Source organism: Spirochaeta isovalerica, from assembly GCF_014207565.1.
In the GTDB taxonomy this organism is placed as follows: domain Bacteria; phylum Spirochaetota; class Spirochaetia; order DSM-2461; family DSM-2461; genus Spirochaeta_F; species Spirochaeta_F isovalerica.
This window is the reverse complement of record NZ_JACHGJ010000007.1, coordinates 57,672-115,342: the sequence shown is the minus strand read 5'-3', so window position 1 is coordinate 115,342 and position 57,671 is coordinate 57,672. Positions and strand designations below refer to the sequence as shown.

The 57,671-nt window shown below is 49.1% G+C and carries 48 protein-coding genes and 1 riboswitch (2 of these 49 cut by a window edge); of the genes, 21 read left to right on the top strand and 27 right to left on the bottom strand.

Translation table 11 applies throughout. The features are described from left to right. Positions 1–1,333, top strand: partial view of a formate--tetrahydrofolate ligase gene (locus HNR50_RS16455; RefSeq protein WP_184747885.1) — the 3' portion only. The gene continues 428 nt to the left of window position 1, outside the view; the window shows 1,333 of its 1,761 coding nt (coding positions 429–1,761); its start codon lies beyond the left edge, outside the window; its stop codon occupies positions 1,331–1,333. Positions 1,334–1,457: 124 nt separating this feature from the next. Here the strand turns inward: HNR50_RS16455 and HNR50_RS16450 are convergent, their stop codons facing one another. Continuing rightward, positions 1,458–2,378: an ankyrin repeat domain-containing protein gene (locus tag HNR50_RS16450; RefSeq protein ID WP_184747884.1), complete on the bottom strand. Its 921-nt coding sequence runs from the start codon at positions 2,376–2,378 to the stop codon at positions 1,458–1,460. Positions 2,379–2,484: 106 nt separating this feature from the next. Between HNR50_RS16450 and HNR50_RS16445 the strand changes: the two genes are divergently transcribed. Further along, entirely contained in the window at positions 2,485–4,614 is a 2,130-nt protein-coding gene (locus HNR50_RS16445) for a hypothetical protein (RefSeq protein ID WP_184747883.1), read from the top strand. Beyond that, a complete protein-coding gene (locus tag HNR50_RS16440) occupies positions 4,611–5,540 on the top strand; it encodes a hypothetical protein (protein ID WP_184747882.1) in 930 nt (309 codons plus the stop codon). Before HNR50_RS16445 ends, HNR50_RS16440 begins: the two co-directional genes overlap by 4 nt. A 5-nt stretch (positions 5,541–5,545) precedes the next feature. Here HNR50_RS16440 and HNR50_RS16435 read toward each other — a convergent pair whose 3' ends face one another. From HNR50_RS16435 to prfA, 8 genes are read right to left on the bottom strand one after another with little or no spacing between them, the layout of a single operon-like run. Continuing rightward, a complete protein-coding gene (locus HNR50_RS16435; RefSeq protein ID WP_184747881.1) occupies positions 5,546–6,625 on the bottom strand; it encodes an oxidoreductase in 1,080 nt (359 codons plus the stop codon). A 41-nt stretch (positions 6,626–6,666) separates the two neighbouring features. Beyond that, complete coding sequence (locus HNR50_RS16430; protein WP_184747880.1) at positions 6,667–6,987, bottom strand: carboxymuconolactone decarboxylase family protein; 321 nt, start codon at positions 6,985–6,987, stop codon at positions 6,667–6,669. A 46-nt stretch (positions 6,988–7,033) separates the two neighbouring features. Continuing rightward, entirely contained in the window at positions 7,034–8,068 is a 1,035-nt protein-coding gene (locus HNR50_RS16425) for an aldose epimerase family protein (RefSeq protein WP_184747879.1), read from the bottom strand. A gap of 4 nt (positions 8,069–8,072) precedes the next feature. Continuing rightward, the gene (locus HNR50_RS16420; protein WP_184747878.1) at positions 8,073–10,415 is read right to left on the bottom strand and encodes an ATP-dependent DNA helicase; all 2,343 of its coding nucleotides are present in this window, start codon (positions 10,413–10,415) and stop codon (positions 8,073–8,075) included. After that, positions 10,406–10,909, bottom strand: a complete 504-nt coding sequence (locus HNR50_RS16415; RefSeq protein WP_221439915.1) for a tRNA (cytidine(34)-2'-O)-methyltransferase — start codon at positions 10,907–10,909, stop codon at positions 10,406–10,408. Before HNR50_RS16415 ends, HNR50_RS16420 begins: the two co-directional genes overlap by 10 nt. 4 nt (positions 10,910–10,913) lie before the next feature. Continuing rightward, positions 10,914–12,986, bottom strand: a complete 2,073-nt coding sequence (locus HNR50_RS16410) for a RelA/SpoT family protein (RefSeq protein WP_343060214.1) — start codon at positions 12,984–12,986, stop codon at positions 10,914–10,916. After that, the gene (prmC, locus tag HNR50_RS16405) at positions 12,979–13,830 is read right to left on the bottom strand and encodes a peptide chain release factor N(5)-glutamine methyltransferase (RefSeq protein WP_184747876.1); all 852 of its coding nucleotides are present in this window, start codon (positions 13,828–13,830) and stop codon (positions 12,979–12,981) included. Before prmC ends, HNR50_RS16410 begins: the two co-directional genes overlap by 8 nt. Further along, the gene (gene prfA, locus HNR50_RS16400) at positions 13,827–14,894 is read right to left on the bottom strand and encodes a peptide chain release factor 1 (RefSeq protein WP_184747875.1); all 1,068 of its coding nucleotides are present in this window, start codon (positions 14,892–14,894) and stop codon (positions 13,827–13,829) included. Before prfA ends, prmC begins: the two co-directional genes overlap by 4 nt. Before the next feature lie 104 nt (positions 14,895–14,998). Between prfA and HNR50_RS16395 the strand changes: the two genes are divergently transcribed. Further along, positions 14,999–15,178 carry a hypothetical protein gene (locus tag HNR50_RS16395; protein ID WP_184747874.1) on the top strand — a complete coding sequence of 60 codons (180 nt, stop codon included), beginning with the start codon at positions 14,999–15,001 and terminating at the stop codon, positions 15,176–15,178. 178 nt (positions 15,179–15,356) lie between these two features. Here the strand turns inward: HNR50_RS16395 and HNR50_RS16390 are convergent, their stop codons facing one another. The 4 genes from HNR50_RS16390 to HNR50_RS16375 form a co-directional block, all read right to left on the bottom strand. Then, on the bottom strand, positions 15,357–17,213 hold the full coding sequence (locus HNR50_RS16390; protein WP_184747873.1) for a methyl-accepting chemotaxis protein: 1,857 nt from the start codon (positions 17,211–17,213) through the stop codon (positions 15,357–15,359). 150 nt (positions 17,214–17,363) lie between these two features. Next, positions 17,364–17,561, bottom strand: coding sequence for a hypothetical protein (locus tag HNR50_RS16385; RefSeq protein WP_184747872.1), 198 nt, complete (start codon positions 17,559–17,561; stop codon positions 17,364–17,366). A gap of 2 nt (positions 17,562–17,563) precedes the next feature. Beyond that, complete coding sequence (locus tag HNR50_RS16380; RefSeq protein ID WP_184747871.1) at positions 17,564–18,202, bottom strand: rhomboid family intramembrane serine protease; 639 nt, start codon at positions 18,200–18,202, stop codon at positions 17,564–17,566. 103 nt (positions 18,203–18,305) lie between these two features. Beyond that, positions 18,306–20,297 (bottom strand): hypothetical protein, encoded by a 1,992-nt coding sequence (locus HNR50_RS16375; RefSeq protein ID WP_184747870.1) that lies wholly within the window; start codon positions 20,295–20,297, stop codon positions 18,306–18,308. Positions 20,298–20,549: 252 nt separating this feature from the next. Here HNR50_RS16375 and HNR50_RS16370 point away from each other — a divergent pair, with 252 nt between their 5' ends. The 3 genes from HNR50_RS16370 to HNR50_RS16360 are packed head-to-tail and all read left to right on the top strand — an operon-like array spanning position 20,550 to position 22,283. Next, entirely contained in the window at positions 20,550–20,903 is a 354-nt protein-coding gene (locus HNR50_RS16370) for a hypothetical protein (protein WP_184747869.1), read from the top strand. Positions 20,904–20,922: 19 nt separating this feature from the next. Continuing rightward, positions 20,923–21,399 (top strand): low molecular weight protein-tyrosine-phosphatase, encoded by a 477-nt coding sequence (locus HNR50_RS16365; RefSeq protein WP_184747868.1) that lies wholly within the window; start codon positions 20,923–20,925, stop codon positions 21,397–21,399. Then, positions 21,399–22,283 (top strand): fructosamine kinase family protein, encoded by an 885-nt coding sequence (locus tag HNR50_RS16360; RefSeq protein ID WP_184747867.1) that lies wholly within the window; start codon positions 21,399–21,401, stop codon positions 22,281–22,283. Before HNR50_RS16365 ends, HNR50_RS16360 begins: the two co-directional genes overlap by 1 nt. Here the strand turns inward: HNR50_RS16360 and HNR50_RS16355 are convergent. The 5 genes from HNR50_RS16355 to HNR50_RS16335 are packed head-to-tail and all read right to left on the bottom strand — an operon-like array spanning position 22,274 to position 28,786. Further along, entirely contained in the window at positions 22,274–24,220 is a 1,947-nt protein-coding gene (locus tag HNR50_RS16355) for an ABC-F family ATP-binding cassette domain-containing protein (RefSeq protein WP_184747866.1), read from the bottom strand. The two genes, HNR50_RS16360 and HNR50_RS16355, sit on opposite strands and share 10 nt — an antisense overlap. A 4-nt stretch (positions 24,221–24,224) precedes the next feature. Continuing rightward, positions 24,225–25,544 carry an SH3 domain-containing protein gene (locus HNR50_RS16350; RefSeq protein WP_184747865.1) on the bottom strand — a complete coding sequence of 440 codons (1,320 nt, stop codon included), beginning with the start codon at positions 25,542–25,544 and terminating at the stop codon, positions 24,225–24,227. Between the two features lie 49 nt (positions 25,545–25,593). Then, positions 25,594–26,448, bottom strand: a complete 855-nt coding sequence (locus tag HNR50_RS16345; protein ID WP_184747864.1) for a hypothetical protein — start codon at positions 26,446–26,448, stop codon at positions 25,594–25,596. A 2-nt stretch (positions 26,449–26,450) separates the two neighbouring features. Next, entirely contained in the window at positions 26,451–27,761 is a 1,311-nt protein-coding gene (locus HNR50_RS16340) for a LysM peptidoglycan-binding domain-containing protein (protein ID WP_184747863.1), read from the bottom strand. Next, positions 27,728–28,786, bottom strand: a complete 1,059-nt coding sequence (locus HNR50_RS16335) for a tetratricopeptide repeat protein (RefSeq protein WP_184747862.1) — start codon at positions 28,784–28,786, stop codon at positions 27,728–27,730. Before HNR50_RS16335 ends, HNR50_RS16340 begins: the two co-directional genes overlap by 34 nt. A gap of 36 nt (positions 28,787–28,822) precedes the next feature. Here HNR50_RS16335 and HNR50_RS16330 point away from each other — a divergent pair, with 36 nt between their 5' ends. Genes HNR50_RS16330 through HNR50_RS16320 form a run of 3 tightly spaced genes read left to right on the top strand, consistent with a single transcriptional unit; the run spans position 28,823 to position 31,653 of the window. Next, entirely contained in the window at positions 28,823–29,734 is a 912-nt protein-coding gene (locus HNR50_RS16330) for a DNA-processing protein DprA (RefSeq protein WP_184747861.1), read from the top strand. Beyond that, positions 29,727–30,188, top strand: a complete 462-nt coding sequence (locus HNR50_RS16325) for a hypothetical protein (protein ID WP_184747860.1) — start codon at positions 29,727–29,729, stop codon at positions 30,186–30,188. The genes HNR50_RS16330 and HNR50_RS16325 overlap by 8 nt, the downstream gene beginning before the upstream one ends. 10 nt (positions 30,189–30,198) lie before the next feature. Continuing rightward, positions 30,199–31,653: a type I 3-dehydroquinate dehydratase gene (locus tag HNR50_RS16320; protein ID WP_184747859.1), complete on the top strand. Its 1,455-nt coding sequence runs from the start codon at positions 30,199–30,201 to the stop codon at positions 31,651–31,653. Here the strand turns inward: HNR50_RS16320 and HNR50_RS16315 are convergent. Then, positions 31,632–32,753, bottom strand: coding sequence for a sensor histidine kinase (locus tag HNR50_RS16315; RefSeq protein ID WP_246434061.1), 1,122 nt, complete (start codon positions 32,751–32,753; stop codon positions 31,632–31,634). The genes HNR50_RS16320 and HNR50_RS16315 overlap by 22 nt on opposite strands. A 356-nt stretch (positions 32,754–33,109) precedes the next feature. Next, a riboswitch (glycine riboswitch) is annotated at positions 33,110–33,203 on the top strand. A gap of 135 nt (positions 33,204–33,338) precedes the next feature. Between HNR50_RS16315 and gcvT the strand changes: the two genes are divergently transcribed. From gcvT to HNR50_RS16285, 6 genes are all read left to right on the top strand, one after another. Next, complete coding sequence (gene gcvT / locus HNR50_RS16310; protein ID WP_184747857.1) at positions 33,339–34,448, top strand: glycine cleavage system aminomethyltransferase GcvT; 1,110 nt, start codon at positions 33,339–33,341, stop codon at positions 34,446–34,448. A 27-nt stretch (positions 34,449–34,475) separates the two neighbouring features. Beyond that, on the top strand, positions 34,476–34,859 hold the full coding sequence (gene gcvH, locus HNR50_RS16305; RefSeq protein ID WP_184747856.1) for a glycine cleavage system protein GcvH: 384 nt from the start codon (positions 34,476–34,478) through the stop codon (positions 34,857–34,859). Positions 34,860–34,872: 13 nt separating this feature from the next. After that, positions 34,873–36,168, top strand: coding sequence for an aminomethyl-transferring glycine dehydrogenase subunit GcvPA (gene gcvPA / locus HNR50_RS16300; protein WP_184747855.1), 1,296 nt, complete (start codon positions 34,873–34,875; stop codon positions 36,166–36,168). Next, positions 36,168–37,586 (top strand): aminomethyl-transferring glycine dehydrogenase subunit GcvPB, encoded by a 1,419-nt coding sequence (gcvPB, locus tag HNR50_RS16295; protein ID WP_184747854.1) that lies wholly within the window; start codon positions 36,168–36,170, stop codon positions 37,584–37,586. The genes gcvPA and gcvPB overlap by 1 nt, the downstream gene beginning before the upstream one ends. 340 nt (positions 37,587–37,926) lie before the next feature. Beyond that, positions 37,927–38,142, top strand: coding sequence for a hypothetical protein (locus HNR50_RS16290; protein WP_184747853.1), 216 nt, complete (start codon positions 37,927–37,929; stop codon positions 38,140–38,142). A gap of 11 nt (positions 38,143–38,153) precedes the next feature. Then, entirely contained in the window at positions 38,154–40,475 is a 2,322-nt protein-coding gene (locus HNR50_RS16285) for a TIM-barrel domain-containing protein (protein ID WP_184747852.1), read from the top strand. Between the two features lie 88 nt (positions 40,476–40,563). Here HNR50_RS16285 and HNR50_RS16280 read toward each other — a convergent pair whose 3' ends face one another. From HNR50_RS16280 to HNR50_RS16255, 6 genes are all read right to left on the bottom strand, one after another. Continuing rightward, positions 40,564–42,894: a beta-glucosidase gene (locus HNR50_RS16280; protein WP_184747851.1), complete on the bottom strand. Its 2,331-nt coding sequence runs from the start codon at positions 42,892–42,894 to the stop codon at positions 40,564–40,566. A gap of 64 nt (positions 42,895–42,958) precedes the next feature. Beyond that, on the bottom strand, positions 42,959–44,005 hold the full coding sequence (locus HNR50_RS16275; RefSeq protein ID WP_184747850.1) for an ABC transporter ATP-binding protein: 1,047 nt from the start codon (positions 44,003–44,005) through the stop codon (positions 42,959–42,961). Continuing rightward, the gene (locus tag HNR50_RS16270; protein WP_184747849.1) at positions 44,005–44,985 is read right to left on the bottom strand and encodes an ABC transporter ATP-binding protein; all 981 of its coding nucleotides are present in this window, start codon (positions 44,983–44,985) and stop codon (positions 44,005–44,007) included. Before HNR50_RS16270 ends, HNR50_RS16275 begins: the two co-directional genes overlap by 1 nt. Beyond that, positions 44,982–45,911: an ABC transporter permease gene (locus tag HNR50_RS16265; RefSeq protein WP_184747848.1), complete on the bottom strand. Its 930-nt coding sequence runs from the start codon at positions 45,909–45,911 to the stop codon at positions 44,982–44,984. Before HNR50_RS16265 ends, HNR50_RS16270 begins: the two co-directional genes overlap by 4 nt. Positions 45,912–45,914: 3 nt before the next feature. After that, on the bottom strand, positions 45,915–46,913 hold the full coding sequence (locus tag HNR50_RS16260; RefSeq protein WP_184747847.1) for an ABC transporter permease subunit: 999 nt from the start codon (positions 46,911–46,913) through the stop codon (positions 45,915–45,917). Between the two features lie 76 nt (positions 46,914–46,989). Then, entirely contained in the window at positions 46,990–48,687 is a 1,698-nt protein-coding gene (locus HNR50_RS16255) for an ABC transporter substrate-binding protein (RefSeq protein WP_184747846.1), read from the bottom strand. 344 nt (positions 48,688–49,031) lie between these two features. Here HNR50_RS16255 and HNR50_RS16250 point away from each other — a divergent pair, with 344 nt between their 5' ends. From HNR50_RS16250 to HNR50_RS16240, 3 genes are all read left to right on the top strand, one after another. Then, entirely contained in the window at positions 49,032–50,219 is a 1,188-nt protein-coding gene (locus HNR50_RS16250) for an ROK family transcriptional regulator (protein WP_184747845.1), read from the top strand. 163 nt (positions 50,220–50,382) lie between these two features. Then, entirely contained in the window at positions 50,383–52,260 is a 1,878-nt protein-coding gene (locus HNR50_RS16245; RefSeq protein ID WP_221439914.1) for a beta-glucosidase family protein, read from the top strand. A gap of 26 nt (positions 52,261–52,286) precedes the next feature. After that, positions 52,287–53,456 carry an ROK family transcriptional regulator gene (locus tag HNR50_RS16240; RefSeq protein WP_184747844.1) on the top strand — a complete coding sequence of 390 codons (1,170 nt, stop codon included), beginning with the start codon at positions 52,287–52,289 and terminating at the stop codon, positions 53,454–53,456. Positions 53,457–53,459: 3 nt separating this feature from the next. Here HNR50_RS16240 and HNR50_RS16235 read toward each other — a convergent pair whose 3' ends face one another. Beyond that, positions 53,460–54,767, bottom strand: a complete 1,308-nt coding sequence (locus HNR50_RS16235) for a homoserine dehydrogenase (protein ID WP_184747843.1) — start codon at positions 54,765–54,767, stop codon at positions 53,460–53,462. 120 nt (positions 54,768–54,887) lie between these two features. Continuing rightward, positions 54,888–55,784, bottom strand: coding sequence for a TRM11 family methyltransferase (locus tag HNR50_RS16230; RefSeq protein WP_184747842.1), 897 nt, complete (start codon positions 55,782–55,784; stop codon positions 54,888–54,890). Between the two features lie 83 nt (positions 55,785–55,867). Here HNR50_RS16230 and HNR50_RS16225 point away from each other — a divergent pair, with 83 nt between their 5' ends. After that, positions 55,868–56,893 (top strand): threonine aldolase family protein, encoded by a 1,026-nt coding sequence (locus HNR50_RS16225; RefSeq protein WP_184747841.1) that lies wholly within the window; start codon positions 55,868–55,870, stop codon positions 56,891–56,893. Positions 56,894–56,949: 56 nt separating this feature from the next. Then, positions 56,950–57,671, top strand: the 5' portion of a protein-coding gene (locus HNR50_RS16220) for a PfkB family carbohydrate kinase (protein ID WP_184747840.1). 157 nt of this gene lie beyond the right edge of the window; 722 of the gene's 879 nt are visible here — the first part of the coding sequence; its start codon is at positions 56,950–56,952; the stop codon falls past the right edge of the window.

Below are 57,671 nucleotides of genomic sequence, written 5' to 3'. Positions count from 1 at the left end.
AGCCCACAACCTCACAGCTGCGGCTATAGATGCACGCATCTATCACGAAAGCCGCTGGAGCGATTCTTTTCTGGAGAAGCAGGGGCTGACCAGACTCAATATCGATCCTGATAATGTTTCGTGGAGACGGGTCGTCGATATCAATGACAGATCCCTCAGGAATATTATCATCGGTATGGGAGAAAAAGCCGACGGCGTTCTACGGGAAACGGGATTCGACATAACCGTTGCCAGTGAAATCATGGCCATTCTGGCTCTCGCTTCCGACCTGAAAGATATGCGCGAAAGAATCGGACGGATGATCGTCGCCTACAATAAAAAAGGCGAGCCTATAACAGCGGAAGATATCGGAACAGCCGGCGCAATGACCGTTCTGATGAAAGACGCCATTATGCCCAACCTGATGCAGACTCTCGAGGGACAGCCCGCCTTTGTACATGCCGGTCCCTTTGCCAATATCGCCCACGGAAACAGTTCCATTATCGCCGATAAAGTGGCTTCGGGCTACGTTGATTATCTTGTTACCGAATCGGGCTTCGGTGCCGATATCGGTATGGAGAAGTTTTTCAATATTAAATGCCGCAACTCCGGTATGATACCCGATGCGGTAGTTCTCGTGGCAACTGTTCGCGCTCTGAAAATGCACGGAGGCGGACCCAAGGTGACTCCCGGCAGGGATCTTGACCCGGTTTACAAAGAGGAAAACCTCGAACTGGTGGAAAAAGGCTGTGACAACCTGATGGCTCATATCAAAAACGCCAGGCGTTTCGGCATTCCTGTTGTCGTGGCTATCAATACATTCCCGACAGACACACCGGCCGAACAGGAAATTGTCAGGAAAAAAGCTGTTGAAGCAGGAGCCTTTGATGCCGTCATTGCCAACCACTGGGCCGACGGGGGAGAAGGGGCGGCCGACCTGGCCGAAGCTGTCATCAAAGCCTGTGAGGAGCCCTCGAATTTCAAATATCTCTACGATCTGGAAAAATCTATCAAAGATAAAATTGAAGTTCTGGCAAAAGAAATGTACGGGGCAGACGGAGTGGAATATTCCGCCGAAGCCAACAGGAAAATCAAACAGTTCACTGACCTCGGTTATGGAGATCTTCCTATTTGTATGGCGAAAACCCATCTCTCGCTCTCCCACGATCCCGTACTTAAAGGCGCTCCGAAGGGATTCACGTTCCCCATCACGGATATCCGCCTCAGTGCCGGAGCGGGATTCCTCTATCCTCTGGCCGGCGATGTCAGAACCATGCCCGGTCTGGGAACCAAACCGGCTTATATGAGTATAGATATAGATCCTGATACAGGAAAGGTTACGGGATTGTTCTAAGTTTCTGAAATACAAGACTTGTTCAGGGATTCCTCTCGGGGGATCCCTTTTTTTATATCAGTTGGTGATATCGCTAATGGCGAAAAACTTCTCAGAGCAGAAAAGGGCCGGGCTTCAGCTTATTTTAATCTCCTGTAACCTCATCATTTTCCTCGGGAACGACTTCCCAGAAACCTTCATAATACATATCGTTGAACTTCCAGTAGATGTCTGCATCCTTCATATTTTCATTGGCGGAGATATAGTCCCAGACATTCTTGTTCGCACTGTCGTAAGCCTTCAGATCGGCGCCGCTCTCGTACAGAAGTTCCACGTTTTCCGGATTATAGCCGGCTGCGGCGAGCATAATCAGAGTACGCCCGTCTCCGTCCCGTTTGATGCGGCTTACGCCTCTGTCGAACAGGTAGGCAAAAACTCCCGGATTTTCATTGAGCTCCGCCGCGAGCATGATGGCTGTCCGTCCCGTACTGTCTCTTTTCTCGGGATCGGAACCGCCCCTTATCAGCGCTTCCGTAATACCGGTGTAGCTGTTCCTGGCGGCAGCATACATAAGCGCTGTAAAACCGCTATCGCTGTTCCTCAGTGATACATCGGCCCCGTATTCTATGAGCATATCAATGATTTCGCCCTGAATGCTCCAGCTGGCAGCCGTCATAAGCACGGAGTAGCCCCTGGAATCGACCGCGTTGACATCAGCACCCTTTTGAAGAAGCATTCTCGCAATATCGGTATTCCGGTTCATGGAAACGGCAAACATCAGGGGGGTCCAGCCGTTCCCGGCTCTGAAATTAATCTCCGGTTCCTTATCGAGGAGCAGGGAGATAACTTCAATATCTTCTGTCAGGCCGGCGGCGTAGGAAAGAGCCGTGTAGCCAAGAGAATCGACTTTGTTGATATCGGCACCGGACTTCAGCTCCCTTTCCAATTGTTCAATCGTCACATTTTTCCAGAAGTCCTGATTGTAGGGCCATCGGTCCGACTGGGCATGGACATAAAACGAGAAAATTTGAAGAAGCATCATTGCCATCATAAGCAATCGTTTCATAGGCATACTATACACTGAACCGGGAGCGGCGTCTAATGTGACTTTTGCTAAATTACTTTGATCAATAAATTTGTTCTTTTCTGTTAACTGTGGAATAATTATCAGTATGAAACACACGAAAAATAAGTGGGGCAGGCTGCTTCTTGTGTTTCTCATCGGGATTCTTTTTCCCTTGTCCTTATCGGCGGAAGATCATCTGATCTTAGGCGCCAATCCCATCGGATCTCTGCCCCTGGGTTCCAGCTCTGATTCGTTCAAATTCGGCTTCGGCGGTCAGGTCGATCTGAAGTATTCATTCGGGGAGAAGAAGATCTTCAATGCCGGATTGAAAACCGGTTATCTATACCTTCCCCTGGCTGTCGCTGACGGCGTTTCTCTTATTTTCATAGGAGCGGGCCCTTTAGTAAGGCTTCCCGTTTCTCAAAGGATTTCCCTATCTCTGGAAGCATCGGCCGGTTATTACTACTGGTTTCCAACCGGATGGGGAACTTCAACTGATAACGGCGGGGGATTTACCTATGACGCCGAGTTTTCAGGAAGTTTTTCCATTAATGATACTCTCTCGATTCACGCGGGAATCGGTTACGGTTTCTACAATAACCTCTATAACGGTCTGAGCTTCTCGATCGGAACTAAAATCAATCTTATCGACATTACCTATCCGGAAAGAGCTCCCCGGGTGGAAAAACCCAAGCCGCAACTTCTGGATGAAAAAAATGACGGAGTCGAGCTTTCCGAATTTGCTCTCGACCCGGTATATCCCATTCTCTATAAATACTATGACAATAATCCCATCGGTACGGTCTCTCTGCTCAATTATGAAAAGTCGGATATCAGCGATATAAAAATCACCTTTTTTGTTGAGAGGTACATGGACAATCCCATGGATGTCGGGGCTCCTCCCCAGTTGGGAAGCAAGGAAAAAATTGATATAGACCTATACGGATTGTTTACAGAAGATGTCATGACGATTACGGAAGGGAATAAAGCTTCGGCTCAGATCATACTTGAATATACGCTGAAAAATAAAACCTACAGCCAGGAATATAATCCAGTCATAGAGATATACAACAGAAATGCCCTGACCTGGGATGATGATAAGAAAATCGCCGCCTTCGTCAATGCGAAAGACCCGGCCATTCTCACTTTCTCCAGGAACATTACCAACTGGATGCAGGAGGAGAAGAACAGCTTCGTCGATGAGAATCTCCAGAAAGCCATGGTGATTTTTGAAGCGGTGAAGAACAAGAACATCCGTTACGAAATCGATCCGGCCACCCCCTTCTCCGAGATGTCGGGAGAAAGCCGGGCTGTGGATTTTCTTCAATTTCCCCTACAGACCCTGACATACACAAGCGGAGATTGCGATGATTTATCCATCCTTTTCGCATCGCTTCTTGAAGCGTCCGGTGTGGAAACTGCTTTTATCACTATTCCCGGTCATATTTATATCGGCTTTGCCCTTAAAATGAGTCCTGTTGCCGTCCGGCGGTCCTTCGCTCAGTCAGATAACCTGATTCTCACTGAGGATAAAGTGTGGTTCCCGCTCGAGATTACTATGGTTCAGAGGGACTTTCTCGATGCCTGGGAAACCGGGGCGAAAGAATGGCGCGAGAATAACTCCAGGGATCAGGCCTCTTTATACCCCACCCGGGAAGCCTGGCAGATATATCAGGCTGTGGGATTCAGCGAGAATGTCTCGAATGTCGATCTGCCGCCGAAGTCAACTGTTCTTAGTGGATTTTCCGATTCGCTGAAGAAATTTATCAACAGGGAAATCTATCCTCAGGTGGCGAAAATTCAGGCTCGGATCCAGGAGCAGGGGGATCAGGTCAAATTCAGAAACCAGCTTGCCGTTCTCTATGCGAAATACGGTTTGCTCGATATGGCTGAAAGGGAATTTAAAAATATTCTGGGAACACGGGAGTATCTGCCGGCACTGGTTAATATGGGAAATATCTACTATTTAAAAGAGGACTATCTCAGAGCCCTGGCATTCTTTGAACGGGCGGAAGCAGTCGATTCGGACAATAAAGCCGTGGTTTTGAGCATGGCCAGGGTCCATCATGAACTTGAGAATTACGGAATGGTCCGGCAGAAATTCGCTCAGCTGGAAAAAATCGCACCTTCATTGGCTCTGGAATATGCCTATCTCGATTTGAGAGGAGATGAAGCGGCTCGCGCCGCGGAGATCAGCGGGGCGGGAAATATGATTCTCTGGGAGGAAGAAGAATGAAAAAGCGGCTGATTTTACTTTTTCCTCTGGTTTTTATGTCATTAATCGTCTCCTGTGATATTGCCTCACCTTATATCGATGCGATTCTGGTCAAGATAGATGAGGATAGTGAGGGGGGAGGAGGGGATGCTGATCCAGAAGTTGCAAAAGTAGGAAATTTTTCTGCTGTTGCAACTGCCCTCGATTTAGGAGTATCTAGTTCAATACAATTAACCTGGGATGATGCGGTGGCGACAGATAATCAGACAGAAGCAGTTGAAATAATCATAAGAGTTAAGCAAGATACGAATCCAACTGGACCTGCTGATGGAGAAGAAGTATACATCGGTTCCGCTCTTTTATCGGAATACATCTTTTCCGACTTTATGATAGGGGCTCTCTATCACTTCGGTATATGGACAAAGGATGCCTCAGCGTATATTTCAGAGGGACAATTTGACTCAGCCTCTATTCAGATCGCATACTATAAAGCATCTCTTGACGCTTATACCGATCCTTACCAAAGTGCCAGCGGACCTATTTTTTCTCCAGCTGAATTATATGCCGGTTCCGATGGTGTAAATCTGCACTCTTATATTAATTTCCCTTCAGTTGATGTCGAAAACGTGCTTCAAGCTTTTTTTTCAATTGGGATACAAAGTCCCGGAAACGTAATAGCAGTAGATATCGGAAGAATTAGCCAGAATTGGAATACATCTTCAACTTTTGATGATTTGTTTTATGGTTCATATGTCGATATCGGGTCCTGGAATTCGGATACTTCCCCTATCTTTATGGATATAACAACGACAGTTGAATATTGGAAAAACAATTCCTGCTATGGGCTGAGGCTCTTTGATAACGAAGGAGAGTACAGAGCTGTGCTTAACAGCTTGCAGGATTTTGTCAATTATCCGGAATTAAAAGTGTATTATGGTAGTGATTAAACTATTCACTGAACAGCTTTCTCCCTCTTCACCCTCACGGGGCACTTCTCCGGCTCGGTAAACCACTTACAGGGACGGCACCCGATGCACAGCTCAATCTCTTCTCCCTTTCCGGCAAGTGTTCTTTCCGCCCATCGGGGATCACAGAGAATCGCTTTGCCCACGGCAACCATATCAATCAATCCGGTCTCTACAGCCGATACCGCTTCTTCGGCTTTCTTTATGCCCCCGACTCCGATAACGGTGAGGCCTGTGGCTCTTTTCACATTGGCGCCCATATTTAACAGGGGAGAGAACCTGTCATCATCCAGCTCATCAAGTTTCGGAATGCTATGGGCGCTGGAAATGTTTACTATCTTTATACCCATGGCTTTGAGTTTTTCCGCTGTATCGATTCCTTCTTCCAGAGTCAGCCCTTCCTTTTCAGCAGCTCCGAGCCGGATGGAAACAAGAGCCCGTCCGTTCACCGCTTTTTCAACCAATGAAAACAGTTCCAATATAAATCGCTGCCGTCCCGAAAGGGAGCCGCCGTATCCGTCCGTTCGTTTATTGGTTAGGGGAGAGAGAAACTGGGTGCCCAGATATCCGTGCGCGCCGTGTAATTCTATGTATTTATACCCTGATTCAACAGCTCTTTCCGCCGCTCTGGCAAAATCCCTCTGGATTCTGTGAATATCCTCCACAGTCAGTTCGCGGCATTCCTTTCCTTCCTTCACACCCTTTCGGGAGGGAACGAGCGGGAGCAGGCCGTAATTTGTTTTCACCGTGGCTTTACCGCCTGCGTGGTGTATCTGAATTCCCGGGACCGATCCGTTGCTTTCTATCAAAGCTGCCAGTTTTTTATGTCCTTCGATCTGATTGTCATCAAAAAGGCCCAACTGGGTTTCCGATAATCTTCCTTCAGGTGATACGGTGGTCGCCTCAACTATCATCAGGCCGGGGCCTTTCCTGTCTCCATAGTGCTTCAGATGTTTTTCATTCACTTTTCCGCTTTCATCGGAAAACCATGTGGCAAGCGGAGCCATAACAATTCGATTGGGTATTTTCAGCCCGTGAATATCAAGTGGTGTGTGTAAGCTTTTCATAGGAACAGAATAAAAGTTTTGCCTTTAACCGTCCAGAAGAATCAGTCCTTTTCCCGGAAAACCATCAGGGCTCCCATAGCTTTGGGGAATCCCACTGTGGGAGCAACGAGAAGTATGGCGTGCTCGATCTCCTCGGGAGTGCAACCAGCGGCCAGAGCCTTTTCAATATGAGTGTGAAGGGCAAAATCATACTGCGAGGCGGCGGAAACGGCTATTTTGATGAGCCAGCGCGTTTTTTCATCGAGGGGACCGCCTTTTTCATGAAGCAGCTGGCCGAAATGGTCATATGCCTCGGCTATCTCTTTGTGCTTTTCTCTGAAATAGCGGAAATTCTCTACTTTGATCTTTTCTTTCTTTTTCATAGGGACCTGCCTTTTCTTACAGTATGAAACAGGTCCCCGCTCTTCGCTACTTAATATGAGAGAATTTATGGATTGTCGTATGTCTGTAAACCTCGCCGGGATTCAGAATGATGGAAGGAAAGTCCTTCCTGTTGACTGAGTCGGGATACATCTGAGTTTCCAGACAGAGGGCATAGTGCGTATCCAGTCCCATCTGTTTCAGTCCTCCGAGGAAATTGCCGCTGTAAAACTGGACTCCCGGTTCAGTCGTCAGAATCTCCATAGCCCGGCCGCTTCCCCTGTGTTCCAGATAAATGCGGTTGGAGGGAGTCTCTTTTTTTTCTGCTGAGAGATTGAAGTTATGATCAAAGCCTTGTGATTTTTCCAGATCCGGTCCGATCTGTTTGAGTTTCCGGAAATCAAAAGGAGTGCCTTCAACCTTCCGTATCTCGCCTGTGGGAATGGAGACTTCGTCGACGGGAAGATAACTTTCCGCTTCGATCTGAAGATAGTGGTCGTGAATGGTTTCCCTGTGCTCGCCGCTCAGGTTCCAGTAGGCGTGGTTTGTCAGATTTACGGGTGTTCTCTTATCGGTTACCGCTTTATAATCCATAATCAGTTCATTATCCGCCGTAAGCCAGTAAATCACTTCCACTTCCAGATTCCCGGGATAATTTTCTTCTCCGTCACGGCTCAAGTAAGTGCAGCGGACGCCGGTTCTGTCTGTCTCTTTAAGGGCTTCAATGTTCCAGATGACTTTGTCATAGCCTTTCGCTCCGCCGTGAAGATGATTGCATCCCTGATCGTTGACCGACAGCTTATATTCCTTTCCATCGAGAACATAGGCTGCCTTTCCGATTCTGTTGCCAACGCGGCCTATAGTCGCGCCGATAAAGGCGTCCTGCTTCTCATAATCCGAAACCGAACCGAAACCCAGAAGGCATTCTTCCTGCTTACCCTTCCTGTCTGTCATTTTCAGAGAGGTAAGTGTCGCTCCGTAACTGATAAGCGCCATTTCCAGCCCTTTTTCATTATTTATCCGGATCCCGCTGACCTTCTCTCCTTCCTTCGTTGTTCCAAAATCAAAATTCTCAACTTTCATCTCTTCATCCTCTCCAGAAATTCACTATTGTATTATTCATCTGCTCTTCATTCCGGCAGTACTGTATTCGGCTCCAATAGGGGGGATAGAGTTTTCTCGTTTCGTTCCATCCGTATCGGCTGTCGATCAGAAGAATCAGTCCTCTGTCCTTTTCGCTTCTTATCACCCTTCCCGCCGCCTGGAGAACTTTATTGAAGCCGGGCAGCCGGTAAGCGTAATCGAAACCTCTCTCACCGTTCGCTTCATAATATTTTTTATAGAGATCTCTTTCAACTGAAATTCCCGGCAGCCCCGGTCCGACTATCATCACACCTATCAGCTTTTCCCCTTTCAGATCGATCCCCTCGCCGAATATGCCTCCCATAACGGCGAAAGCCAGCAGACTGTCTGCGCCGTCCCGGGAAAAACGGTCCAGGTAGGATGATCTGTCCTCTTCGGTCATCCCGCTTTCCTGAAGGTGAATGTCCCTTTCGGGATAATGATTCCGGAAAAACTCCACGGCCTGCTCCATATAAGAATAGGAGGGAAAGAAAACAATGTAATTGCCCTCTCTGACGGAAAAGGCCCTCTCTATGGCGCTGCAAAGAGCGGGCAGGGATTCTTCTCTCTTATTGTATCGCGTTTCAATATCGGTGCGGATACAGATCGAACAGTTCTCCTCGGGAAAAGGGGAGGGAAGGGACAGAAAAGCGATCTCCTGTTCTCCGAAGAGTGTCCGGCAGAAGTATTGTGAGGGAATAAGGGTCGCTGAAAAAAGGACGGAACTCCGGAACTGTTTGAACGCTTTCTCCAGCAGAGGGGCAGGGTCCATATTGAGAAGGGAAAGAGTCAAACAGCTTTGACCTTTTCGTCTTATCAGAACGGTGTGCTGTTCCCCCGCCAGTTCGCTGATCCGGTAGAAACGCCTCATTTCAAAAGTCAGATCAAGAACAGTCTGTCCTGCATCTGTACTGTCCGCTTCCTCCAGGAATAAGCCGACAGCTTTGCGCAGGGCCTCGGGTATTTTGTCCCGTTCATCCCATTTCCTGTTTTCCTCTTTCAGATTTTTCATTTCTTCAAGAAGGATTTTGTTAATCTTTTCAAGCCGCCTGGCCAGAACCGGGTGGCTCTCCTTCACTTCCCGCTTAACTTCCAGTATGGCTTTTTTATTTATCGAGGCGCTGAACATATCCCGGCTCCTGTCGGGAAGGTTGTGTGCTTCATCGGTCAGAAGGAAATAATCTTCCCCTCTGCCGAACTGGAAATAGCGCTTGAGTTTTACAAGCGGGTCGAAAATGTAGTTGTAATCGCAGATGAGCAGATCCGAGACAAGAGAGATATCCAGAGAAAGTTCGAAAGGACACATATGGTGTTCGACCGCCAGTTCCTCCACTTTTTCTCTATTGAACAGAGTGGATTCCTCCAGGCTTTCCAGTACTTCTGATAATTTACCGTAGTAGTTCTCCGCCCAGCTGCATTCATCGGGTGCGCACTTCCTGCCGGGATTGAAGCATATTTTCTGTTTGGCCGTGAGCGATACGGCCCGGCATTTCATTCCCGTGCCGAGAAGATCCGAAAACGCTTCCTCCGCTGCCAGCCGCCCGGGAGTCCGGGCCGTGGCATAGAAGATTCTGTCTCCCAGATTTTCTCCCAGGGCCTTGAAGGCGGGAAACAGAGCTCCCATAGTTTTACCCGTTCCCGTTGGCGCCTCGACCATCAGTTTTCCCTTTTCACGCAGGGTTCTATAAACGGCTACCGACATCTCTCTCTGGGGACCGCGGAAATCGCCGTAGGGAAAATCAGCTCCGCGAATGGATTCATTCCTGTCTCTGTTCCGTTCGACCGAACGACTCCAGAGAAAAAGGTAGGATGATGTCAGTTCCATGATGAAGGGGGCGGCATCATCGGGGGTGACGGTTCGTGAGAAGCTTTTTTCCTCACCTGTTGTCATATGATAATAGGTCAGCTGTATATCGGTTTTATCCAGGTCCTCTTCCCTGCAGTAAAGCCAGGCATAAGAGAGGAGTTGAAGCCGGTGTTCTTCGGGCGTTTCTTCCCAGGAGGGAGGAAAGCTCTCCGTGACGGTTTTTATCTCTTCGATCAGCGGACGTTCCCGCAGATCCGAGGCGGGCAGCAGGCCGTCCATCCTGCCGTCGACGATCAGCACAAGTTCTTCCGACTTGAACTCACCGGAGACTTTTACCTCTTTCTGGTAGTCATCACCTCTCGATTCCTGGACGATTTTGTGTCCTTTCGTTCCCTCGACAGCCCGGCGGTTGGACCATGATTCGGTGACCAGGTCTCCCGAGAGGTGAACGGCAGCGATCAGCTCTCTTACCGATATATGCCTCGGATCGGTCAGTCCCATGAGAGCCTGTGGAGTTTTCCTTCTTTCTGCAGAAAATCAAACCCGCATTGCCGCATCACTTCATAAGCCATGATGGCGACTGAATTGGAGAGATTGAGAGACCGCGCTTCGCCGATCATGGGGATTCTGACGCAGTTCGCTCTGTGTTTGACAAGCAGTTCCTCCGGCAATCCCTTCGATTCCTTTCCGAAGATCAGATAGACAGATTCATGGGAGGTGTAGAGGGGCTCGTCGTAGGTCTTTTCCGCTTTGGTTGTGGCAAAAACATGAAGACCTTCAGGATTTTTTCCGAAAAAATCCTCCAGATCGTCGTAATAATGGATATCGAGCAGGTGCCAGTAATCGAGTCCGGCGCGGCGGACCGATTTTTCATCCACCGAGAAGCCCAGAGGCCGGATCAGATGAAGAGACGCGCCGGTGGCGCTGCAGGTCCGGGCGATGTTTCCAGTATTCTGGGGAATTTCCGGTTCGTGGAGAACAATATTGAGATTCAAAGCTTTACTCCGGAAGGGGTCTGTTCTGCAGGCTCTGTACTTTCTGTACATTCATAACAGCGGGGATGGATCGGATACTCTTGGCCACTTTTTTCTCGTCCTCCATCCGCTCCAGTTCAACCGTGAAGAACCCCAGGAGGTCTCCCCGCTCTGTTTCATCGAGGGAGCCGGAAATAAGATGGCCCCGGTTTTTTCTGATGGCCCCTTCAATTTCCGAGAAAAGGTCGTTCCGGTATTTGGAATGGATCCGGAAGCGCTGGGTGAATTTGGTGGAGACGGTTTCCCATTCCACATAAACTTTCCGCTCATCGAATTCCTTGATGTTTTTCAGATTCGAGCAGTTCGATTTGTGAACGATGATGCCCCGGCCCCTTGAAACGAAACCGATAATATCATCTCCCGTTGTGGGGTTGCAGCACTGGGCCAGGTGGATCATAAGATTTCGTTCGTTGTCTATGGTGATGCCGACTTTGGTTTTGTCCAGAACCTTGTTCTGAAAAATATGGGTGTACTCTTCTCCCTCTTTTTTCGTCTCTTCCGGTTCCTTAGAAGGCGGCGGATGATGAGCTTCCTTTTTATGGGCCACGATATTTCTATCGATAAAGACGCCGGATTCGTTTTTATTGAGCCAGTGCCGGATTTTGGACCGGGCTTTATAGGTTTTGACATAACGCAGCCAGTTTACGTGGGGATGGGCTGAAGGGCTGGTCATGACGGATATAGTCTGGGTGCTTCTCAGAGGCTTGGTCAGGGGGATGATGGCACCGTCCGCTTTGGCTCCCATGCAGTGATGTCCCACATCGGTGTGGATGCGATAGGCAAAGTCAATGGCCGTGGATCCCTTGGGCAGTTCGATGCTGTCGCCCTTAGGCGTAAAGACATAAATGGAGTCTTCCAGAAGCTCCTTTTTAATAGAGTTCATGAACTCTCCGGAATCCAGCTTCTGCTCGTTCCAGTTTTTGAGCTGATTGACGAAATTTATATCCGAAGGTTTGCCCGATTCAACCGTTTTGCCCTCTTTGTAGAGCCAGTGCGCGGCGATTCCGTATTCGGCCGTCTTGTTCATATCGTAAGTTCGGATCTGAATTTCCAGCGGCTTGCCGCCATAACCCATAACGGACGTGTGGAGGCTCTTGTAATGATTCTCTTTGGGCATGGCAATATAATCTTTGAAACGTCCCGCAAGGGGAGTCCAGAGCTGATGAACAATACCGAGCAGAGTATAACATTCCACCTGATCGTTGCAGAGAATCCTGATTCCGAGGAAATCGTATATCTCGCTGAGATCTTTTCCCTTGGTCTTCATCTTGCGGTAGATGGAATAGAAATGTTTGGCTCTGGTTTGAACCTTTATCTGTATTTTCTGTTTTGAAGCTTCCCGGTAGATGTCTTCTTCAATATGTTTGAGAAAATCGGAACGGGCTTCCTTTTTGTGATCTATGAACTCTTTAATCTGATAATAAACATCGGGGGATGTGAACTTGAGGCTCAGATCCTCCAGCTCGGACTTGAGCGAATAGATACCGAGCTTCCCCGCGATGGGAGCGTATATGTCCAAACACTCTCTGGCTATGCGCTTCTGTTTGTCTTCCGGCATGTACTGGAGCGTGCTCATATTGTGACGCTTGTCCGCCAGCTTTATGAGGATGACCCGGATATCCTTCACCATGGCAAAAAACATCTTTCTGATGGTTTCCGATTCCTGAACATTGCGGTTCTTGGCATTGACGATATTGATTTTCGTAACGCCGTTGACAAGCTTTTCCACTTCGGGACCGAAAATCTCTCTCAATTCGGGACGGGTGATCTGCGTATCTTCCAGAACATCGTGCAGCAGGCCCGCCTGAATCGTATGGTGGTCCATATAAAGACCGGCGAGAATTTCGGCGACGCGGATAGGGTGGATGATATAGGGTTCGCCGCTGCGGCGTTTCTGTCCCACATGCTGCCTTTCCGACCAGCGGGCGGCGCGGACCACTTCGTCCTGCTGCTCCGTCGTCATATAGGAGACTTTATCTCTGAGAATCTGAATCTCTCTGTCGATATCGTCGACTGTGACCAGTTTACTTTCAGACATTAACCGGTCCTTTTCTACCGCAGATGACTCTGTCCAGTCCGGGCAGATCTTTCAGTACGGCGATATCTCTGAATCCTTCGCTCTCCATACAGACCTTCATGCTTTCCATCTGGGCGGGATGCGCTTCAATAAGCAAGTATCCCCCCTCATTGAGGTAATCGGGTGCCTCCCCGATTATTATCCGTATCAGATCGAGACCGTCGTTCCCGCCGTCGAGGGCGAGGGCGGGCTCCTTCCAGCCTTCTTCCATCCTCTCTTCCGTCTCGCCGGTGGTGAGATAGGGAGGATTGGTGACAATTATATCAAAAGTCCCCTCGATTTTTTCAAAAAGAGAGCTTTTTGTAAAGTTAATACTCCCGTCGGCCAATGTACAGTTATTTATGGAAAAAACCTTTTCAGCCACAGGAGAAATATCGGAAGCGCTGACATTCAGAGAACTGTCCGAATTTTTCAGTGAAACCGCAATACAACCGGTTCCCGTACACATATCGAGTACATCTTTCAGCGCTTTATCCTTTTCCGTCAGGGAGAGAACTGTCTCCACCAGCAGTTCCGTATCGGGGCGGGGGCAGAGAACACCCTCTTCCACATGAAAAGGTAGGCCGAAAAACTCCTTGGTTCCCGTCAGATAAGCGACAGGATGATGATCCAGACGCATTTCTATGAGTTTTCCGAACATCTTCAGAGCCTCATCGGGAACATCGTCCGGAAGGGATGCAAAGAGTTTCTCTCTCGTTATATTCAGGCAGTGGCATAGAATCAGCGAGCTGTCGAGACGGGCCGTATCGATAGCCGCTTCACTCAGTCTGCCGGAGCCCTCATTCAGAACTTCACGTACTGTCATTCACCCTTTTGCAGCGCTTCTTCCTGAGCGCTCATCTTCAGGGCATCGATGATCTCTCCGATGTTCCCCTGCATAATTGTATCCAGTTTGTAGAGAGTCAGGTTTATCCTGTGGTCGGTACAGCGCCCCTGTGGGAAGTTGTATGTCCTGATTCTCTCGGATCGGTCACCGGAACCGACCTGGCTCTTTCTGTCGGCAGCCCTTTCGGCATTCTTTTTCTGCTCCTCCATCTCCAGAAGTCTGGAACGGAGCACCCGGAGAGCTTTCGCTTTGTTTTTTATCTGAGACTTCTCATCCTGCTGGGAGACGACCAGTCCCGTAGGAAGGTGGGTAATCCTCACAGCGGAGTCCGTCGTGTTTACACTCTGGCCGCCCGGACCGGAGGACCGGAACACATCGATTTTCAGATCTTCATTCTTTATTTCAATATCGGTTTCTTCAGCTTCCGGCAAAACTGCTACTGTGGCCGCGGAGGTCTGAATTCTTCCGCCCGATTCGGTAATGGGGATTCTCTGTACCCTGTGTCCGCCGCTCTCATAGCGGAGATCGCCGTATACGCCCTTTCCGTTAATGGAGAAGACTATTTCCTTGAAGCCGCCCAGCTCGATCTCGCTGGAGCTCATCACTTCGATTTTCCATCCCTTGGATTCGGAATAACGGCTGTACATACGGTAGAGGTCCGCCGCAAAAAGTGCCGCCTCATCCCCGCCGGTTCCTGCGCGGATTTCCATAATGATGTTTTTGCCGTCGAGCGGATCTTTGGGGACGAGGAGAAGTTTGATCCTGGCCTCCATGGATTCAACCGAACTCTCCAGTTCCTTGATCTCCTCTTTAGCCATCTCCTTCATCTCCGGATCGGACTCTTCGGCGATCATTTCCCTGGCATCGGCCAGCTCTTCTATCATCTTCTTATATTCCAGATAGGCATCATCGATATCTTTGAGGTTGGAGTACTCCATCATCAGCTCTTTATAGCGTTTCTGATCGCTGATGACAGCGGGGTCGGATATCATTTTTTCCACTTCGCTATAGCGGTGGTGCAGTTTTTCCATTTTATCCAGCATTTCATACTCCTTTAAGGAGTACATTTATAGCAGAAATGCCAAAAAAAAACAATTTCTAAAAAAGAGTATTGTTTTTCCCATATATTGTGTTAATTTGGACACATATGGCAGAAGATCGCGATTTTACTCAGTGCAGGAAGTGTAAATACTTCGTAGAGGATGATGACTCTTTGAAAACGGTGATAGAGTACTGCATCATTCTGGGTGCCAATCTGGATACCAGCGGTCATTGTCCGGAGTTCGTGGCGCTTAAAAAAGACGCCGATGCCGAGTTGGTCGGGTAGATGATATGAAACTCTGCATTCTTCTTGCAGCGATAGAATAATCAGGTTTTACTTTTCCCTATATAATTCCATACCTCGACTGAAGCACCAGCATAGGGCTGTTTGTATTTTGCTTTAACAATAAATAATAGTGATGCCAATTGTATAACGCAGGGGGCTAATGACTACCCCCTGCTTTTCAGTCAATTTTGAAAACCCCTATCTGATCGCTGATTTCATGAATCTCATCATTTATGCTGTTAACCGACGCATTTAAACCTAACATGGCTTCATTTATCTGCCCTATACCGATATTGATCTCCTTTACCGCATTAACAACGAAAAGGGAGATGTCCTTAAGTTCTACTGAAGTGTTTTCTACTTTCCTGATGCTGGAGCTCATACGTCCTGAACTCTCACGAACCTCAATAGATATATCCCGCATAGCAGCAACAGAACTGTTGATTTCCTCCGCACCGGCAGCCAGTTCTTTCATGGCCCCTGTTATCTCTGAAAAGGCCTCTTCCGTATCTGTAACTGTTTCCTCAACATTAGCGAAGACTGCCATGGTGGAGTCGACCGATTGCTTCAAATCCTTCATTGCATCGCTGTTTTTTTGAAGAGTGGCATTTATGGATTCGGCGTATGAAGCAGCAGATTCCGCCAGCTTTCTGATCTCTTCTGCGACAACACCGAATCCGCGACCTGCATCGCCGGCATGGGCAGCTTCGATGGACGCATTCATGGAAAGAAGATTCGTCTGGCTGGCTATATCATTAATCATTCCGGTTATGGCGAAAATATCATCAATGTTTTTGGTTAACCCGATCACCCCGGCAATTGTCTCTTCCATCTCCTGTCTGCCGTGAACGGTGAATTCCATCATTTTGTGGACCGAATCAATTTTCTCTTCCGCTTTCCTGGCAACGCTTTCGATGGATGAAACCATCTCTACAACAGCTGCAGTCGATTGCTCGACAGCGGATGACTGGTTTTCCACCTGAAAGTCCAGATCCTGGATATTTCTGCTTATTTGCATGATCGCACCGGCGGCTTCATCGACTCTGCCGTTGAGCTGTTCCACCTGCCGCTCTATGGAAGAGGAATTGGCGCTGATTTCCGTCAACGAAGAGGAGGTTTCCGTCGATGTGGCCAGAAGCTCGTCACTGCTTTTTCTGGTCGAATCGATGGAACCGCGGATCTTGCCTATTATATTCCGCAGTTTCTGGCTGAACCGATTGAAAGAAGAAGCCAGTTTGCCCACTTCATCCTTTGATTTGACTTCCAGTTCCCGTGTCAGATCTCCTCCTCCGTCTGAGATCTCTTCCAGTGCTGCGGAAGTAATGTCGATAGATCTGGAGAGAGCTTTTCCCCCTGCTATGGAAGCTGCGGATATGAGCAGAAAGAGCAAACCGATAAATAGGGACGTAAATGATCTGATCTTCAACAATCTGCTGTTCAGATTCTCCGTAAAAGCCTGGATCTGAAGATCAATATCATCTGTGTAATTGCCTGTTCCGAAAACCCAGTCTCGGTCGGGGTAGAAGAGAGAGTATCCCCTTTTGGGAAGAGGGATGTCGGAACCGGCTTTGGGAAACCAGTAATCAGTAAAGCCACCATCGGTTTTTTTCGAGTTGGCGATGATATCGCGGATAAGATAGTTGCCTTTTACATCCTGTAGATCATACCGGTTTTGTCCTTCCGAATCTTTGCCAAGCAGGATGATATTTGTCCCATCTGACGAGTCGACCCAGAAATACCCGTCTTTGCCGTAACGAGCCTCTCTGATTATGTGTTCTGCTACAATATCGGCCTGTGCGGCAGACAGGATTCCCTGTCTCTCCAGTTCCTTCAAGGAGTCGACCATGGATATGGATGTCTCCACCTCCCAGCGAATACTTCTGTCAAAGCCTTCCCGCATTACTTTATCCAGAGTGGATATTCCCTCTTCTGCTATGCTGCTTGTCGTATATAAAGATATATAGCCCATAGCTGCCGTCATAATTATGCCGACAAAAATCATGGAAAGTGCAATCTTAAACCATACTTTTTTCATTATTACAATTTATCCTGATATTTTTATTTATAAACTTTAGTATAATTGACAAATCGGGGAAAGTATAGAATATCCTCTTCTGCCTGTATCGGGCTTCAGGAAAGATGGCTGAATCAAGTCAATCGATATGCGGAAACCATATGAGTCTTATCAGGATCTGTTATATCTTTTTTTAGCAGCCTTCGTGGGAAACAGTTTGGCAAAGACTTCCTGCTGGTGCTTCAGTATCCTGTCTGAGCATTTTGAGCAGATCTCTTTTTCCAGCCCATCGCCCAGATCGAAATGATGGAGAAATTCATCGTACCTATCAATAACAGCGCCGCACAAGGCGCATTTTTTATCTTCCACAGCTACATGACTATGGTCTGCTGCGTGCTCGCCGTTCCGCCTCCCGGCTGGGGGGCTTTGGCAGCGGCTTTGCTCTGATGGTCCTTGAGAACCTGGCGGAAAAGTCCGAAGAAGGAGCCGCAAGTCCCGCCGATGATATGGGAGATCTGTGATATATCGTCGTACTTGAAGGCGGCGAAAATTTCCCGCGCCATATAAAGCGATATTATAACCAGAAAGGTAAGGGGGATTTCCCCTTTCCGGATATTGGTGAAGGAGGAAAGGACGATCATCATAAATACCAGACCGCTGGAGCCGACCAGTTCGGTGGGAAAGAAAAAGGCGTTGATAAGGCCGTTGATGACCGAGGTGATAAACATCATGAATACGAGGCTTCTCGATCCGAACCGCTCTTCGAGAATCGGTCCCAGAAGCAGGATCAGTGTCAGGTTGCTGAGCAGATGATCCCAGCCGATATGTCCGAAGGTGTAGCTGAAAACTCTGGTGTAAGCCGGAATGTTATCGTAGCGGAAGGTTGTCGACCCCTCGGCGGTGAATAACCCGTCGATCAGTCCCGGCACGAGATATTGGTCTGCCGCCACGACGGCTGTGCATATAAGGGCGAAGGTGAGAGTCACCGGCGCATTGTATTTCAGTTTCATGGAATAACCTCAATTATTATTTCGGCTTATGATACCCCGCAGATTAGGTATTATCGCCTCATAATTTCAGTCCATTGCGAAAAGTGATGTTTTCTTCTGATTTCTATCCCCTTCTTTTCATTATTCCGGTGACTATCATCATGAAACTTGCAAGAAAGAGCAAAAGCAGAATGAGTCCTGTTCCGGCTGCGATGTGTTCCCGGCTCATGTCGGAGTAGTTTCTCTCCGGGTATATATCCAGGAATGAGCCAGTGTCATCCGACCGGTTGAAACTTTCCACTATGCCGCTGACTGCAACCGGTCTGTTGTTGTTTTCGTAATAGGCTTTAAGCTGGCTCAGCTTCGCCACGGCAGGTACAGTATCATAGTATTGTATGTCATTATTGGAAAAATAATCATTGGATTTTGAGAATACCATGAGATCCTGCGGTCTGAGATTGAAATCAACCGAATCAAAATTAAATAGATTCAGAGTGAAGCTCTCTACATCCGGTTCGGCTTTTTTCATGGCTCTTCCTGTCAAGTCGTTGAGAATAGCCTGTTCTCTTGTGAGAAAACTGTCGATTGCGCCGGTTATATCTTCTGCTGAAAGAGCTTCCATCTCCGGGTCCGGCGATGCTTCGACATCATGAAAAAAGTAATCCACCATTCTTTGTAAAAAGGAAAATTCCTCATTATCGTGAAAAACATCTTCAAAATCAGCAAAACTTCTATTTTCAGCAATGGTTAGATACATTAAGAGGAAATTGTAATACTCCTCATTGCTGTTCGCCCGGAATGCTGAAAGATTGATCATTTCCGAGGTTTTCTGAAATGAGATCAGTTCCCCGAGCCTGCTTTCAACCATTTGGAGATCGAGGACGATTTCCTCCTGCGCGCCGGCAAGCCTTTTTCCATTTATCCATATCGATCCGTCTTCACCGTATCGACTGGCGGGAAAGGTCTTTACATTGGTAAACTCCACTTCCTGACCTGTTGAAAAATCATATGAGGCAATCTCTTCGAATGAATCAAATTCCTTTTGTAGTCCGGAAGTTGCGTAGTATCTGTAAAGATTTTCGATTTTATCCACTCCGTCTCCTGCAGTGAGAAAAAGGATTATGTCAATTAAGATGAGAACCGACAGGAGGTAAAATCGCGAGTAGCTGGCAAAGGATCGGCTCATGCTGTCCCTCTGAATGGAAGTAATCGAATCCAGAGAGAGGACTTTCAGGTGGTGTAAACCCTTATCCATCGGATAGGCTTCCACGCTTGCTATCTTCCCCGGCTGTACGGAACTCTTCCACCAGGAGGGGAAAATGAGTTCGAATCTTCCCATATAATACCGGGGGTAATTGTCTGTTCCCTGATTTTCCACCATGCCTTTCAGGGTCATGAGCTTTTTCCCGAATAATCGGGAAGAAAAGGGAGCGCGCGGGCTGAATAATAAGATTAAGGAAAACAGGAGCATGAGGGAACCCGGGAGGGCTGCTATTATCGAAGGAATGAAGATCAAAGCCAGGAGAGACAGGAAAGCACCAAGAGAGGGGAGGATTCTCATATCTCTGTTAAGATATGTTTTTTCCTCAACAGTCAGTTCTCTGTTTCCGAAACGGATACTGCCTTCATCAGTTTCCATACTGCCGGAAAGAGGCGAATCTGTTTCCGTGCCGCTTTTAAGAAAGGATTTCAACTCCGATTCTTTCAGACAATTGTAAATCCCGTTCAATTTCAGGATATAAGCGGCCCGCTTTTTCTTATGGAAAACGATTTCCCCTGTATTCTCCTCCTGAAAATTCTTTGCAAGTTCGCCATCGGCGGTAACTTCGAAATTTCCGATAAAGTGTGTAGTAACAGAACTTCCGTTTGTCCTGATGACCGAAGCGCTGTACGGTCCGCTAATCTCAAATACAGGAGATCCGGGACTGATTTCCTTTCCGTAAAGATTCTTTAGTGCAATGCTTTCTTCAGAACTGATTTCCCTGACGGGCTGCATCTCCTTCAGAGAGATTTCAGCCGCTTTATTCAATTTATTTTTTTTATATAAATAAGTGATCAGATTATAGAGGGACAGGACAGTGATAAACAGAAAAAGAATGATTCTCAATGATTCCAAGAAAAGACTCCACTTTTAAAATGAAATATGATAATAGTTTATCGTTTAATTATCGACAAGCCCCCGACTGGTTGCTTCGATCGCCTGTACTGGCCGGCAATGACCCGGGATAGGTCTTTTATCAGTTATGTGAAGAATAAACCGCTCAATGCGGCCAGTTAAACAGGAAAGAAAAAGGCTTTGTCAGGACATAAGAGATTTGGTCTTATCACCGCTTAATTTTCTGTCGATGGTGAAAAAGAGAGGTTTTTTATGTTTACCGTACTGGAAAAAAACAAAAAGACATTCCTGCTCGTGCAGAAATACATAAATCAGTTGAACGAAAACTCCTGTTCCTGTATCAACCTGGATAATCACATTCAGATGGAGGAAATTCGCCAGTGGCTGGAAAGCCTGGCATCAGATGACCGCGATACCGAAGCTGTTTCGCAGTGGATCCGCGATAATGGCAAATCATTTCGTGATTATCTAAATACTATAAAACTCATTTATACGATCTGGTTCTGTTCGCGCGATCATTCCCAGCCGCTCAGCTGGGAGGACTTCTGCATCATAGGTGATAATCTGAATATTTTAAAAAATACATGTCTCGACAGTATTTATTAATCATGATACTACTGAAAATATGAGTGTAAAACGTGTTATGTTCGTCTGTCTGGGAAATATATGCCGATCCCCCCTGGCCCATGCTGTTTTTCAGGAAATCGTTAATCAAAGAGGGTTGACTGATCAATACGAAATTCAGTCTTCGGGAACCTGTGCCTATCATGTCGGCGAGCCATCGGACAGCCGTATGAAGAAAACAGCTCTGGACCATGGTGTGAAAATCAAACACCGCGCGCGACAGATTTTCCGCTACGATCTGGAAGACTACGATTACATTTTTGCCATGGATCACAATAATTTCAATAATCTGAAACGGCTGACGGCCAATGAAGGTCTGCTGGCCCGGATCAGGATGTTCCGGGATTACGATCCCGAAGGTCCGGGAGATGTTCCCGATCCCTATTACGGCGGTCAGGAAGGGTTCGAAAATGTTTTTACTATCGTCCAGAGAACCTGCGATCATATTCTCGATCTGATGGAGTCAGGAGAGCTCTGATGCCTGTCGGGGAGTATCCCTCTCTTTCCGCCGCTGTGGAAGATCTATTCCCCGGCGATAAGCTTGCAGGCCGCGCTCCCGGTGGTGGAGGCGGCTGTATCAATTCCGTTTCGAAAATAATCCTGAAGAGCGGTAAAGTCCTCTTTCTAAAGGAAAATGACCGGGCTCCCTCATCGATGTTCCGCGAGGAGGCCAGAGGGCTGCAATCTCTGAATGATGCCTTTCCCCTGAAAGTACCCGCGCCTCTGGCTCTGGGAAGAGAAAAGGCTTCCTCTTTTCTTCTGTTGGAATATGTAATGAGCGGATCGAAGGGATCCGGTTTCTGGGGGCGCTTCGGACGGGCCCTGGCTCAAATGCACAGACAGGGGAAAGGAGAGAGCTTCGGTTACGATAGCGATAACTTTATCGGTTCCACTCCCCAGATCAATGACAGAATGAGCCGGTGGACTGATTTCTTTGCGGAAAAGAGGCTGATGTTCCAGATTGAACTGGCCCGTTCCTCCCGCCTGGCCGACAGCTCAATGAGCCGCGGCGTCCTGTCTATCTGCCGGCGCATCGGCGATCTTCTCCCCGAACCGGATTATCCTTCGCTGCTTCACGGCGATTTGTGGTCGGGGAATTTTATGGTGGATGACAGAGGGGAGGCCGTTTTAATCGATCCCGCGGTTTATTATGGTCATCGGGAAGCGGATCTGGCAATGACGGAGTTATTCGGAGGCTATAACCGGGAATTCTACCGGGCTTACGAAGAAGAATTCCCCCTGGTTCCCGGCTACGGGGAAAGAAGAGATCTCTACAATCTCTACCATATGCTCAATCATCTGAATCTCTTCGGTTCCTCTTACAGCGGATCGGTTCGGTCTATTATTTCCCGTTATTCCTGAGTATCGAGTTCCGAAAGCTGTTCTTCAACGGTTTCCCATTGCCGGCTGATTTTTTCCTGCTCTTCCTCGTTGGCTTTCATGGCATCGCTGACTTCTTTTGCCTTTTCCCCGTCGGAATAGATTTCCGGCGTGGCGAGTGAGGCGCTCAGTTCGGTGTGCTCCTCTTCCAATTCGGCCAGTCGACCCAGCAGTTCCTCTTCCTCCCGCTTCAGCCGGCGGATTTGTGCTTTGAGTTTCTTGTCCTCTTCCCGGGAGAGTTTGGCCGATTGTACGGGAGTGTCCTCATCGGCTTCTCTACCGCTGGCCGGAGCGTCGATTTCATCGGTTCCTTCGTTGGCCTTTTTCCATAGATAGTATTCGTAATTTCCCTGGTACAGCCTGTGTCCTTCCGATGTCAATTCCAGAACGTTCTCCGCCAGCTCTTCAATAAAGTAGCGATCGTGGGAAACGAAGATAACCGTACCGCTGTAGCTTTTCAGGGCATCGAGCAGCACATCTTTCGAATGAATGTCCAAATGGTTTGTCGGCTCATCGAGAATGAGAAGGTTGACCGGCCTCAGAAGAAGTTTAAGCAGGGCCAGACGGTTCTTTTCCCCTCCGCTCAGGACGGAAACGCTTTTGAAGATATCATCACCGGAAAAGAGAAAAGCACCGAGCATTCCCCTCAGGTTGGGGATCATCTCCGTGGGCGCATCGGATTCCAGCTCTTCCAGAACGGTATTGCTCTTGTCGAGAACTTCTTCCTGGTCCTGGGAGAAATATCCGATTTTCACATCGGTTCCCGGCGTCAGAGTTCCCTCAAAATCGGTATCGGTCCCGGAGAGGATTCTCAGAAGGGTTGATTTCCCCGCTCCGTTGAGACCTGTAATAACCAGTTTATCGCCCTTCTGTATAAGGTGGTCTATCCCTTTGAGAACCTCCCGGTCTCCGTAGGATTTCCGAATTCCTTCGAGAGTCAGCATCTTTTTGCCCGAATGGGGCGGCGCGGGAAAGGAGAAGTGTATCTTTTTCAGGTTTTCCGGGATTTCTATCCTCTCCATCCTCTCGAGCATATTCACTCTCGACTGGACGGCTGAAGCCTTTGTCGCCTGATAGCGGAAGCGCCTTATAAAATCTTCGTTCCGGGCTATCTCTTCCTGTTGTTTTTTATAGAGCTCGACGAGAGTTTTCAGTTCTTCTTTTCTCTTCTTCTCGTAGGAGCTGTAGTTGCCTTTGTAGATTTTCAAATCACCCAGAAAGAGTTCGGCCACTTCGTTCACAACGGCATCGAGAAAAAAGCGGTCGTGGGAAACAATCAGGATTCCCCCTTTAAAAGTGCCGAGAAAATCGCGGAGCCATTCCCTCGCTTCCAGGTCGAGGTAGTTGGTCGGTTCGTCCAGGAGGAGAATGTCGGGATTCTTTAACAGTTCCTTGGCCAGGGCTATGCGCATCTGCCAGCCCCCGGAGAACTGGGAACACTCCCTGTCCATATCTTCCATGGAAAAACCCAGTCCCTGAAGGATCCGTGTTATCTGCTCTTCCCGACCGTAGTAACCGCTTTCCAGAATCTGTTCCTGCAGCTCGTGGTGGCGGTGAAGGAGATTCTCGGCTCTTTTCCCCGTTTTGTGCTCCTGCAGTTCTTTTCCCAGCCGGTCGACGTCCTCCAGCATGGACCCGATCCAGCTGAAGGCTTTTTCCGCCTCGGCTTTCAGAGTCGAGCCCTTGTGTTCAATTCCCGACTGGGGAAGATAGGCAATTCTCGACTCTCTCGATGCGATCACCTTTCCGCCGTCACATTCCGATTCGCCGGAGATAATTTTCATAAGAGTCGTCTTGCCCGAACCGTTGGCTCCGGACAGGGCGATCCGGCTCCCGGTGGATATCATGAAATTGACATTTTTCAGGATATCCCTGTCGCCGAAAGCCAGTGAGATATTGTCGAGTTGTACAAAAGCCATGGGCTTACGATTCCTCTTCTTCCGCCGGTTTCTCGAATTCGAAATAGATGAGTACGGGATCGAAAAACTGGTCGGTCGTGACAATCCGGTTTTTGATATACCGGTCGGGAACGTAGATGAAGGAAACGCCTTTTTCCGTATAGGAATAGAGGAAATTCGCTTCAGATCCATTGCGGAAACTGAAGGTTATGACACCTTTATAGGTGTTTTTTATCAGTGTATCGGGGAACCGGCTGAATTCGATGCGCCCCTGGGGTTCCGATTGGGAGGAAATGATATTCCGGTTTATCAGCTCTTCAATATTATTCCAGATAAACCGCCCTGTATCGTCGATGATGTTGACCGACCCGTAATTGGCACTTGTGAAACGTTCGCCTTTTTCCATCAGTTCCGTAAGCAGAGCCTTTCTCCGCTCCAGTTCCGCCGAAACAATTTCATTCACGTTTTCGCTGAGCCGGACAAACGCTTCGTTGACATCCTTGCCGTCGTGCTTGTAGAAAACAGATGCCACCGAATCGGAGACGAGAGTCACCCGAAAGGATGTGCCTTCGAAGTCGTAACGCTTGGCTCCGAATTTTGTAATGTCGGTGTACTTCTCCGTGATATTTCTGTCCTGCAGGCGCAGGGTTATCTCTTTTTTCTCCGGGTCCACTTTCAAGGCGAAAGATTCTTTGAACCGGGTCAGATCGATAACGTTTTTCGTGATCATGTCGTTGTAGTAGGTGGGGCGCCAGACACCGTTGAGAAAAGTCTCGAGAAGCGTGTCTGTCGTGTCGTTGGCGTTTTCAATGACCATTCCCGTATCGTTCATGCTGTATACGACTAGCGTGGCCCCGTAAGCGTATCCGGCTACACCGTCTCCTGTGAGTATGTGATACCAGTAGTCATTGAGGTTTCCGACCGGGACGGGTTCTTCGCTTCGCCCTATGACTTTTATTTCCTGTCCCTGGCGGAGTTTGTAAACGCGGTTGTTCTGTTTGACAACCGGCTCATCTCTGACAACAAGACCGCCGGAACGCTCTGTATAGGTGTAGGTATTGATATAGGGTTTATAGGCTTCGGCATATTCTTCCGCCTCCTTCAGCCCTTCGAAGAACTCAATTCTCCAGGTGTCGATTTCCGTCGTCTCCTTTTCTCCGGGACGAGCTACGAAATAAGTGTGGCGGATTTTGGACTCTTCGTATATGTTTACGACCGTTCCGTTCTCCAGAACTGTTTCATCGGGTGTCCAGAGCACAACTCCGGAACCGATTTTTCTATTGCATGATGTAAGGGTCATTAATATGAGCAGCACTGTAGCCGCGTAAACTATTCTTTTCGACATAATACTACCGATTTTAGCGTTATTAGAGAAAGGAGGCAACCTGTTTCCCTTATGATTCGGGCCGGCTGCAGATAATCAGTACCCGTCCCTCGGCAAGAAGCTGCCTGTTGCGGTCACTGCTCAGGATCTGGCGGACCGCCCGTTCCGGAAGAATGATATCGGTGCTGTTCATTCCGAAATATCCTGTTGCCATGGTTCTCAGGGGAAAAGCGCCCACTCTGTCGCCGTAGAAAGTTCTGTCTCTGTCGTAGGAAAATCCGGCGGTTCCCCAACGGCGCAGGTAGTCCGGTTCCATTTTCGACATATCCAGAATCAGGTTAAGGTCCTCATCGAAAAGCCGGGGAAAGATAGAGGGATTGAGCGCGCTGCTGCGGTTTGTTCCCGATAGAGGCATCTCTTCGGCCGCGTATATCAGAATTCCTGTAAAATCCTCAGTCGGATAATACCGCAGGTCCCGTTTAACCTGATCCGCTTCGCTGCGCTCGATAAACAAAGAGGCTATATAGGGAAAAACCGGAATGTCGTACCGCACCGTAAGGGATTTCCGGTCTTCGGCGGCTGTGCTGAAAGTCTTGCCCACCAAATCGGGTAATTTGAGAAGATCGCCATAGAGCGACGTATTTTTCAGAATGGCCGAACCGATTGTGTCGAGAGAGCTGACGGGGATATCGGCGATGATCTCCGCGGTGAGAACAGGAGCCCTTTTGGAAATGAGTTTATCCATATCGTAACGGCTGGAAAGAGCTGTCCAGGCAGTCTCTGTCGAAGCTGTAATATCAATGGTGACTATGCCTTCCTCCCAGTCTATGAGTTTTTCCGCCGTAACCGATACGTCCTGCGCAAACAGACCGGATAGGGAGGCCAGGAAAAACATGAGGGCTGATGTAATAGCTAATCTGTTCATTCTCACTCCGTTAGGGGAACCATCAGTTTCATTCCGATGTTGAGTATGCCGTTTACCGGCAGTCTGTTTCTCGATGCGAGCAGCTCGGGAGTCGTTTCGAATCTCCCCGATATGGACCACAGCGAATCGCCTTCTCTCACCACATAAGTTCCCGTAAAATCAACTTCATCCCCCTTTTGCGAACCATAGGGAGGGACGTCAGCCAGAGCCGGAATAATCACTGTCTGACCGGCTCTGAGGAAACGGGGTGACAGATTCCTGTTGTACCGGTAGATAAGAGACAGGGGAACTTTGTAATGCCCGGATATTTCCGAAAGCGTATCTCCTGTTCTTATTGAATAGCGGTAAAACTCCATAAAGGCTTCATCGGAAGTTTCCAGTACTCTATTCAATGAATCGGCATGGGACGCCGGTATCTTCAATGCATATCCCGAATCGGCCGGAGGTGTGACATCATAAAGCAGTTCGGCGTTGCCCAGTCGAAGAGTCCCGTAGTCCATTCCCGTTTCGGCAGCCAGAAGCCGCAGATCCACAGAACGGTCCAGTTCTATCTTCTCCCATTCCAGCCGTTCTTCCCAGCCTGTGTCGAGGCCGTATCGTCCTCCGTATGAGCAGATTGTGGAAATGGCTATGAATTTCGGGAGATAGCGGTTTGTCTCGGCAGGCAGAAGCTGTTTGCCTGCGAGTTCCCAGTAATCTTCAATTCCGGTTGATGCCATAGTCCGGCGCAGACCGTTCAGGCCGCAATTGTAGGCGGCCAGGGCCAGATCCCAGTTTCCGGTTTTATCGTAATTGTAGATGAGTTTTTCCAGAGCGGCTTCGGTGGAGCGCCAGAAATCCCGTCTGTCGTCGCGCCACTGGTCCACTGTTATATCATAGGGCTCGATACTGTTGAGCATGAACTGCCAAAGGCCCGTCGCTCCGGAACGGGATACGGCATCGACGCGGTAAGCCGATTCCACAAGGGGTAGATAAACCAGTTCGGTCGGCAGACCTTTCTCTTTTATAGTCTCTTCAATATGGTTGCGGAAAGGTGCCGCCCGGTCGAGGGACCGCTGCAGGTAGGCCAGTCTCTCGGGAGTGCTGTATTCTTCTATGAATTTTTCGATTGTTTCATTGAAATCAAAAGGGTAGGAGAAAATGCGTTCGCTTCTCAAATCCCGTCTGACCGGCAGGGGCTCTTCGCTGTTTTCCCCATCAAGGGCGAGGAAAGATACGGTCTGCCTTGTTTCATGAGGCAGCTCGTGGCTGAAAAGAGGAAGCGCGGCCGCTGTCAGAATCAGAAAGTATCGCCGAAGTAAATGCCAGCCCATTCCCATCTCCCGTTTATTTCCGGATCGGCCGGATAGTCGATTTTCTTGAAATATAAATACCAGGTGGGGATACGGTAGGACCATCCCCAGGATCGCACAAAGGCTTCTTTTTCATTGGACATGGGGTCCAAAACGCTCCGGACCTGCACGTTCCGGTTGAAAAATGAAGGGATATCGATATTTGTATGGGTGAAAAGGTCCGTCTCATCCTGACTCCAGCTCATGGTAAAGAACTTTTCCGACTGATAGCGGCGGAGAGTCTCGGCTTTTTTGTTGTAAACCGCCCAGCGGATACTGGCCAGGAGGTCCATCAGGTTATCTCTCGTCCAGGATTTATCGGAGCGCTGAAAACGAAGCAGGTTTGTCAATCTGATCCGGGCCTGGGGATCTCCGGCGATTTCCGTTTCGGGAGATTCGAGAAAATCTTCATAAGCCGCGAATGCTTCGTCCCAGAAGCCCAGCTTCTCGTAACTTTTTCCCAGATAGTAGTATATCTGTCCCCTGTCGACTTCGGCGGGAAAGCGGTTGAGTAATTCGTTGAAAGAGCGAACCCTTTCCTCGTAATCGTCAGAGTGAAAAGCCAGCTCTTCCAGAACCACCTGATGTATGGACCGGCCGCCGATTCTCAAATCGGGATAGTTTACCAGAATCCTGCGAAAATAAGTTTCCGCAACTTTCCGGGCATCTCTGCCGCTGTAGTTCTGAGCTATATTGAGAAGATAAAAAGCCGTGTACGGGTCATTCGGGTGGTCGCCCATATAATCGATGAGAAAAAGATTCATCTTTTCCAGCTCGTCCATGGAGCGATATTCCGAAATGATCCGGTTGACGATTATAAAGTGCTGTTCCTGATGATAGGGATTCTGGTGATCGACTTCTTCGATCAGCGAGAAAAGGCGCACCAGTTCTTTGTCTTTTCCCGTACCCAGATAGATGCTGAATTCTCCAGGTGTGCAACTGAAAAAAAGAGGTGCCGCCAGCGTAAAAAATAAAAATAGTCTGTTCCGGAATAATTGAATCATCATAGCTTTTTCTCCGGTGATCTTATCATGGAGTCAGCTTTGAATACCAGAGAATTAGCGCAGATTTTAATCAATATACCTTCTGTCGGAGGGGAACGGACCAAAAAGATTATCGAAACATACAGGGGAGGTCGTCTATCCTGTCATATCAACAGTCTCTATCCTTTTTTGAATATTAATGTCGGGGTCATGGATAAGGCCCGGCGTCTCGCAGAACGGGAAAGTGATCTTGCCTCCACTAAGGGGATAACCATTCTGTCATGGCGGGACAGCCTTTACCCCCGGCGGTTGCTGGCTATCGGAGACTATCCGCCTCTTCTCTATCTCATAGGAAGCGTTCCGGTTCTGACCGGACCTTTGACGGCCGCTTTGATCGGCAGCAGAAATGCAAGCCGACGGATTCTGAAGCTGACAGCGCTGATCGGTGAGATTCTGGTCTCCAGAGGCTTTACCATTGTAAGCGGACTGGCTTCCGGGTGCGATACGGCAGCCCATCTGGCGGCTCTGAAGAGAACTCGACCCACTATAGCGGTTATGCCCGCTGGCCCGGATTATATCTATCCCCGGGAGAATGACTTCCTCTACAGAAAAATGATGGAAAAGAAAGGACTTTTTCTGTCTGAATACGGTCCGGGAGTTCCCCCCGCTCCCTATCGTTTTGTCAGGAGGGACAGGCTTCAGAGCGGACTTTCTCAGTTCGTCGTGCTCATGGCTTCGCCTCCGGCCGGCGGGGCCATGCACACGGCTGCGGCAGCCGTGGAACAGAACCGGCCCCTGTTCGTCTATGATCCGGGAGATTTTTCCCGCGGGGAACTGGGAAACCGGCATCTTATCAATAGCGGAGCGGGGATTCCCTTTCATACGCCCGAAGAGTTCATCCGCCTTATATCCGGGCTGCCCGATGCTTATTGCCAGACCATGTCAGATCAGCTACTATTCTCTCATGAATAAAAAGCTGCTGTTGATTCTCTTTGCTCTTCTCTCTGTTTCAAATCTTACAGCATTTGATACTTCCGACGGAGAATCCTTTCTCGGACTGACAATTGAAAATCTTTTTCAGGCTCAGGCCGTCCCCCTGGATATCCGGCCCCAGCGGGGTGTTGAAGAGGATGAAGACAACGTTGTTTTTTTCTACGGAAGCGGGTTTTCATTATTTCTCTTCAAAAACCGTGTGTGGCAGGTCAGGTATGACAGAAGAGCAACCCTCCTTCCCTATGATTTGACAATAGGGGAATCGAGGCGTTCGATCCTCTCCCGTTTCCTGGAGAGGGAGCTTGTACCTCTTGTCTCAGGCGATGATCATGTGACTTTTCAGCTGCGCGATTCTCCCTGGCCAATTCGGATGTCACTGTATTTTGACAGTGATTCTCTTGACGATCTCTATATATACCGATCTGATTTCTAAGGGTGTGACAATGGCAAAAATCTGTTTGGTGCTTACAGCCCCTACTATGGAAGAAAACCGGCGGATTCTGGAAAGGAACCTGTCTCTTGTGGATATGGTGGAGCTGAGGACCGATCTGCTGGAGGAAAGCCAGTATTCTCTCGTCCCTTCTTTTCCCGGTCAGTCAGGCGTTCCTGTCGTGCTGACATGCCGGAAGAACTGCGACGGCGGTAACTGGACCGGCGCCGAAGAGGAGAGGATGGCCCTGCTGGAGCTGTGGCTGGACGGAGGCTTTGCATTTATCGATATTGAGATGGATGTGGAACCGGGCCCGCTGTCCGGTAAAGCCGCGGCCATGAATACGGAAATAATCCGGTCATTTCACGATTTTGACGGAGTTCCGGAAGACCTTGTGGAAACTATGAACCGCTTTGATGGAGTCATGGCCAAGGGGGCCGTCTATCCCCGGAGCAGTGAGGACCTGTTTCGTCTCATCGAGGCGGCGCAACAGTTGAAAAAAGAAAGAAAATCGCCCTTTATACTACTCGGAATGGGAAATTTCGGATTTCCCACCCGCATTCTGGCAGAAAAGATCGGTTCTTTTCTGACCTTCTGTTCCGACAGCGAAGCTCCCAGCGGCGCTCCCGGGCATTGTACGGCTCTGGATCTGAACAGCATCTACCGCTTCAGAAAAATCAGCGGAAAAACAGTAATCAACAGCATTATCGGTAACCCCGTCAGCCAATCGCGCTCGCCTCATCTTCACAATGGCTGGTATGAGAAAGAGGGGCTGGATGCCGTCTATGTCCCATTCCTCACCGATTCTCCCCAATGGTTTATGAAAACGGCTGAGCTTCTGGAGATAAACGGCTCCTCCGTAACTGTTCCTTTTAAAAGCGACATCATCCCCCTTGTTGATACAACAGATAAAGCTGTCGATGCTATCGGAGCCTCCAATACAATCTACCGCGATGGTTCCGGGCAATGGTCGGCAACCAATACGGATGCCTACGGTTTGATCAAGCCTCTGCTGGACACTCTGGGTATTGCTGATTTGAAAGGACGGAAAGCCGCCGTTATCGGGGCGGGAGGAGCCGCAAGGGCTGCCGTTTTTGCACTTCAGGATAAAGGGGCGCAAGTTGCTGTTTTCAACAGAACATTAAGCCGCGCAGAGGATCTGGCCGATCAATTCGGCTGCGTCGCTTACGGATTAGGACCTGAATATGCTGCAGCCCTCAGAGAGTACAGCTCTATCATCGTACAGACCAGCAGCGCGGGAATGCCACCTCTTGAAGATGTTGATCCCGTTGCCTTTTACAGTTTTGACGGAACAGAAGTTGTTTACGATATTATCTACAAGCCCGAAGTGACCAGAATGATGGCCCGGGCGAAAGAGGCGGGGTGCCGCGTATTAGGCGGTTTCACCATGCTTGAGGAACAGGCTGTCCTTCAGTTTGAGATATTTCACGACGGTAAACTTAAATAGAATTCCGTTCCTTCTCTCTCCGTCGAAGTGAAACCGATCCTGCCTCCGAGAACTTTTTCCCCGAAAAGCTTCATCGAATAGGTTCCGAGACCTCTGCCTGTCCGGCTTTTCGTGCTGAAATTTCTCTGGAATATCCGCAATTGAACGTCCTCGGGTATAAAACCGGGGTTCCGTACGGTAATTTTTACTATGTCTTCATCGCGATGGGCCTTAAGGGAGATCGTATCACCTTCCCCGGTAGCTTCGAGAGCATTGTTTATCATATTGGAGATAATGCGGATCAGGAGCGCTTCGTCGCTTTTGATATTTCCGACTGATGGAGCCGCGCTGTAGACAATGGTTGTCCCCTGGCTTTCTGCTTTTTCCCTGAAAATATTATTCAATTTTTCAAAAGTATCGGTCAGAAAGAGGGGATATAGAGTTTTTTTGTAATAATCGAGATTGTTTCCCATAAGGCAGCGCTGGATTTCAACTTCTTTCACCAGCACATTGGTCGTGCTGTAGATGGAGTCGATGACCTGATCGGATCTGATGCCTTTCGAAAGCATATAGGCGCTTGTGGACAAGCCTCCCAGAATGTTGTTGAAATCGTGGAAGAATGTCTTTTCTAGCATTTTCCTCTGCTGATCTTTGGTTATGTCATTGAGGAAGAGCAAATAGAATTTTCTGTTTTCCAGATAAAAGGGCTCACACTTCACATGAAAAAACAGATCCTTCCTTTCTCCGTTTTCCTCAAGCTCGAGAGCGCATTCTCTTTCAATAGGCTCATCGCTGGCTATGGCAGTCGTTATGGCCAGGGCGGCTCCGCAGGACCGGCAGTGACGCGACGTTCCGCATCCGCCTTCCATTTCCGTGGAATGTATGCACTTCAGCGACTCTCCGATCCTCAAGCCGAGTATGGATTCGGCTGGAATCCTGTTCAGGTAACTGAGATAATGATCATTGAGCGCAATTATCTGACGGTTTCCATCGAGTACGGCAAAAAGGCAATTAATACTCTTAATGAAGACCTGCATCAGCGCAGAGCCGCTGAGCGCTTTGATTTCCTCTGCCAGTTCCCGGTCTCTGGTTCTTTCCGGTGTAGCGAAGCATGTTTCCATATTCAAATACAACTCATCTAAATTACATAGACATGAAAAAACTAATGGCTATAACTGCAACCATCAGTCCGCAAAAGCCCAGAAATCCGGCTATGCCTGCAAATATTTTCTCTTTTTTTGTCATTGCCATTCCAATTCTCCCTCATGAAACTATATCCAATAGAAGCCCGTCCGTAAAGAGTCGGCTGGCCGATGCGGAAATGCTTGACATCGGTAATTTTATGGCTTAGCTTTTAATATGAAAAATTGAATATACTGTGGTTTAAGATTTATTGAAGAAGCTTCGGCTACCGAAGGAGCAAGATGGGGATCGGCTTGAATCCCTGTTGAATCTCTCAGGTCAGGAACAGTAAATCCTACACATCCCTGGAGAGAGGAATCCTCTGAGATTCCCATCGAAGAAGCAACCCTCAGGGGGAATCTTTCAGATAAAAGGACAGGGCACAAAAGCGCTTAGCTTTTTTGTGCCCTGTCCTTTTCTTTTGTTAAGGAGATGACCGGATTTCAAGGTGCTTTTGTGCATTATATATAGAATTTTTCATTTATTGGTTCATGACCTATACTAATTGTGAAAGGGGATAAGAAATGGATTTAAAAAGAACCCGATTATACGATTGGCATCAGAAGAATGATGCAACGATAGTGCCTTTCGCCGGATGGGAGCTGCCTATTCAGTATGCTCCCGGTCCCATAGCCGAACATAAAGCCGTCCGCGAGACCGCCGGACTATTCGACATCGACCATATGGGCCAGATTCTCGTTGAAGGTGAGGAAGCGACGGATTTCCTCAACTATCTCGTAACGGCCGACCTGACAAAACTCGAGCCGTGGAATTCTACCTACTCTCTCATGTGTCTGCCTTCCGGGGGTGTAATTGATGACCTCTTCGTGTATCGCAAAGGAGACGGGAAGGGGTGGATGGTTGTTGTCAACGCGTCCAACCTGGAAAAAGATTATCAGTGGATTCTGAAGCAGAGCGAAGGGAAAAAAGTGTCGGTTACCGATATATCCGAAGAGACCTACATGATTGCTTTTCAGGGCCCTAAAGCCATTGAAGTCATGGATTCCCTGACCGATGGGCGGACCGGAAAAATCGAGCGCTTTTCCTCCGGAGAGGATAATCTTTTCGGTGTAAAGGTGCTTATCGGAAGAACCGGATATACCGGAGAAGACGGGGTGGAGCTCTTCTATCCCGCGGATCAGGCGGAAAAGGTCTGGCAGGGTATCATCGATCACGGGAAAGAGATCGGAATAGAGGTTCTTCCCATCGGCCTGGCAGCCAGGGACAGCCTCCGCTTCGAGCCGGGATTTCCCCTTTACGGGCATGAGCTTAATGAAGAGAAAACGCCGGCGGAAGGTCTTCTGAAATGGGCCTGTGCTTTTGATAAAGATTTTATCGGCAAGGATGCCATTGTAAAACAGATCGACGAAGGTCTGCCTTCAAAGCTTATATCCTTCGAACTGACCGATAAAGGTGTTCCCAGAGAGGAGTACACGGTTCTGTCTCCCGAAGGAGAGGAAATCGGTTACGTGGCTACGGGATTGTACGCGCCCTGGGTTGATAAATATTGCGGGAATGCCTATGTGAAGCCTGAATTTGCCAAAGTCGGAACGGAAATTCTCATTCAGATACGTAAGAAAACAAAGAAAGCCGTTGTTATAAAGCGGCCCTTATACAGACCTTCATACAGATAAAAAAGATAGAGAGAGGAGAAAGAGATTATGAAATTTGATAAAGAAGCCAGATACAGCGAAACACACGAATGGGTCAGAAAAGAAGGCGATGTTCTCGTATTCGGTATTTCCGATTACGCCCAGAGCAAAATCGGAGAGGTGGTTTTTGTCGAGCTCCCCGAAGAGGACGAGTTCGAGAAAGGCGCTTCCTTCAGTGTCGTCGAGTCGGTAAAATCCGCCAATGACCTGTATATCCCGGTCAGCGGCGAAGTCGTCGAGGTCAACGAAGCTCTCGAAGATGATCCCGAACTGGTGAATAATGACGCTTTCGGCGAGGGATGGATCTGCAAAATCAAACCCTCCGATCTTTCTGAATTCGATGCGCTGCTGTCCGCTGATGATTATGAAAAAATGGTCAGCGAACTGGACTGATGGATAAGAAATTATGAGTTTTATATCCAATATGCCAAAAGACAGGGAGATGATGCTGAAGAAGATCGGCGTTTCCTCTGTCGACGAACTTTTTAAAGATGTTCCGGCGGATAAAAGGTTTCCCCGGGTGGATATGCCGAAGCCTCTGTCCGAACCGGAAATCCTTCTGGAACTATCCAAACTCTCTGCGAAAAATGCCAGCGCCGAGTGCTATGACTGGTTCCTGGGAGCCGGTGTGTACAATCACTTCGTACCTTCGGTAGTCGGAGCGTTGATAACGAGAGGAGAATTCCTCACGGCCTACACGCCTTATCAGCCTGAGGTCAGTCAGGGAACTCTCGAAGCCATTTTCGAGTACCAGACCATGATCTCCGAACTGACGGGAATGGATGTTGTCAATGCGTCTCACTATGACGGGGCGACGGCCCTGGCCGAAGCGGCGATCATGAGCGTCCGTTCCACCAGAAAGAGACATAAAGTTGTTCTTGCTCAGGGACTCCATCCCGAATACCGCGATATTATCGAGACGTATTTCCAGGGGCTGGATATGGAGCTTTCCGATGGAGATCTCGATGATCAGACCGCCGGATATATCGTTCAGAATCCAACCTGGACAGGTGAGATCCTCGATGTGAAAGCCGAAGCCGCCAAAGCGCATGATGCCGGCGCCATGCTCATTGTTCATACCGATCCCATCTCTCTGGGGGTTCTCGAAGCTCCCGGTGCCTGTGGAGCCGATATCGTTACAGCTGAAGGGCAGAGCCTCGGAGTGGGGATGAACTGGGGTGGTCCCATGCTGGGAATCTTTGCCACCACTCAGAAAAACATCCGGAAAATGCCCGGCCGCATTATCGGTGAAACCATCGACGAGAGAGGAAACCGGGGTTGCGTTCTCACTTTCGCCGCCAGGGAACAGCATATCCGAAGGGAAAAAGCCACCAGTAACATCTGTTCCAATCAGGGACTGGCAGCGCTTTCCGCCGCTATCTATCTGGCCGCGCTTGGAAAAAGCGGTTTTAAAAAAGTAGCGGAACTGAGCTGGCATAAAGCCCACTATGCGGCTGCTGAAATCGCCAGAATCGATGGATTTTCCCTTAAGACGAAAGGACACTTCTTCAAAGAGTTCCTTGTGGAGACTCCTGTTCCCGCCGAAGATATTTTCGCAAAACTGAAAGAGAAATTCATCCTCCCCGGCCTGCCTTTGAGCCGTCTCGGCGGAGGGGATAAGGAACTTCTGGTTTGTGTAACCGAAGTGAACAGCAAAGAGCAGATCGACCGTCTCGTCGCCGCTCTGAAGGAGGTGAAATAATGAGTAATCTCTGGAAAATCAGCGGAGAGGGACGGAGCGCTGTCTATCTGCCGGGACTGGATGTTCCCGAAACGCCGATCCCATCTGAACTGAGAAGACAGGAAGAGCCGAATCTTCCCGAAGTGGCGGAAATGGATCTTGTGAGACACTATACCAATCTGTCCAGACGCAATTTCAGTATCGATACCCACTTCTATCCTCTGGGATCCTGTACCATGAAGTACAACCCCAAAGTGAATGAAGTAACCGCGGCGCTTCCGGGATTCCGGAACGCCCATCCCTATCAGGGGGATGATCTTTCCCAGGGGGCTATAGAGCTTCTCTATCGTATGCAGGAGCAGTTAACGGCTATCTCCGGTTTCGAAGCGACCAGTCTTCAGCCCGCTGCCGGTGCTCAGGGAGAGCTGACCGGTATCCTCATGATCAGAAAGTATCACGAGGAGAGGGGAGAACTGGAAGTAAGACGGAAAATTCTCGTTCCCGACTCGGCTCACGGAACCAATCCGGCGACGGCGACGATGGCGGGATTTCAGTCCAAAGAGATCCCCTCGGACAAGAAGGGGAATATCGATCTGGAAGCTCTCAGGGCGGAATGCGATGAGACCCTCGCCGGAATCATGATCACCAACCCCAATACGCTCGGTCTTTTCGAAGAGAACATCGTCGAAGTAATCGATGCGGTACACAAAGCGGGCGGTATGGTTTACGGAGACGGCGCCAATTTCAACGCCGTTATGGGCATCGTGAAACCGGGAGAGCTGGGCTTTGATGTTATGCATTACAACGTCCATAAGACATTTACCGGTCCCCATGGGGGAGGAGGTCCGGGAGCCGGACCCGTCAGCGCGGGAGCGGCCCTTAAGGACTACCTTCCCGGACCTATCGCCTATAAGAAAGGAGACGGTTACGAACTGAAGCAGCCCCCGAAGACAATCGGGCGGATGAAGCTTTTCTATGGTAACTTCGGTATTCTGGTTCGCGGTTTCACCTATATCTCCATGCTCGGCGCCGCCGGTCTGCGGGAAGTGACGGAAAATGCCGTTCTCAATGCCAACTATCTGAAAGCGCTTGTCGCGGATAATTTCCCGGCAGCTTACGACAGAAACTGTATGCATGAGTTCGTCTGCCGTGGCGATATCGCACCTGGCATTCACACTCTCGATGTGGCCAAGCGCCTAATCGACTACGGATTCCATCCGCCGACGATCTACTTCCCTCTCATCGTGCCGGAAGCCATGATGATCGAACCGACGGAAACGGAAAGCCGCGAAACGATCGAAGCTTTTGCCGATGCCTTGAATAAAATTGCCGACGAAGCGGTCAATGCTCCGGAGCTCCTGCACAATGCTCCGGCGTCAACTTCGGTTAAACGTCTCGATGAAGCAGGCGCTGTGAAAAAACCTGTATTACGGTACTGACAGCGATTGTAAACAAATGTTAATATGGAGAGGTGGAATTTTAATGAATTCTGCCTCTTTTTTTTTCTATATTATAGATAGGAGGTCATAAGAACCGTCTTCTGTTTTCTGAAAATGCCCGGTCTCAGCCTGACCCGGATGTCCGATATTGCAAACGGCATTGATTCAGCTTTGCTGAGCTCCGTTTCTTTTCGGTCCGGATCCGATGAAAATAAGGGCATTGAAAATTTGAATACCGTTCTTAGTGCATCTTCATTGTAAACCGATGAGACCGGGATCTGTGATCAGGGGAAAATCCTTTTCATTAATGTTCACGGTTTGAATGAAAGGAGAACAGATTATGTGGAATATGAGTTTATGGGCGATGATAGTCCTGGTCGTCCTGATCGGGGCAATCAGCGAAATGTACAGAGCAAGATTAAAAAACAATAATAAAGAGGCGGATAAGCTTCGCGATGAAATGGCGGAACGCATGAGCCGTCTTGAAGAAAGAATGGCCAATGTAGAGACTATCCTTTTTGAGAAGGAAAAGGCTGATCGCTACAATAACCTATAAAGGATATTGATGTGTATTTTCATAAAATAGATAATCCCATGAATTTCCGCTTTCCCGGTTTGGAGGGCGGTTTTTTTCACATAGGAGAAGTCGGGGAAGGCGTTTTCAGCCTTTCCGTAGAGGAATCAAGATGGAGCGAAACAGGCTCTTACGCCCCTTTTTTTGAAGACTCTCTCGGGGCCGGGGATAACCGTACGACTCTGGTGGAAAAAAACGGGGAAATCGAATTTTCCTACGACGGTCAGACCCTTCTGAGGTCAAAACCGCAGGAAGGTTTCGGTGTCTGCGGCAAGAAGTGGCTTTTCGCCTTTGATTATTCCGATGATCTCCATTTTTACGGAATGGGCGAAAAAAGCAATGGGTTCGAGAAGAGCGGCATTAAGACCAAATTCTGGAATACCGATGTCTGGAGCGATTTCCCTGTTTCCGAGGTGATTTATAATTTCACCGACCCCATGTATCTCTCCGTCCCCTATCTCCTTGTCAAAAATGGCGACAATTGGTTTGGAATCCTTGTGGATAATCCCTATCCCGTCTTTATGGCGACCGGCGCCGAGGAGATGATAGCCAAACAGAACCAGTCCGATACGACAAAGGATTTCTATATCGGATCGACCGACGGCAAACCGCATATCTACTTTATCGCCGGAAAGAATCCCGGCGATGTGACGGGAAAGCTGCAACGGCTTTGCGGTACAACTGAAAGACCGCCCCTCTGGAGCCTGGGATATCATCAGTGCCGGTGGGGATATAAATCCTACGAAGATCTGAAAGAACTGGACGGGAAGTTTACGGAACACCAGATTCCCTGTGACGGACTCTGGCTCGATATCGATTATATGACGGGGTACCGTGTTTTCACCTGGAATGAAGAGCATTTTTCCAATGTAAGAAAGGACATCGCCCGACTGAATGAATCGGGACGGCAGGTCGTTCCCATCCTCGATCCGGGAGTGAAGCGCGATCCTCAATATCCCGTTTATCTCGACGGGAAGGAAAAAAATATTTTCTGTCTCAACAGCGAAGGTCTGGAATACACAGGATTTGTATGGCCCGGCGAAACCATGTTTCCCGATTTTTCCATGGAAGAGGGGCGCCAGTGGTGGGCAGAACAGGTCGCCCGTTTCGCTTCTGAGGGAATCAAAGGGGTCTGGATCGATATGAATGATCCCTCGACGGGCAGTTCAGAAATCAGCGAAATGAAATTCCGCCGCGGAGAGCGGGACCACGACTGGTTTCACAATCAGTATGCCCTGGGAATGCAGGACGCAACCTACCGGGGATTGAGAAAAACCAACCCCGAATCCCGCCCTTTCATTATGAGCCGGAGCGGATTTACCGGTACAAGCCGTTGGTCCGCTATCTGGACCGGCGATAATTACTCCAACTATCACAATCTGCAGCAGAATATCGAGACGGCTTTGAACCTTTCCATTTCATCGATACCCTTTATCGGTTCCGATGTTCCGGGATTCGGCGGCGATGCTACGGAAGAACTTATGATAAGCTGGCACAAAGCAGCCTTTCTGTCTCCCATTCTGAGAAATCACAGCCTGAAAGACACCCGGAATCAGGAGCCCTGGGCTTTTGATGACAAGGTTCTGGATATCGTCCGTTATTATATCCGTCAGCGCTACAAGCTTCTTCCCTATCTGTACAATCTCTTTATCGACCAGGAAACTTCCGGTCAGCCTCTGCTCCGGCCTCTCTACTATCACGCCGGGAACGAGGAAATGGAAAGCCTTCTCTATATCGGCGATCAATTCTATATCGGTCCGTCGATCATGCAGGCACCCGTCGTAAAAGAGGGAGAGAAGGGGAGAGACCTCTATCTGCCTTCGGGACGGTGGTTCGATGTCCAGAGCGGTTCATGGAGAGAGGGAGGGGAAATCCTCTCATTCAGCGACAGCTCCGATGAGAAGACGCCTCTTTATATTCGCGACGGCGCTGTCCTTCCCATGCAGCCCGGAGAGAGAACCGACAACAATTCCGATCTTTCGGTGGTTGAATTCCATATCTTTGCGGACCGCCAGTCCGGCCATATTGAATACGACTACACCTATGACAGGGGGGATGGATACGGATACAGGGAGGGCGAACAGAGCCGTTTCACGGTAAAAGGCGAAGCCAGTGATGATACTCTCGAACTTGAGCTCATTCCCCAGGAAAGCGGATACAAAGCCTGTCGGATGGAATTTGTTCTTTACAGTCCCTTCTCGCGGGTTCTGTTGACCAATGAAGGAGGCGTTAAGGTTCTTGAAATGAAAAAGCACGAATGGATGTTTGCCGCCTCGGCCCAGAAATGCTGGAAGTCGGAACCTGTTCAGTTATAGCCAGCAGTTGCCTGTAGAAAAGGCTGAATCCGCCTCGAACGGATTCAGCCCGGAAAAAAGGGAAGCTTTTCAATATATCCCAATTTTATTATTCTAATGTCCGGCATCTCTCAACCAGAGATAAAACGCCTTCTTCTGTTATCTCCCCCTCTGTAAAATGGGGCAGTTTTATAAGAGGCTGTTCAAGCAGGAAGGGGTCTATTTCGGCATCAATCGGGCTCGCTCCCTCTGCCGTAAACCGGGAAATCCACCGGGGGATCATCGAGCATAATTCGGCTCGGGTTGTCCCGTTTTTCCAGAGCGTTGAAATAAAGGCAAACTCATCATGAACGTAGGGGATTCTTTCACGACTGTCATAGGTAAAACCTGCCATAAGCCGGATATCTTTTGAAGAGGAACCGATCCGGACTTCGAAATCTCCGCTTTCCGCTACCCATTTCTGTTTCAGGGAATCGAAAAAGGAGAGATCCCTCCGGGTTATGGTAAAGGTCATAGTCTTTTTTTCTCCCGGAGCCAGCGAACACTTGGCAAATCCTTTCAGTTCCGCTTCCGGGCGGATGAGAGATGATTCTCTATCATGGATATAAAGCTGAACAACTTCATCGCCAGCAACAGAACCGGAATTTTCCAGTTCGAGACTGATTTCCAGCATATTGTCCCCTTCGATCAGATCCGATGAAAGCTTGAGGTTTGAATAGGAAAACTCCGTATAGGACAATCCGTGTCCGAAGGGGAAGAGCGGTTTGATCGCTCTCTTGTCATACCACCGATAGCCGACGAACATCCTTTCGCCGTAAAAGCTTTCGCCCTCTTCCCCGGGAAAGTTCAGGAAGGAGGGAGTATCCTCCAGTCTGACGGGGAATGTCTCGGCCAGCTTTCCCGACGGGTTGACTTTGCCGAAGAGCACATCGGCTATAGCTCCCGCTCCGGCCTGACCAAGTACCCAGCTCTCGAGAACAGCCGGAACCAGATCAATCCAGGGCATGGCGACAGCGCTTCCGTTACTCAGGACCACGATTGTGTTGGTCTGTACATCAGATACAGCCTTTATCAGACGGTTGTGGGAAGGGGGCAGATCTATATGGGTTCTGTCCACACCTTCCGATTCATAACTGAGAGGCAAGCCGGCAAGAATCAAAGTCCTGTCGCTGCTTCGGGCGGCTACTAATGCCTGTTGAAATTCCGCTTCCGATATGGGGGTTTTTTCATCGAGGCTATAGCCTCTGACGTATGTCAGTTCCATAGCGTCGCCGTATTCGCTTTCCAGTATATCTTTGACTGTGTCAATTCTTGTCGGTTTGACTTCCGAGCTTCCGTTTCCCTGATACCGAGGGGTTTCGGCAAACTCGCCCAGAAGAGTAATTTTCATTTTTCTGCCTTTAGTCCGCTCGAATGCATCGGGTGCGAGGGGAAGAAGACTTTTCTCATTTTTCAGAAGAGTAATACAGTGCGATCCGATCCGGCGGGCCAGGGCATGGTGCTGCTCCCGGCTGAATGTTTCAGCGGGGTCCTTTGCCGTTCGGGATTTCAGTATTAAGTAAATGAGTTCAGATACAAGTTTGTCGAGGACTGAAGCTTCCAGTTCTCCTGCCTCCAGAGCTTTCCGGATTGTTTTCAGGCTGTAAGGTTTCTTTCCTCCGGGCATTTGCAGATGGAGTCCGGCTTTCAGCGCGTTGACTCTGTCTATTACGGCATCCCAGTCAGACATGACCAGGGCGTCGGATTTCCATTCCTCTTTAAGGATCTCCGTCAGGAGCTTCCGGTTCTCCGTTCCGTAGGTTCCCTGTACGCGATTGTAACAGGCCATAACCGTCCAGGGATGACCCTTTTTTACAGCGATTTCAAATGGTGTGAGATATATCTCCCGGAGCGTGCGGTCATCAACGGCCGCATTTATGTGCATTCGTCTCGTTTCAATATTGTTCGCGGCAAAATGTTTGAGGCAGGCTCCGACACCGGTGCTCTGTACGCCTTTGATATAGGCCGCACCCATCTCTCCTGAGAGAAGAGGATCTTCGGAGAAATATTCGAAGTTTCTTCCCGCCAGAGGCGACCGCTTGATGTTTACGCCGGGACCCAGAAGAACATCGACGTTCTGCTGCCGGCATTCCCGGCCCAGAGCCTGTCCGACCTCTTCGAGGAGGTCCCTGTCCCAGCTGGCGGCCAGAGCCGATGCTGTGGGAAAACAGGTTGCGGGAAGCTGGTCTCCGTAACCCATTTCCGTTGTCACGGGGGCCCGCCTCAGGCCGTGAGGGCCGTCGGCCAGCCATATCCACGGGATGCCCAGACGATCCACCGGAACAGTGCTCCAGGGATCTTTTCCCGCAGTCATGGATATTTTCTCTTCGAGAGTTAACTGTGAGCACAGTTCTTCCGCTTTCTTTCGAAGATTGTCTCTTTCGATAGTATTTTGAGTCATATTTTCAGCCTTGATTAAGATGGAAGGGAGAGAACTCCCTTCCCGGTTAATTTAAAGGAGATTATCAGCTTACGGGCTGGTTTCTCTCAGGTTTTTCTGATGCGGCGTTATTTTCCGTTTTCCATTCTTTGGCGTGGATGCACCGGACGAACTGGTTCGGTTTGACTTCCACGGCTTCTGGGAAATCATCGGCGCAACGGCTTTCCGCCACTGGGCATCGGTTCCGGAAGGGGCAGCCCCGGCTTTCGGGGGTCCACATGGTCACTTCCTTTTCCACATCGTCCCTCACTTCCAGCTTGGCCAGCGTTTCCCTTTCGGGATCGGGCGCTGCGGAAATAAGAAGTTTCGTGTAGGGGTGAACCGGGTGTTTGACCACTTCGTCCACATCTCCCCATTCCACCATATGTCCGCTGTAAAGAACGATTATGCGGTCCGAAAAGTAACGGGCCGTAGCGATGTCGTGTGTGATGTAGAGGAATGATTTGCCCATTTCTCTCTTCAGTTTGTTCATGAGGTTCAGCACGCCGAGCCGGATGGATACGTCGAGCATGGACGTCGGTTCGTCGGCGAAGATGATGTCGGCGCCGATGGCCATGATTCTGGCCAGAAAAGCTCTCTGCTTCTGTCCTCCCGAAAGCTGATGGGGGTTTTTCCGCCCCTGCTCTTCCGGGGGAACAAGTCCGACCATTTCCAGAGCTTCATCCATTTTCTCTTTCAGCTCTTTCCCTTTCAGTTTGTGATAAAGCTGAAGAGGTCTTTTCAGGTGATAGTAGATGGAGTGAAGCGGGTTGAGAGAGGAGAATGGATCCTGAAAGATCATCTGGACTTTCTGTCTGTAGGTTCTCAGGGCTTCGCCCTTGAAAGAATGGACGCTTCCGTCATGATAGATCATCTGACCACTGGTCGGTTTGTAGAAGCGCATGGCGATCCGGCAGAGGGTCGATTTTCCGCAGCCCGATTCCCCGACTACAGCCAGAGATTCCCCTTTATAGAGATCGAAGGATACATCGTTGAGAGCTCTGAGAGTCCGCTTTTTTGAGAAAAAGGTCTTTCCGCTTATCTGAAAGTCCATGGTTACGTTCTGTACGCTGAATACCGTTTCTTTGTCCATCAGTTCTTACTCCCTGTCAATGTTCCCATGGGGTTATGGCAATCGTAGAAATCATTACCCATGTGCTTTCTCGGCGGAACTTCTTTGAAACAGATATCCTGCGCTCTGAAGCAGCGGTCCTGAAAGCGGCAGCCAGGGGGGATTTTGCTCATATTAAGTGGTGAGCCGGGAATCCCTTCCATGTATTCTATGTCGCCGTGGAGAGAGGGAAAAGAGTTTTTCAATCCATAGGAATAGGGGTGCTGCGGATGATTCAGAATGGTCTGTGAAGGAGCCTGTTCGACAATCTTGCCGGCATACATGATGGACACATCGTCGCAGAACTCCATCATCAGGCTCAGATCGTGAGTGATGAAGAGGATTGAAAATTTCAGTTCTTTCTTCAGCTCATAAACTCTCTGGAGAATCTCTCTCTGCACAACCGTATCCAATGCCGTGGTCGGTTCGTCCATAATCAGGAGTTTTGGTTTAAGGGCCAGCGCCATGGCTATGACAGCTCTCTGGCGCATACCGCCTGAAAACTGATGGGGGTAATCTCCCAGCCTGTCTCTGGGTATCCCTACAATTTCAATAAGTTCCTCGGCTTTGGCGCGGGCTTCATGACGATTCTGGGTAATCCCGTGATTCTTATAGATTTCATAAAACTGCCTGTCCAGTTTGACAACGGGATTGAGGCAGTTCATGGCCGACTGGAAGACCATGCTGATCTGTTCCCAGCGGAACTGTCTGAGCTCCTCTTCCTTCATCTTTATGATATCCCGGCCGGCCAGTTCGATGGAGCCGTCGGCGATAAGAGCCGGCGGTCGGTGGAGCCTCATCAGCGAGTAGGCGATTGTGCTTTTCCCGCATCCCGATTCTCCGGCCAGTCCCATGCTCTGCTCCTCCTCGATGGAAAAGCTCACATCATCGACGGCCCGGACGGCCCCGTTCAGGGTAATGTAATCGACGGAGAGATTCTTGACTTCAAGTAATTTGCTCATTCGTTCTCTCCTGCCTGAGTATATGTCGCTTCGGATTTTTTCGCTTTGTAATATCCTGCCATGATTCTCTGGGCCTTCAGTTTGGGGTTGGACAATTCATCGATGGAAAAGTTTATCAGAGTCAGTCCCGATCCCAGCACAATGAGTCCCAGACAGGGGCCGAGCAGTTCCCACCAGGCTCCGGTCTGCAAGGCAGCTGTATTCTGGGCGTTGTAGAGCATGGTTCCCCAGGTTACGGAAAGGGGATCACCGAATCCGATGTATTCCAGAGTCGCCTGGGCCATGATGGCGTAGATGATGGTGCCGACAAAAGCGGAGCTCATCATGGAAAGCATGTTGGGCATGACTTCGGCGAAGAGGCGTCTCAGTTTCGTTTCCCCCAGCGTTTCCGCCGAATAAATAAACTCCCTGTTACGGATGCTCATTGTCTGTGACCGCAGAACTCTGGCTCCCCAGGCCCATGAGGTGAATCCGATAAGGACACCGATGAGCATAGGCGAGACCCCTCCCATAAGCGCGGCTATTATAAGCAATAGCGGTATCTGGGGTATAACCATGGCGATGTTAATGATAGTCGTAATGAACCCGTCGACAATTCCTCCGAAATATCCCGCTGTAATACCTATGACAGTACTGAGCGTGACGGCTATGACGCCGGCCAGTATTCCGACGAGCAGAGACGTCCGTCCCCCGTAGAGAGTCTGGGCCCAGACATCGCGTCCCAATTGTGTGGTCCCCAGAATAAACTCGCTGTTGGGGGCTACCCTGTACTGGTCCGAACGGAACCCCGCTTCGAATCTTGTAAATAACGGCGCTCCCAGAGTTAAGAGCATGATTGTAATTAATAGTAAGAATCCCACAGTGGCTTTGGGATTGTCCCTCAGAAATTTTATCAGGGGATACTTATCCAGTTTTTCCAGTGTCATTTTCTATCTCCCCTGTTTTCTGAGCCGCGGATCGAGAATCAGCAGCATCATATCGGCTATGAAATTGGCCGTAAGCATCAGTATTGTAGACATGAGCAGTATTCCCTGCATGAGCGGATAGTCTCTTGAATCGAGGGCGCCTATCATGACTTTTCCCAGACCGGGATAATTGAAGACAACCTCAATAATCAGCGAACCGCCCAGCATGAACCCTATCTGCATAGCTAATGTCGTGACGACGGGGAGCAGGGCGTTTCTGGCTCCGTAGGAGAACATCAGTTTCCATTCGGGAACCCCTTTGGCCCGGCCCATGGCTATGAAATCCTCTCCCAGCTGATTGATCATATTGGCGCGCATTCCCATTATGCCGCCGAGCTGAAGCATGACGATACAGGTTACCGGAAGAAAGGCGTGATAGGCTACATCGCCTATATACTGGAGCACATTGGCCGGTCGGAAAAGAGGCGTAACAGCATATCCAATGGGAAATATCCCGAATGTGTCGGACCGGGCAAAAGCATAACTGATCAGCAGGGCCAGAACCACGGCCGGAATATTGGCCATCAGCTGTCCTCCCACTGTCAGGACGCTGTCCAGTTTGCTGCCCCGCCTCCAGGCGGCGACAATTCCCAGGAGATTATTAATTATAAATGAGATTATCAGCGCGGTCCCCATGAGGAAGGCGGTCCAGCTCAAGCCCCTGGACAGCGCTTCGATAACGGTCAAGGGGTACTGGCTGAAAGAGATACCCCAGTTCCCCTGAAAAATGCTGCCCACATACTCAAAATAACTTTCAATTATAGGTTTGTTCTTACTGAACCCGAAGAGTTTCTCCACAGCGGCTATGGTTTCTGCATCGATTTTACCACTGGTCTGGTAGAGTTTGGCCATGTACATCTGAACGGGATCTCCCGGCATAAGACGGGGTATGAAAAAGTTAATTGTTATGGCGGCAACAAAAGCTATTAAATAAAATCCCAATCGTTTGAAAATATACTTCACTTCTGTTTCCTATTGTTTTTTTTATAATAATACCCCGAATTCTCACCCGGGGTATTATTTATTTCATTGAATCCGATTATTTCTTAACCGGCTTAAGCTGCAGCATATGCAGGAGTTTCATGTCGTTGTCAGCCAATGCGGGCTCGCAGACAGGGTTGTCGGGAGTCGACCAACCTGTGAATCTGGAATCGTTGTAAACATACCAGAGACCGTTGTAGAACAGAGGGATGTTAATCATGTTTTCTGCAAAATGCATTTCGATTTTATCAGAAATCTCTTTGACTTCCTTGTCTCCGGCCAAAGGCATTCTGTCGATCAGGGCAGAGAGCTCGTCGTTGACATAGTTCGTCTGAGTTATGGACCACCAGGTCTGAGTCAGGACTCTTGACTGGTCACCGATTGTATCGAAATAGAATTTCCAGGGGTTTCCGGATTTTCCGTATGCCGTGTAGAGAACATCGTGGTCTCCTGTTTCCCAGGTTTCGATAACCATTCCCAGATCCTGGGCGTTGGCTGTCGCGTTGATTCCGATTGCTCTGAGTCCTTCTGCGGAGATCGCTGCACCGTCATTCCAGTCAGTCCATCCGGCAGGAGAGATGATTTCGAATTTAATTTCGGAACCGTCGGGGTTTTCCACCCATCCGTCGCCATTGGAGTCAACGAATCCGGCTTTATCGAGAAGAGCTTTAGCGGCATCGAGGTCGTATCTTGTGTACTTGTCTTTGATTTCTTCGGCCGCGGGGTTTTTGTAATCCCAAAGTGCCGGGGGAAGACCTGTGACAGGAGGAACGGCGCTGTCAAGGTATCCGAATACAGCGGAATCGATGATTCCCTGTCTGTCGATAGCCATGGAGAAGGCTCTTTTGAAGTCCACATTGTGGAAAGCCTTGTTGTTGCCTTCATGTTTGGTCATATAGTTGAAAGCGATTCTTACGCCGTCGTTTAATCCGTACCAGTATTTTCTGTGGGGATCGCCTTTGATGTAAGTTTTTTCGATATCCGGAATAAAGATGTGGGCCCAGTCAACCTGTCCTGTTTCGAGAAGAGCCAGTGCGGATGCGTTGTCGTTGAACTGAGGCATTCTCACTTCATCGATTTCCAGGTCATCAGCTTTCCAGTAGTAGGGGTTTCTTCCCATAACAATCATTTCGGGAGTGAACTCGATTACTTCTGAGAAAGGACCGGTACAAACGGGTGTTTCCAGAACATAGGAAGAAGGATCTTTCACTGAGGCCCAGATGTGCTCGGGAACAATCTGTACTTCGTTGAACATGTCGATTCTGTGGAATCTGTTCTGTTTTCTCATGTTGAACTGAACGGTATAATCATCGAGTGCGACAATGCTCAGAATCTTTCCGTTGTCTCCCCAGTATCCGTTTCTGTCCAGTTCGGGGAAGTTCTTGCCCATTTCGTAGGTAAAAACAACGTCGTCGGCAGTGAAATCTTCACCATCACTCCATTTAACGCCTTTTCTCACTTTTACAGTAAGAGTTTTCAGGTCCGGTTCAGAAATGATATCTTCCGCCAGCCAGAGAGTTTCCCTGTTGCTGTTCAGCGGATCGTAAAGAGCCATATACTCGTAAGTGAAACCGTGAGTAAACTGCTTGGCTCCGGAGGTGTAGGGGTTGAAGTTTCTAACCCATCCATCAGTTGAGTCGAGCAGAACTGTTAATACAGCTTTGTCTTCACTGGCTCCAGTTTCCTGAGAGCCGCCGGCAAAGAGGGATGTTAACGTAAACATACCAGCCATGACAAGCAATAACGTTTTTTTCATGTTCCTTCCTTTTGTCCTTTTCGGGACTTGATTGAATAATTTCCCAACTACCGAAATAGATGTGTTTCGTATAGTTAGTTTGGTCAACCTTACTATTGGAATTCAGGAACTGTCAAGTTAAATTTTTCATAGCTTGATGATTCTTTTTTCTCTATTTCATTCTTATCAGAATTGTATTAAACTGTTTACGCTCTTAATTAATTCCCGTTTCAGAATTTGTATCTTTTCCCGAAGCGTTCCGTGAAATGAATTAATAGTTGATTTATCCAAACTAACATAATACAATCTTTTTGTCCTACATGGATAATATGTCATTTCCTATGTTATTTCCGGAGTCGAGATTAATGAATCAGGTAAAATCGGGCGGAGCCAGAATCCGAAGGCAATACAATCTGTACAGAGTCCTCAGAGCGATCTGGGTTGAAAACGGTGTGAGCCGGAAAGAACTCTGCGCCAAACTGGAGCTGGATAAAGCCACGATGAGCACGATCGTCTCTCTTCTTCTGAAACTGGATATTGTCGAGGAAGTTCTTCCCAATATTGAACAGTCCAAACCGGGACGCAAACCCATCGGGCTGGGAATCCGGAAGGATTTCGGTTATGTCGCCGGCTTCGAATTACATGTCAAAGGTATTAAAGCAGTCATTAAGGATATGCACTTCAACACGATTGAGACTTTCAGTTTTCCCTGTGAGCGATTGAAAATGGATCAGATTAAAAGTTCTTTTCTGGTCGCTTTCAGCGAAGTGAAGAAAAAACTGAAAAACAAGCCTCTGATTGGTATCGGAGTCTCTATCCCCGGCGTTGTGGACCACGATCGCGGGATAATCAACAACTCCTGGGAGCTGGGCGTGGTCGAAGATACCTATGATTTTCAGTCGGAAGTCTTCGACATTCTCGATATTCCCGGATTCATTGATAATGATGCCAACTGCTGCGCCTGGGGGAAGCTGACGAAAAACCGCAGTCGTGATTTCAGTAACTTCCTCTACACCTTTTTCAGTTATGAACCCACTCACGAGGGGTATCATCCCGATGACAATGTCAGCGTGGGGCTCGGTCTCGTAATGGATGGTAAACCCTATTTCGGACCGGATTACACATCGGGAGAGTTTCAGACGATGACCTACAATGTGGACCGGATCAACCAGTTCGATATGACCCGCGAAGAGCAGTACTCCTACCGGTCCGATCCGGACATTCAGAGAAAGGTTTTCGAGAGCTTTTCCAATCATATGGCTCTGCTTGTCAATTTTTTCAATTTCAAGCGGGTCATAATGGGGGGGGATCTGCCGGACCTGGTTCCCGATGCACAGGAAATTCTCAGGAAGGCGGTAAACCGCAACTGGCCTTACGGCCGGAAAGAGAGCTGCCTTGTTGAAACAGATGAGGAAAGGGAAAAGATAGCCGCTTCGGGTGCGGCGGGGATGTTTCTGGAACAGATGTTCACTGTTCCGGAATTCGATCATGAAAGGGGAGCCCTTACCTGGCAGAAAGTTTTCAGCAATAAGGATTTAACAGATTTCTTTTAAGGATGCAACATTGAAATTGAACAGAATAAGTAATGCAGAGGCCAATAAGAAAGCCCTAGAGATAAGGGACGCCATGACGCTGGACGAGAAAATTTCCATTTTGGGAGGTGTTCGCGGATTTTTTATCCCATCGGTGCCCCGGCTAGGATTGCCGGAAATTTTTATGAGTGATGCGAGCTGCGGTGTCAATATCCGCGAGACCTGGCTGGAAGACCGGGTTGATACGGACCTGGAGAAGTCTGTCAGTTTCCCCTGTATGCTGCAGCTGGCCTCCACATGGAACCGCGATCTTTTTCTCCGTTATGCCGGAAGCATCGGCGAGGAATGCCGGGCCGGAGGAATCCATATCCTCCTGGGGCCGGGGATGAATATATACAGACACAGTCAGTGCGGCCGGAATTTTGAATACGGGGGAGAGGATCCCTATCTCGTTTCCGAACTGATAGGCCGGTATGTGGAAGGGCTTCAGGAAAAGGGGGTTGTCGCCACTCTGAAACATTTCATTGCCAATAACACGGATTTCTACCGGAGAAAAAGCAATTCCATTGTAGGCAAGAGAGCCCTCCATGAAATTTACCTTCCTGCTTTTAAAAAGGGAGTGGAAGCCGGAGCCAGGGCGGTCATGACGGCCTATAACCTTTTCAACGGAGAATGGTGCAGCCAGAACAGGAAACTAATAAATGAGATACTGAGAGAAGAACTCGGTTTCCAGTGGCTGGTCATGACAGACTGGTGGGCCATAAATGACTGTGAAAAAGCTATAAAGTCGGGACTGGATCTGGAAATGCCGGCAGGACAGATTTTTAAAGAAATTCCACGGCTCTTAGAGGAAAAGAGAATCAGCGAAGCCGATATTGACCGGATGGTTTTGAATATTCTCAAAACAGCTTTTTCTATGGATCTTTACAATCCCGGATTTCAGGATAAATCCTACCTGGATAATTTTGACGAACATGAGGCTGTCGCTTTGCAAACCGCAGCCGAAGGAATTGTCCTTCTGAAAAACGAAGCGGACCTTCTCCCCCTCGAGTCCGGAAAAGATATTCTCCTGACAGGGCGCTTCGCTGAGGAAACAGCGCGGGGCGGCGGAGCGGCTGAAGTGGAAGGCTTCAATCACATGAATCTGCTCGATGCTCTGAAGGAGGAATTCGGTTCATCCATACGCTATGTTAAAAATCCCTCTGATGAGGAGCTGCGGAATGCCGATGCGGTCATTATCGCAACAGGGACGATGGACAGCGAAGGGTGCGACAGGTCGTTTAATCTCCCCGATGAGGAAGAACGGTGCGTCCTTAAGGCTGTCGGAAACAGCAGTAAAGCGATTGTGCTCGTCAATGCGGGAGGCGGGGTCCGCATGACAGGCTGGTCTGGTAAAGCGGCGGCCATACTCTATTGCTGGTACGGGGGGCAGCAGGGGAACAGGGCTGTCGCATCGGTTCTCAGCGGGAAAATCAATCCTTCGGGAAAACTGCCCATCACAATTGAGAAAGAGTTCTCCGATTCACCGGGCTTCGGATATATCCCCGAAGGCGAGTCGCTGTACAAAGGATGGGATCCCGATGGGGAGAAGGCCCATGCTGTCTATCCCGTCGAATACTCCGAGGGTATCTTCATAGGATACCGGTGGTATGAACACAAGAAGGTAGAACCTCTGTATCCTTTCGGCTTCGGTCTCTCCTATACGGAGTTTGAGTATAAGAGCCTGAAGGTCTCCCTCGGGCAAAAGGGCGGGACTCTCCGCTGTGATGTGGATATAACAATAAAAAATACGGGATTGCGGGATGGTCTTGAGACTGTTCAGCTCTATGTGGGAGAATCTGACAGCTCCGTAATCCGTCCGGTCAAAGAGCTGAAAGGTTTTGAAAAAGTACATCTTAAGCCGGCGGAAGAGAAAACCGTCAGGATTTCTCTGGAGAGGGACGCCTTCTGCTTCTGGGATGAAAACCTGGAGCAGTGGACTATGAATTCCGGAGTGTTTACAATTGCTGTCGGTACATCATCAGATAATATTCAGCTTAAAGAGACTGTCTCTGTAAATTGAACCGGTTTAAGGGATAATGCGTATCTATGAAGATTAATAACAGCAAGGTGCGAAGTCAATATAATCTCCTCAGAGTTCTGCGGGCCATCTGGTTGAATCACGGCATAAGCCGAATAGAATTATGCCGGAAGTTCGATATGGACAAGGCGACCATGAGCTCTGTCACGGCACACCTTATCGAGCTGAACCTCGTGGAAGAAGTGGAACCGCAGAATCTGAAAATCAAACCGGGCAGAAAACCTATCGGCCTGGGAGTCCAGGGGGATTTCGGTTTTGTTGCCGGTATTGAGTTTCACATTTACGGAATCAGGGCGGTCCTCAAGGATATGCATTCCCGGACGGTTTTCTCCTCCGATTTTCCATTCGATGTCCGGCATAGCAATATCAAAGAAGAATTTCTCAACGTATACGGCATATTAAGGAAAGAACTGGGTGAAAAAAGGCTCCTGGGCATTGGAGTGGCCATTCCCGGAGTCGTGAATCACGAAGAGGCGATCATTCTCAAATCGGCAAAAATGGGAATTGAAGAGGAGCCTTACTGTTTCGGAGAGGAAGTCTTCAGCGAACTGGATGTTCCCTGTTTCATCGATAACGATGCCAATTGCTGTGCCAGGGGGATACTGGCCGACCACAGAGAGGAAGGATACAGCAACTTCCTCTACTGTCATATCAATTATTATGAAAACCGGAAAATCGAAGATAATAATGAGAGTCTGGGAATCGGGTTCGGAATCGTGATAAATGAAAAGCTCTATTACGGACCGGAGTTTACGGCCGGAGAATTTCAGACTATCGAGTATAATCCCGAAAGGGTAAACCAGTTAAACCTGACCAGCCGGGAACTGGATCTCTACGGCAAAGATGCCGAATTGCAGAAACGGGTTTTTTATCATCTTGCCTCACATATTGCCATGTTCGTCAATGTGTTCAACTTCAAGCACCTCTTTCTGGGCGGCGATCTTCCCTCTCATATTTCCGATCTGGAGGGGCTGTTCCGAGAGGTCATTGATAAAAACTGGCTCTACAAAAACCAGAGAGACTGCGGTATTCATCTTATGAGCCGCGACGAGATGTCTCCTGCACTCGGTGCGGCGGGAATGTTTCTGGACCAGCTTTTCACGGTTCCCGAACTGGAACACAGCAGAGGGGCCCTCATCTGGCAGGGGATCTTCGGAGACGGGCTGGTCGATTACTGAGTTTCAATCCCGAATTCTCAGCAGCTTGTGGGGAGCTGTAATACAGTCCAACTTTGAAATCTGTGCCAGAGCCTCCTGCATCTGCCTTTCCGTCGCTTCATGGGTTACGATTATTATCGGAACCGAGTGCACATTCTCAGGATCTTCTTTCTGCATCATGGAACTTATGCTGATATCATTCTCGCCCAGAACGGTGGTCAGAGCCGCCAGGACCCCCGCCTTATCTTCAACGGAAAAGCGGAGATAATAGCGGAAGACCGCATCGCCGATCGGTTCTATCTTCCCCTCTCTCAGATCTTCGTATTTCACAGACAGGGGATATATGCTTTTGCTCTGACCCGTTTCAATTGCCCGGGCTGCTTCCATCAGATCACAGATAACGCCTGAGGCGGCGGGATGGGATCCCGCTCCCAGCCCGTGAAGAACGAACGGCCCGCCGAATTCCGTATCGACGGTAATGGCGTTAAAGGCATCGACAACCGAAGCCATGCTGTCCGATTCGTGGACGAGAACCGGGTGAACGGCGCCGAAGTACTTGCCTTCTCTTTCTTTCGCCCATCCCATGTGCTTGATTTTATATCCCAGTTCCGAGGCGTATGCCATATCCATGGTTTCTATGGACGTTATCCCCTCGACGAAAAGATCATCGTATTTGAAGAGTCTGTTGAAAGAGAGATTCATCAGAACTATCAGTTTATGGGCGGCATCGTATCCTTCGATATCAAAAGTCGGATCCGGTTCGGCATAACCTTTCTCCTGCGAGTCTTTCAGCGCTGCGGCGAAGTCCTCTCCGGTTTCGCTCATTTTCGTCAGAATGTAATTGGTCGTGCTGTTCATGATTCCCGATATCTCACTGATCGTATCACCGGCAAAACCTTCCCGGATGGAACGTATGACCGGGATGCCCGAACCGACGGAAGCTTCATAGCCGAAGAAAGCGCTGGATTGGTAAGCCGCATCAAAAATGACCCGGGACTTTCTGGCTATGACGGCTTTATTAGCTGTCAGGACCGATTTCCCCTTTTTCAAGGCTTCGGTGATGATTTTTTCCGAGTGCTCCAGATCTCCGATCAGCTCAATGACGATCTGAATGTCATCATCTTCGAGAATGGATGCGGGATCGCTGCTCAGCTCGACGCCGGTCAGATCAATCCCTCTATCTTTATTGACATTGGAGACCACGGCTTTTTTCAGAACAAGTCTGGATCCGCAGCGCTTTTCAAATAGCTCCCGGTTTCTGTTGATGATGGAGAAAACTCCCGTCCCGACAGTTCCCAGACCGAATATCCCGATATTAATAATGCCATTCATGCGCTAACCTCCAGAATTTCTCTCTACACCTTCATTCTAGAGAAATAGAGGGGAGCTGCTCAATCTCTTTTTACTTTTTTTAATGATTTGTTATGACTGACGAATAAGCTTTCGTTTTCTTTAGCCGTTTTTTACTGTACCTACCACAATCGACCGGTTCGCAGTAAAGGGCACTAATGAGCTGATTTGTATTGTCCGTGGAAGCTTCTCAACGACTTTCTCCGGCAGGATTACGCAGAAACTGCTTATATGGGGTATCCAGGCTCTAAAGAGCTGAAGACCCAGGTCCTTTTCGGAGGTCGTCCAGTTTCTGTCGGCGGGGAAATCACTGACAAGGCATCCGCCGTCATGCCAGGGTTCAAAGGCGTCTTTGCGGGGAATTTCCAGGTTCAGATTCAGCTCGTCTCTGTTCTGTCTGGCATGGCGTATCATTTTATAGTTGTTGTCAGCGGCCAGAGTCTCTCTTCCGAGCAGGACCGAAGCCAGCGGAATCAGCCCTGTGCCGCAGCAGGGATCAATGACAGGGTTGCCCGGCGCCAGATGCACCATGGCCAGGGCCGCCTGGGCCGAAAGGGAGACCGAGGTCCGGCCGCTGACCGAGGAGAGCTTTTCCACCAGACTGTTTTTTTTCTCTTTCAGGTAACCGGCGATCCATGTCTTACCGTTATCAGGTGTGAAAACGAGGATGATCGATGCGGGATCGGAGGCCCGGATATCTCCCTTTTTGTATTTATGGGCCAGAAGGGCATAGGTCCTGGAACCATACCGGTAGGTTCCCACCAGTTTTTCCATGCGGAAAGGGGAGGGGATCTCACCGGGAAAATCCCTGATAATCTCTTCGGCAGAATGGCCTCTTATCATCTCTTCAACGGAAAACCCTGCGTAAGCGCTCGCTTCGAGGTTGAAAGTTTCGCCGGTAAAAAAGCGCTTTGAAACCTGAGTCAGGCCGCAGGCCAGCATTTCCGCTTTGGAGAGATCGTCAAAACCGTCGGGATAATTTCTGTGAACCCATATCATGGAGTCAAAGTACAGGCTCCGGTGAAAGAAATCAACGTCTATTCTCTGTTCCGCGGTTTATATCCATGATAAAATCGACAGATATGAAACAATACGAATTGAGAAGCGATACTTTTACAAAACCTACCGATGCCATGAGAAAAGCCATGTACGAAGCGGAAGTGGGTGATGATGTTTACGCTGAAGACAAAACGGTTAACCGTCTTCAGGATATGTGCAGCGAACTGACGGGAAAAGAGGCTTCCCTCTTTGTCCCTTCCGGTTCCATGGCCAATCTGATAGCCCTCTATGTGGCGGGCGGCAGAGGCAATGAAGTGCTCATGCATGAGCAGGCCCACACAATCCACCATGAAGTGGGGGGAGCTGCTGCTGTAGCGGGATGCATGCCTATTTCGGTTCCGGGAGACCGGGGCATCATGAAGCGGTCCGCCATGGAGCCCATGATCAAGAAAGACGATTACGATATCGCCCATACGAGCATGATCGAGGTGGAGAACACCCACAATTTCGCCGGCGGAATCTACTGGCGCAAAGATGATCTGGCCGAAGTCAGGGCATTTGCCGACGATTACGGTCTGAAGATCCATATGGACGGAGCCCGCCTCTTCAATGCCGTTACGGCGTCGGGAATGTCGGCGGCGGAAATTTCCTCCTACACCGACTCTGTCACTTTCTGTCTCTCCAAAGGCCTGGGAGCGCCTGTCGGTTCCATGCTCTGCGGGACGAAAGAGTTCATCGAGCGGTCGAGGGTTGTCAGGAAAATGCTCGGCGGCGGTATGCGTCAGGCCGGCATTCTGGCGGCAGCGGGAATCTATGCTCTGGAAAACCATGTGGATAGGCTGGCGGTAGATCACGCCAACTGTCTTAAACTTGCGGAAACTCTCGATGCCTTCCCGGGAATCACTGTGGATCTGTCCAAAGTGGAGACTAATATTGTCTTTGCCTATACAGCGGACGGGCAGGCTTCTTCTGTGAATGAGAAGATGGCGTCTAAAGGTGTCCGGGCCATCGCTTCGGCTCATAATGAGATCCGTTTTGTGACAAGTCTGGAAATCTCTTCCGATGAAGTCGATGAGGTTTGTAAAATCCTTACAAATTTGAACTTGTGATTTGGGAAAAATTGATGGTGGAAAGCTGTCAGAGATAAACGTCAAGGAGCGCTGCTGTGAAAATCCTCAATTTCGGTTCCCTCAATATCGATCTGGTCTTCCGGGTCGATCATATCATCCTGCCTGGGGAAACTCTCTCCGGGGGAGATGTGGAATACTTTGCCGGGGGCAAAGGCGCTAACCAGTCCGTCGCCCTGTCCAAAGCCGGGGCCGAGGTTTTTCATGGCGGAAAGATCGGAGAGGACGGGCGGTGGCTTCTGGATAAACTGAATTCCTACGGCGTCAACACCGATTTCGTCAAAGTCTATGACGGTCCTTCGGGACAGGCCATCATCCAGCTGACGCCCCGTGGGGAAAATTCCATCATTCTATCGGCCGGAGGCAACCGGAAGATAGAGGAGAAGGATATTGAGCAAACGCTCTCTTCTTTTAGTGAGGGAGATTATCTTGTCCTTCAGAATGAAATCAACGGAACCGAAGGCATTATCCGGAGAGCCAGAGAAAAGGGGATGAGGATCTGCATCAACCCGGCTCCCTTCGATTCCTCTATTCTCTCCTGGCCTCTCGATCTGGTGGACATCCTCATCGTCAATGAACACGAAGGCGCCGGGCTGGCCGGCGCATCCGGGGCTTTTGAAGAAATTCTGGATAAGCTGACACGGCTGTTCCCGGGGAAGGACATTGTCATGACGGCCGGAGTAGAAGGAGCCTATTACGGCTGTGATGACGAAAGGATCCATGTACCGGCTGTAAAAGCTGATGCTGTGGATACGACTGC

Bases quoted from the DNA above. Each gene is read 5' to 3' on its own strand.
- HNR50_RS16450 (WP_184747884.1), bottom strand. From the start codon at position 2,378: ATGAAACGATTGCTTATGATGGCAATGATGCTTCTTCAAATTTTCTCG.
- HNR50_RS16445 (WP_184747883.1), top strand. From the start codon at position 2,485: ATGAAACACACGAAAAATAAGTGGGGCAGGCTGCTTCTTGTGTTTCTC.
- HNR50_RS16440 (WP_184747882.1), top strand. From the start codon at position 4,611: ATGAAAAAGCGGCTGATTTTACTTTTTCCTCTGGTTTTTATGTCATTA.
- HNR50_RS16435 (WP_184747881.1), bottom strand. From the start codon at position 6,625: ATGAAAAGCTTACACACACCACTTGATATTCACGGGCTGAAAATACCC.
- HNR50_RS16430 (WP_184747880.1), bottom strand. From the start codon at position 6,987: ATGAAAAAGAAAGAAAAGATCAAAGTAGAGAATTTCCGCTATTTCAGA.
- HNR50_RS16425 (WP_184747879.1), bottom strand. From the start codon at position 8,068: ATGAAAGTTGAGAATTTTGATTTTGGAACAACGAAGGAAGGAGAGAAG.
- HNR50_RS16420 (WP_184747878.1), bottom strand. From the start codon at position 10,415: ATGGGACTGACCGATCCGAGGCATATATCGGTAAGAGAGCTGATCGCT.
- HNR50_RS16410 (WP_343060214.1), bottom strand. From the start codon at position 12,986: ATGTCTGAAAGTAAACTGGTCACAGTCGACGATATCGACAGAGAGATT.
- prmC (WP_184747876.1), bottom strand. From the start codon at position 13,830: ATGACAGTACGTGAAGTTCTGAATGAGGGCTCCGGCAGACTGAGTGAA.
- prfA (WP_184747875.1), bottom strand. From the start codon at position 14,894: ATGCTGGATAAAATGGAAAAACTGCACCACCGCTATAGCGAAGTGGAA.
- HNR50_RS16395 (WP_184747874.1), top strand. From the start codon at position 14,999: ATGGCAGAAGATCGCGATTTTACTCAGTGCAGGAAGTGTAAATACTTC.
- HNR50_RS16390 (WP_184747873.1), bottom strand. From the start codon at position 17,213: ATGAAAAAAGTATGGTTTAAGATTGCACTTTCCATGATTTTTGTCGGC.
- HNR50_RS16380 (WP_184747871.1), bottom strand. From the start codon at position 18,202: ATGAAACTGAAATACAATGCGCCGGTGACTCTCACCTTCGCCCTTATA.
- HNR50_RS16370 (WP_184747869.1), top strand. From the start codon at position 20,550: ATGTTTACCGTACTGGAAAAAAACAAAAAGACATTCCTGCTCGTGCAG.
- HNR50_RS16365 (WP_184747868.1), top strand. From the start codon at position 20,923: ATGAGTGTAAAACGTGTTATGTTCGTCTGTCTGGGAAATATATGCCGA.
- HNR50_RS16360 (WP_184747867.1), top strand. From the start codon at position 21,399: ATGCCTGTCGGGGAGTATCCCTCTCTTTCCGCCGCTGTGGAAGATCTA.
- HNR50_RS16355 (WP_184747866.1), bottom strand. From the start codon at position 24,220: ATGGCTTTTGTACAACTCGACAATATCTCACTGGCTTTCGGCGACAGG.
- HNR50_RS16350 (WP_184747865.1), bottom strand. From the start codon at position 25,544: ATGTCGAAAAGAATAGTTTACGCGGCTACAGTGCTGCTCATATTAATG.
- HNR50_RS16345 (WP_184747864.1), bottom strand. From the start codon at position 26,448: ATGAACAGATTAGCTATTACATCAGCCCTCATGTTTTTCCTGGCCTCC.
- HNR50_RS16340 (WP_184747863.1), bottom strand. From the start codon at position 27,761: ATGGGCTGGCATTTACTTCGGCGATACTTTCTGATTCTGACAGCGGCC.
- HNR50_RS16335 (WP_184747862.1), bottom strand. From the start codon at position 28,786: ATGATGATTCAATTATTCCGGAACAGACTATTTTTATTTTTTACGCTG.
- HNR50_RS16325 (WP_184747860.1), top strand. From the start codon at position 29,727: ATGAATAAAAAGCTGCTGTTGATTCTCTTTGCTCTTCTCTCTGTTTCA.
- HNR50_RS16320 (WP_184747859.1), top strand. From the start codon at position 30,199: ATGGCAAAAATCTGTTTGGTGCTTACAGCCCCTACTATGGAAGAAAAC.
- HNR50_RS16315 (WP_246434061.1), bottom strand. From the start codon at position 32,753: ATGGAAACATGCTTCGCTACACCGGAAAGAACCAGAGACCGGGAACTG.
- gcvT (WP_184747857.1), top strand. From the start codon at position 33,339: ATGGATTTAAAAAGAACCCGATTATACGATTGGCATCAGAAGAATGAT.
- gcvH (WP_184747856.1), top strand. From the start codon at position 34,476: ATGAAATTTGATAAAGAAGCCAGATACAGCGAAACACACGAATGGGTC.
- gcvPA (WP_184747855.1), top strand. From the start codon at position 34,873: ATGAGTTTTATATCCAATATGCCAAAAGACAGGGAGATGATGCTGAAG.
- gcvPB (WP_184747854.1), top strand. From the start codon at position 36,168: ATGAGTAATCTCTGGAAAATCAGCGGAGAGGGACGGAGCGCTGTCTAT.
- HNR50_RS16290 (WP_184747853.1), top strand. From the start codon at position 37,927: ATGTGGAATATGAGTTTATGGGCGATGATAGTCCTGGTCGTCCTGATC.
- HNR50_RS16280 (WP_184747851.1), bottom strand. From the start codon at position 42,894: ATGACTCAAAATACTATCGAAAGAGACAATCTTCGAAAGAAAGCGGAA.
- HNR50_RS16275 (WP_184747850.1), bottom strand. From the start codon at position 44,005: ATGGACAAAGAAACGGTATTCAGCGTACAGAACGTAACCATGGACTTT.
- HNR50_RS16270 (WP_184747849.1), bottom strand. From the start codon at position 44,985: ATGAGCAAATTACTTGAAGTCAAGAATCTCTCCGTCGATTACATTACC.
- HNR50_RS16265 (WP_184747848.1), bottom strand. From the start codon at position 45,911: ATGACACTGGAAAAACTGGATAAGTATCCCCTGATAAAATTTCTGAGG.
- HNR50_RS16255 (WP_184747846.1), bottom strand. From the start codon at position 48,687: ATGAAAAAAACGTTATTGCTTGTCATGGCTGGTATGTTTACGTTAACA.
- HNR50_RS16250 (WP_184747845.1), top strand. From the start codon at position 49,032: ATGAATCAGGTAAAATCGGGCGGAGCCAGAATCCGAAGGCAATACAAT.
- HNR50_RS16245 (WP_221439914.1), top strand. From the start codon at position 50,383: ATGAGTGATGCGAGCTGCGGTGTCAATATCCGCGAGACCTGGCTGGAA.
- HNR50_RS16240 (WP_184747844.1), top strand. From the start codon at position 52,287: ATGAAGATTAATAACAGCAAGGTGCGAAGTCAATATAATCTCCTCAGA.
- HNR50_RS16235 (WP_184747843.1), bottom strand. From the start codon at position 54,767: ATGAATGGCATTATTAATATCGGGATATTCGGTCTGGGAACTGTCGGG.
- HNR50_RS16230 (WP_184747842.1), bottom strand. From the start codon at position 55,784: ATGATATGGGTTCACAGAAATTATCCCGACGGTTTTGACGATCTCTCC.
- HNR50_RS16225 (WP_184747841.1), top strand. From the start codon at position 55,868: ATGAAACAATACGAATTGAGAAGCGATACTTTTACAAAACCTACCGAT.